The 48,394-nt window shown below is 67.7% G+C and carries 38 protein-coding genes and 2 pseudogenes (1 of these 40 only partly in view); 22 read left to right on the top strand and 18 right to left on the bottom strand.

From position 1 onward, the window contains the following. From EPN51_RS05625 to EPN51_RS05600, 6 genes are all read right to left on the bottom strand, one after another. A partial coding sequence (locus EPN51_RS05625; RefSeq protein WP_293038431.1) for an FAD-dependent oxidoreductase occupies window positions 1-156 on the bottom strand: 156 nt, incomplete at its 3' end. Between the two features lie 103 nt (window positions 157-259). After that, window positions 260-1,042: a hypothetical protein gene (locus EPN51_RS05620; protein ID WP_293038400.1), complete on the bottom strand. Its 783-nt coding sequence runs from the start codon at window positions 1,040-1,042 to the stop codon at window positions 260-262. A gap of 60 nt (window positions 1,043-1,102) precedes the next feature. After that, on the bottom strand, window positions 1,103-1,624 hold the full coding sequence (locus tag EPN51_RS05615; RefSeq protein ID WP_293038397.1) for a sigma factor-like helix-turn-helix DNA-binding protein: 522 nt from the start codon (window positions 1,622-1,624) through the stop codon (window positions 1,103-1,105). 79 nt (window positions 1,625-1,703) lie between these two features. Then, window positions 1,704-5,291, bottom strand: coding sequence for a lipid II flippase MurJ (locus tag EPN51_RS05610; protein WP_293038394.1), 3,588 nt, complete (start codon window positions 5,289-5,291; stop codon window positions 1,704-1,706). A 65-nt stretch (window positions 5,292-5,356) separates the two neighbouring features. Continuing rightward, entirely contained in the window at window positions 5,357-7,741 is a 2,385-nt protein-coding gene (locus EPN51_RS05605) for a hypothetical protein (protein ID WP_293038391.1), read from the bottom strand. Continuing rightward, on the bottom strand, window positions 7,738-8,472 hold the full coding sequence (locus EPN51_RS05600; RefSeq protein WP_293038388.1) for an NUDIX hydrolase: 735 nt from the start codon (window positions 8,470-8,472) through the stop codon (window positions 7,738-7,740). Before EPN51_RS05600 ends, EPN51_RS05605 begins: the two co-directional genes overlap by 4 nt. A gap of 200 nt (window positions 8,473-8,672) precedes the next feature. On the opposite strand from EPN51_RS05600, the gene EPN51_RS05595 reads away from it, so the two are divergent. The 12 genes and pseudogenes from EPN51_RS05595 to eccCa all read left to right on the top strand — a co-directional run bounded on the left by EPN51_RS05595 (window position 8,673) and on the right by eccCa (window position 25,259). After that, window positions 8,673-10,115 (top strand): CCA tRNA nucleotidyltransferase, encoded by a 1,443-nt coding sequence (locus tag EPN51_RS05595; RefSeq protein WP_293038385.1) that lies wholly within the window; start codon window positions 8,673-8,675, stop codon window positions 10,113-10,115. 24 nt (window positions 10,116-10,139) lie between these two features. Beyond that, window positions 10,140-10,649 (top strand): pullulanase, encoded by a 510-nt coding sequence (locus EPN51_RS05590; protein ID WP_293038382.1) that lies wholly within the window; start codon window positions 10,140-10,142, stop codon window positions 10,647-10,649. Between the two features lie 39 nt (window positions 10,650-10,688). After that, on the top strand, window positions 10,689-12,668 hold the full coding sequence (locus tag EPN51_RS05585) for an alpha/beta hydrolase (RefSeq protein WP_293038428.1): 1,980 nt from the start codon (window positions 10,689-10,691) through the stop codon (window positions 12,666-12,668). 141 nt (window positions 12,669-12,809) lie between these two features. Beyond that, window positions 12,810-13,139: a DUF2563 family protein gene (locus EPN51_RS05580; protein ID WP_293038379.1), complete on the top strand. Its 330-nt coding sequence runs from the start codon at window positions 12,810-12,812 to the stop codon at window positions 13,137-13,139. A gap of 246 nt (window positions 13,140-13,385) precedes the next feature. Continuing rightward, window positions 13,386-13,700, top strand: coding sequence for a hypothetical protein (locus tag EPN51_RS05575; protein ID WP_293038377.1), 315 nt, complete (start codon window positions 13,386-13,388; stop codon window positions 13,698-13,700). Between the two features lie 25 nt (window positions 13,701-13,725). Then, a pseudogene (locus EPN51_RS05570) lies at window positions 13,726-14,378 on the top strand (hypothetical protein). A 310-nt stretch (window positions 14,379-14,688) separates the two neighbouring features. Continuing rightward, on the top strand, window positions 14,689-15,246 hold the full coding sequence (locus EPN51_RS05565) for a hypothetical protein (RefSeq protein ID WP_293038371.1): 558 nt from the start codon (window positions 14,689-14,691) through the stop codon (window positions 15,244-15,246). 1,459 nt (window positions 15,247-16,705) lie between these two features. Continuing rightward, on the top strand, window positions 16,706-17,407 hold the full coding sequence (locus EPN51_RS28960) for a DUF5631 domain-containing protein (protein WP_366509389.1): 702 nt from the start codon (window positions 16,706-16,708) through the stop codon (window positions 17,405-17,407). A 128-nt stretch (window positions 17,408-17,535) separates the two neighbouring features. Beyond that, the gene (locus EPN51_RS05555) at window positions 17,536-18,444 is read left to right on the top strand and encodes a hypothetical protein (protein WP_293038366.1); all 909 of its coding nucleotides are present in this window, start codon (window positions 17,536-17,538) and stop codon (window positions 18,442-18,444) included. Window positions 18,445-18,717: 273 nt separating this feature from the next. Beyond that, window positions 18,718-19,554, top strand: coding sequence for a transglycosylase (locus EPN51_RS05550; RefSeq protein ID WP_293038425.1), 837 nt, complete (start codon window positions 18,718-18,720; stop codon window positions 19,552-19,554). Window positions 19,555-19,556: 2 nt separating this feature from the next. Further along, window positions 19,557-21,044, top strand: a complete 1,488-nt coding sequence (gene eccB / locus EPN51_RS05545; protein ID WP_293038363.1) for a type VII secretion protein EccB — start codon at window positions 19,557-19,559, stop codon at window positions 21,042-21,044. A gap of 3 nt (window positions 21,045-21,047) precedes the next feature. After that, window positions 21,048-25,259, top strand: a complete 4,212-nt coding sequence (gene eccCa / locus EPN51_RS05540; RefSeq protein ID WP_293038360.1) for a type VII secretion protein EccCa — start codon at window positions 21,048-21,050, stop codon at window positions 25,257-25,259. Here the strand turns inward: eccCa and EPN51_RS05535 are convergent. Further along, window positions 25,243-28,095, bottom strand: a complete 2,853-nt coding sequence (locus EPN51_RS05535; protein WP_293038358.1) for an RND family transporter — start codon at window positions 28,093-28,095, stop codon at window positions 25,243-25,245. The genes eccCa and EPN51_RS05535 overlap by 17 nt on opposite strands. Continuing rightward, window positions 28,088-28,468: a hypothetical protein gene (locus tag EPN51_RS05530; RefSeq protein WP_293038355.1), complete on the bottom strand. Its 381-nt coding sequence runs from the start codon at window positions 28,466-28,468 to the stop codon at window positions 28,088-28,090. Before EPN51_RS05530 ends, EPN51_RS05535 begins: the two co-directional genes overlap by 8 nt. A 133-nt stretch (window positions 28,469-28,601) precedes the next feature. On the opposite strand from EPN51_RS05530, the gene EPN51_RS05525 reads away from it, so the two are divergent. Then, the gene (locus tag EPN51_RS05525; protein ID WP_293038352.1) at window positions 28,602-29,819 is read left to right on the top strand and encodes a histidine kinase; all 1,218 of its coding nucleotides are present in this window, start codon (window positions 28,602-28,604) and stop codon (window positions 29,817-29,819) included. Continuing rightward, on the top strand, window positions 29,816-30,472 hold the full coding sequence (locus EPN51_RS05520) for a response regulator transcription factor (RefSeq protein ID WP_293038349.1): 657 nt from the start codon (window positions 29,816-29,818) through the stop codon (window positions 30,470-30,472). Before EPN51_RS05525 ends, EPN51_RS05520 begins: the two co-directional genes overlap by 4 nt. Before the next feature lie 4 nt (window positions 30,473-30,476). Here EPN51_RS05520 and EPN51_RS05515 read toward each other — a convergent pair whose 3' ends face one another. The 5 genes and pseudogenes from EPN51_RS05515 to EPN51_RS05495 all read right to left on the bottom strand — a co-directional run bounded on the left by EPN51_RS05515 (window position 30,477) and on the right by EPN51_RS05495 (window position 34,913). After that, the gene (locus EPN51_RS05515; protein WP_366509387.1) at window positions 30,477-30,737 is read right to left on the bottom strand and encodes a hypothetical protein; all 261 of its coding nucleotides are present in this window, start codon (window positions 30,735-30,737) and stop codon (window positions 30,477-30,479) included. A gap of 237 nt (window positions 30,738-30,974) precedes the next feature. Further along, window positions 30,975-31,151: pseudogene (locus EPN51_RS05510) on the bottom strand (SRPBCC family protein); the annotation flags it as partial. Window positions 31,152-31,165: 14 nt separating this feature from the next. Then, complete coding sequence (locus tag EPN51_RS05505) at window positions 31,166-32,926, bottom strand: amidohydrolase family protein (protein ID WP_293038343.1); 1,761 nt, start codon at window positions 32,924-32,926, stop codon at window positions 31,166-31,168. Window positions 32,927-33,053: 127 nt separating this feature from the next. Then, window positions 33,054-34,190: a phosphotransferase gene (locus tag EPN51_RS05500; RefSeq protein ID WP_293038340.1), complete on the bottom strand. Its 1,137-nt coding sequence runs from the start codon at window positions 34,188-34,190 to the stop codon at window positions 33,054-33,056. 102 nt (window positions 34,191-34,292) lie between these two features. Further along, the gene (locus EPN51_RS05495; protein WP_293038337.1) at window positions 34,293-34,913 is read right to left on the bottom strand and encodes a TetR/AcrR family transcriptional regulator; all 621 of its coding nucleotides are present in this window, start codon (window positions 34,911-34,913) and stop codon (window positions 34,293-34,295) included. Between the two features lie 121 nt (window positions 34,914-35,034). Between EPN51_RS05495 and EPN51_RS05490 the strand changes: the two genes are divergently transcribed. Next, a complete protein-coding gene (locus EPN51_RS05490; RefSeq protein WP_293038335.1) occupies window positions 35,035-36,171 on the top strand; it encodes a hypothetical protein in 1,137 nt (378 codons plus the stop codon). Continuing rightward, the gene (locus EPN51_RS05485) at window positions 36,168-37,247 is read left to right on the top strand and encodes a phosphotransferase family protein (RefSeq protein ID WP_293038332.1); all 1,080 of its coding nucleotides are present in this window, start codon (window positions 36,168-36,170) and stop codon (window positions 37,245-37,247) included. The genes EPN51_RS05490 and EPN51_RS05485 overlap by 4 nt, the downstream gene beginning before the upstream one ends. 26 nt (window positions 37,248-37,273) lie before the next feature. On the opposite strand, the gene EPN51_RS05480 is transcribed toward EPN51_RS05485, so the two are convergent. Continuing rightward, window positions 37,274-37,651: an STAS domain-containing protein gene (locus EPN51_RS05480; protein WP_293038330.1), complete on the bottom strand. Its 378-nt coding sequence runs from the start codon at window positions 37,649-37,651 to the stop codon at window positions 37,274-37,276. A gap of 366 nt (window positions 37,652-38,017) precedes the next feature. Here EPN51_RS05480 and EPN51_RS05475 point away from each other — a divergent pair, with 366 nt between their 5' ends. The 3 genes from EPN51_RS05475 to EPN51_RS05465 all read left to right on the top strand — a co-directional run bounded on the left by EPN51_RS05475 (window position 38,018) and on the right by EPN51_RS05465 (window position 40,748). After that, window positions 38,018-39,145 (top strand): catalase family peroxidase, encoded by a 1,128-nt coding sequence (locus EPN51_RS05475; protein ID WP_293038327.1) that lies wholly within the window; start codon window positions 38,018-38,020, stop codon window positions 39,143-39,145. Beyond that, window positions 39,142-39,732: a cytochrome b/b6 domain-containing protein gene (locus EPN51_RS05470; protein WP_293038324.1), complete on the top strand. Its 591-nt coding sequence runs from the start codon at window positions 39,142-39,144 to the stop codon at window positions 39,730-39,732. Before EPN51_RS05475 ends, EPN51_RS05470 begins: the two co-directional genes overlap by 4 nt. Before the next feature lie 122 nt (window positions 39,733-39,854). Further along, on the top strand, window positions 39,855-40,748 hold the full coding sequence (locus EPN51_RS05465) for a fructose bisphosphate aldolase (protein ID WP_293038321.1): 894 nt from the start codon (window positions 39,855-39,857) through the stop codon (window positions 40,746-40,748). 109 nt (window positions 40,749-40,857) lie between these two features. Here the strand turns inward: EPN51_RS05465 and EPN51_RS05460 are convergent, their stop codons facing one another. The 3 genes from EPN51_RS05460 to EPN51_RS05450 form a co-directional block, all read right to left on the bottom strand. Further along, window positions 40,858-41,937, bottom strand: a complete 1,080-nt coding sequence (locus tag EPN51_RS05460; RefSeq protein WP_293038318.1) for a DUF190 domain-containing protein — start codon at window positions 41,935-41,937, stop codon at window positions 40,858-40,860. An 80-nt stretch (window positions 41,938-42,017) separates the two neighbouring features. Further along, window positions 42,018-43,190: a sulfotransferase gene (locus tag EPN51_RS05455; protein ID WP_293038316.1), complete on the bottom strand. Its 1,173-nt coding sequence runs from the start codon at window positions 43,188-43,190 to the stop codon at window positions 42,018-42,020. After that, window positions 43,190-44,284: a DUF1214 domain-containing protein gene (locus EPN51_RS05450; RefSeq protein ID WP_293038314.1), complete on the bottom strand. Its 1,095-nt coding sequence runs from the start codon at window positions 44,282-44,284 to the stop codon at window positions 43,190-43,192. The genes EPN51_RS05455 and EPN51_RS05450 overlap by 1 nt, the downstream gene beginning before the upstream one ends. Window positions 44,285-44,345: 61 nt before the next feature. Here EPN51_RS05450 and EPN51_RS05445 point away from each other — a divergent pair, with 61 nt between their 5' ends. Then, entirely contained in the window at window positions 44,346-44,960 is a 615-nt protein-coding gene (locus tag EPN51_RS05445) for a TetR family transcriptional regulator (protein WP_293038311.1), read from the top strand. 10 nt (window positions 44,961-44,970) lie between these two features. Here the strand turns inward: EPN51_RS05445 and EPN51_RS05440 are convergent, their stop codons facing one another. Then, window positions 44,971-45,567 (bottom strand): TetR/AcrR family transcriptional regulator, encoded by a 597-nt coding sequence (locus EPN51_RS05440; protein WP_293038308.1) that lies wholly within the window; start codon window positions 45,565-45,567, stop codon window positions 44,971-44,973. 197 nt (window positions 45,568-45,764) lie between these two features. Between EPN51_RS05440 and EPN51_RS05435 the strand changes: the two genes are divergently transcribed. Beyond that, complete coding sequence (locus tag EPN51_RS05435; protein WP_293038305.1) at window positions 45,765-47,990, top strand: acyl-CoA dehydrogenase; 2,226 nt, start codon at window positions 45,765-45,767, stop codon at window positions 47,988-47,990. A gap of 8 nt (window positions 47,991-47,998) precedes the next feature. Beyond that, window positions 47,999-48,394, top strand: the beginning of a protein-coding gene (locus EPN51_RS05430) for a thiolase family protein (protein ID WP_293038302.1). Its footprint extends 813 nt past the window's final position; only the first 396 of its 1,209 coding nucleotides appear in the window; its start codon is at window positions 47,999-48,001; its stop codon lies beyond the right edge, outside the window.

Raw genomic sequence — 48,394 nt, 5'->3', positions numbered from 1 at the left:
ATTCTCCACCTCCGTCGTGGTCATCAACGCCCCACCAAACGAAGTCCCCTCAAACACCACCGGCGCCAACTGCGCCCGCGCCGCATACAACGCCGCGGTATACCCCGCAGGACCCGAACCAACAATGATCACGTCATGCACAGTGTCGACGGTCATGAAAACCTTTCGAGCGATCGTCTCTGGACCCGTATAAACGCCAGCGTAGGCACGGCTGTTCCCGGGTGATTGGGATAACACGGGCGGCGCCCATGGCACCACATTAGGGGCGGGGCACCTGGGTATTGGCCAACAGCCCGGTATCGGCGGCGCTGCAATGCGGCGAGACCGCGTAGACAGCCAGGACGTGCGGGGTGTCGCCGGGGATCACCAGAATGATGCCGGGGCGGGCGTTGATCTCGACCGGACGCGCGCCAAGTACCCGTGTGGCCGCCGGATAGCCGAGGCCGGTGAGGCAGGAGGCGCGCCGGGCCGGGTCGCTGAGCGAGCCTCCGGCAGAGCCGAAGTCGGGGGCGCGGTCGAGCAGGCCGAGGATGTCGTTTTGGGAGAGGGGGATCTCCATCGGGGGCGTCGACACCGTGATGTGCTCGATGTCGCCCGGGGTGCTCAGGGCGGGCTCGGGAGCGTTCAGCAGCGCGACCGTGCCGAAGCCGATCGCGGCCAGCGCCGCGCACAGACCGGCGACCGCCGCGATGGTGCGGGCCGGCCGGAGGTGGGGGCGTGCGGAGTGAACGGCCTGTCCGGCTGCGCTACCGGACGCCGGATCCGCGGACCGCAGCGCCGCGGCGATGCGGGCGGAAACGTGCGCGGGCGGGTCGGGCGCCGATATTGGATCGGCGCCGTCGGCGGCGACATCGCGACGGACCTGGTTCAAGGCGTCCAGCACGCCGGCGGCTTGGGGGTCGGCGCGGACTTGGCGGCGGACGCGGGCGGCGGCCTCGTCGTCGAGCACGCCGGCCTGCAGGTCGGCGAGGAGTTCGACCGTCAGCGGGGGTTCTGATTCCGCGTTGCGGTGATCCGCCCCGTCGTTCGCCGCCGCATCCATCGGACCCAGTGTCCGTCATGCACCGACGGATGGCCACGGATGCCCCCGCGTGGTGGCTGGTCAGGCCTGGCCGGCGGCGCCCTCCGGGGTGACGCGGGCCCCGGCGTTGAGGTAGCCGAGCAGCTCGGCGAGGCGGACCCGGGCGCGGGCACACCGGCTCTTGATCGTGCCTTCAGCGACGCCGAGCAGCCGCGCGGTGTCGGCCACCGAGTAGCCCTGCATATCGACGGCCACCACCGCCGCCCGCTGCTCGACGGGAAGCCGCATCAGGGCGCGCTGCACGGCCATCGTCGTCTCGACTTGGGCCGTGCGATCGGCAACCGGGTAGACGTCCTCCAGCGGGACCGTCGGGTGGGCCTTGGTGCGCCGCAGCCGGTCCAGGCAGGCGTTGACGACGATGCGGTGCAGCCAAAGCGCGTCTTCCGCGTCCTCGGGGGTGCGAGTGGTGAGCCGGGCAAGCCGGTGCAGGTGGCGCTGATGACGAAGAAAGAGCTCGCTGAAGGCGTAGCGGTCGCCCGCCACGTGGGCCGCCAGCAGCTCGGCGTCACTGCGGTCGCGCTTGACGTTTCCCCCGAAGCCCACGGCCGGACACTAACCAATCCGGTATCGGGCGGCACTTCACTCGGAAGCGCTGATGTGAGTTTGCGGAACGCCCCGCGGATCAGGACGCAGCCTGGACCGTGATCTCGAAAAAGCCGGCCTGGCTCTTACCGTTGGTGGTCCCCAGCGTGGAGATCCACACCAGCAGATTCGACGTCGGGGAACCGGCTCTGACCGGGATGACGTTGTGGCCGGGTTTGAGGGTGAAGCCCTGAGCCAGCACGGTGGTGTCGTTGAGGGAAGCCGGCGCCGACGAGGACGCCGCGCGGATCTCGACCTTGGTCCCGGTGCTGGGCGTGTCGATGGTGACCTGGCCGACGACGGTGGGGCTGGGCAGTTGCAGGATCAGGCCCTCGCCCTGTTTGAAGCTGGGGAAGGGGACGGCATCGGTGTAGACCTCGGTCGCCCAGGCGGTTGAGGGGTCGCCGTCGATCGCCTGTCCGGCTGTGCCCGGGTTGTCGGCTTCGCCGTCGGGGGAGTAGACGCTTGCCCTGGTGGGTTTGACGACGCTGCCGGCGGCGGCGGACGTGGTGGTCGTCGACGCCGACGCCGACGCGGACGACGAGGGGCCGTTCAGTCCGAGTTCGTCCTTGTTGAGGCCACCGCCGACGTTGCCGAAGATCTTGCTCACCACCGACGCCAGCACCAGCAGGGCCACCACGATGACGGCGAGGCCGGCGCCGGCGCCGATGAGCACGTTGCGCCGCCGGCGCGCGAAGGTCGCCTGCTCCTGACCGGGCGAGATGAGCGCCGTCGACGGCGAGGGCGAATCGTCGATCGGGCCGAGCACCTCGGTGCGGTCGGCGACGGCGGTCGCCTGCTGAAGCAGGTTCAAAAGCGTTGAGGCGCTGCGTATTCCGCCGTCCTCCTGGACTGCCCGGACGGCGACGGCGGAAATCTGGAACGGGATGTCGCGATCGACGGCCATGGGTTCGACGGGATTGCCCGCGGAGTCGCGTTCGGCCTGCGCGAGCCCGCTGCGCACCCCGCTCTCCAGCAAGGGCCAGCGGTTGACGAGTAGGGCATACAGCGCGGCCCCGATGCCACGGATGTCGTCTTGGGGGTTGGCGTCGGGCATGGTCGCCGGGTAGGCCAGCACGACATCGCCCTCAATGCTGACCCGCACCCGGCTGGGGTGGTCGATCGACAGGGCGACGCCGGCGCGGTGGGCCGCGTCGGCGGCGGCGGCCAGCGACTGCATGGCCCGCACGGTGCCCACCGGTGACGGTGCGGTGTCGGCCACCTCCTGCAGCGAACCTCCCCGAATCCACTCGGAGACCACCAGGCCGCCGGAGCCGGTGCGCACCACGTCGAGCACTCGCGCGATACCCGGTTTGTCGATGCGGCTGAGCCGCAGCGTGCGGGACAGAATCTCCTGCAGCACCTCGTCGGGCAGGGCGCCGTCCGGGTCGACGAAGGTCAGCGCGACCTGCCGGTCGAGCGCGGTGTCCAGCGCCTGCCAGAACTGCAACGGTGGCGCACCGCCGTGGAACACCAGCAGTCGATACCGGCCCCCGGCGATCCGGGCGCCGGGAACCAGGTGGACGTCGTCGGCCGACGAGTCCGCGGTGCGCTCGCGGGGTGCATCGAAGGGGGTTGGCCCGCGACGGGATTCGCTCGCGACGTCACCGTTGACCGGATCGGGGAGGCGTTGGTCAGGCGGGGGTGGCGCCGACCGTGGCGGCTCATCGGCGGGAATGTCGGGCTGAAAGTTGTCGGCGACCGGCCGCGGAGTCCCTGAGCCTGTGCCGGGCCCGGCACTGGCTGCGGGGCTCTCCATCGGGCGGTCGGTCACCTCCGGTCCTTTCGCTAGCCGGGCTCGGTTTGCCCGCTCCGGAGGCCTGCGCCGGATCGGCTCCTGGACCGCATTGACCCCAGGCGGGGACGAATTCCTCTGCTCAGGGTACGTGACGGGGCGCCGGTGAGACGATCGATCCGCTGCCTTCGGTCTGCGCGGCCGCGGCCCCCGGCCCGTGATGCGGAACCGCAGGGCGTCCAGCGCCGCCTGGGCGTCGGGAACCTGTGCGCGGAGCATGACCGCGGCCGTGATCGGCAGCATGATGAGCCCCAGCACGAACAGGCGAAGGAGGGAGCCGGCGCCGCCGTGCTCGGTGAGCTGGTCAAGTCCGAACAGCCGGTCGACGACGTGGGCGACCAATCCCGCCAGCATGGAAGCGGTGAGCGTCACCAGGATCGTTCGCACTTCACCCACGCCGATCAGGTGGCCGCCGGCGGGCAGCAGCGTGCGTCGCAGTAGCAGATAGCCGATGAGCGCCCCGGCGAGAAAGCCGACGCCGTTGGCCAACCCCAGGAAACCGGCCACCAGCTTGGGGTCGTCGGTGAGGTGGGGCGCCAGCACCGAGCCGAGGATTTTGACGGCCGTGATGACCAGGATGATCACGATCGGCGTCCACGGCTGTTCGCGCGCGTAGAACACCCGCAGCTGCAAGAGCACCAGGCCGTAGGGGATGAGCGTGAACGCCGAGAGGGCGATCGCGGCGCCGAGGTATCCGGCGTCGACGTTTCCGAAATGGCCGTAGGCGAACAGTGCGCTGCCCATCGCCGGGCCGCCGACGGTCATGAACACCGCGATCGGGATCAGCGTGATCAACGTCAGCCGGGTGGCCAGCGACAGGTCGGCGAGCACGGCCTTGGTGTCGTTGGCGGCCGCGTTGCGGCTCAGCCGCGGCATCACCACTGTCAGCACCGTCACCCCGATCATGCCGAACGGCAGCATGAGGACCATCCAGGTGTAGTTGTAGATCGCGGGGCCGGATGCCGCTGCGGTGCTGGCGATTTGGTTGCCGACCACGAGGCCGAGCTGGCTGATCAGGACGTAGAACACCATGGCGGCGGCCATGGTGCCGAAGCGTTTGAGGCGTTCGTCGATTCCCCACAGCGGGCGCAGGTCGACGCGTTGTCGTCGCAGGGCGACCAGCAGCACCCCGGTCTGTACGAAGACGCCCAGCGTGGTGCCGATGGCGAGCACCAGCAGCTTGGCGTTGCCCATCCGGACGGGATCGACCGACAGTTCACCGGGAACGGCCGCATAGATGGCCAGCGTGGCCAGCGCGACGATGTTGTTGGCGACCGGCGCCCACGCCGTGGGCCCAAACACGTTGCGGGTGTTCAGGATCGCCATGAACACCGAGGTGAGGCCGTAGGCGAGGACCTGGGGGAGTAGGAGGTAGGCGAAGGCGATGGTCAGCGGCTCGTTGACTTGCGGGGTGCGGCCCAGCATCAGCCGCACCAGCAACGGGGCGGCCAGCACCGAGGCGGCGGTGGCGAAGATCAGCAGCGCCGTCGTCAGCGTGACCAGGCGCCGCACGAACGCCGCACCGCCGTCGGGGTCGCCCTGCTCGGCCCGCGCCAGCACCGGCACGAAGATCGCGGTGAACGTCGCCTCCAGGACGAGGGCCGCCACCAGGTTGGGCAGCTGATTGGCCACCGAGAACGCGCTGGACAACGCGGCGCCCAGGATCGCGGCGAGCAGCACCACCCGGGCGAAGCCGGTGAGCCGGCTGATCAACGTCGCGAAGGCCATCGCCCACGACCGCGACACCAGCGCGGCGTCCGACAGCTCCGGGCGTCGACGATCGATTCCGGCGGGCACGGGCGGCAGCGGCCCGGTCGGCGGCGAGCCCTGCATCCCGGAACGCCGCGGCGGCTCTGGCAGGCGGTGGTGGCGCGACGGGGCCTGCCGGTAGGCGGGGTTCACACTCGGGGCTTCTGTTCGATCCGCTGGTCGCCGGGCTCGGCGGCGTGCGGGGCATCGGGTGGGTCGGGGCGGTCCAGGTCGGCGGGATCGGGCTGGCCGCGGAAACGGTGCCACAGCCGCCGCCCCGCCAACAGCACCAGCACCGCCGCGGCGGACAGCGTGATCGCGAACAGGACCTTGCCGTAGGCGTTGGAATGCACCGACAACCGCACCGGCTCGCCCAGCCGCAGACCGTCCGCGGTCCGCAACGTCACGTCGACGGCGACCCGTTGGGTGAAGTTCACTTCGATCGGAATCCGCAACGGAAGGTAACCGGGCGGCAGCTCGATCTGACCGACGTCGGTGACGTTCATCCCCGGCGGGGCGTCCACATGCACCCGCACCCGGATCGGAACTGCCAGGCCGTTGCGCAGCGCCAACGGTAGCGGGCTGTGCTCGGTGGCCAGTGTGTACGAGCCGCCCGGGTTGACGATCGTGACGGCGCCGAACAAATCGCTGATCGTCTTGCCGACCACCGCGAGGCGCTGCTGAGCCAACCCGTTGCGGGAATCGGGTGGTTCGGACTGGCTCAACGCGCGCAGCATGTCCTCACGCAGCGGCGCGGTGTACTGGACGCCGGTGAGCCCGGTGCGGTCGTCGGTCATCAGCGCGGACGTCAGACCCCACACTCGGGCGACCTGACCGGCGATCTCGGCGGTGACGTCGTCGCTGAACTGCCCGCGCGTGGAGGCAGAGGCGCCGACCTCCTCCGGTGGTTCGGTGCGGGACGACGCCTCGGCGACCACCGCCGGCAGTGGGCGCGGTACCGCCAGACCGGAGCGGATGGTGGTGCTCAGCGCGGTGAGCATCACCTGCGCGTCGTCGGCCTGCAGATTCCAGGTTGCCGGCGGGACCAGGATCTGTGTGCGCGGTGCGGTGTCGTGGCGGAGCGCGTGCCAGAAGATGGAGCCCAACGCGTCCTGGCGGCGTGCGGTCACCGAATCGTGCGCCAGCCGGACCGTCAGGGAGGGATCCAGGTAGGTGGGCGCCTCGGGGGTGTTTCCCGCCCCGGCGAGTGCGGCCCCGACGGCCGGATCGAACGGCGCGACCACGACTTTCGGCGACAACCGCCGGGGTGCGGTGTCGACGCTGGTCTCCGAGGAGCCCTGCGCGTCGGCGGCCGACAGGTCGGCGGCGGCGATCGCGACCGTGCCTTCGTTGGCGCCGAGCAGGTTGACCGCCCGGCCGGTCAACGCGGCGTCGGGCACCAGCGTCGCGCCGCGGGTGGAGGAGACGTCCAGGATCCTGTCCACGATGCTGTTGCCGCTGGTGGTGGCGGTGGTGCTGAGACCGGGATCGTTGACGCGCTGCAACGCATCCAGATCGGCTTGCGCGTAGGGCAGCGGCGCCACGCAGGTCCGGTGCGTGAGCGCGCGCAGGCGATTGAGCCATGCGGTCGCGGTGGCCTGTCCCGTGCCCGGGTGGGTCGGGGTCCCGGGAAGTTGAGCTGGACCGTCAGGGGAATTGGATACGACATAGCCGGCGGTCATCGCGTTGACGGTGACCAGCAGATCGGGGTCGATCGCCAGACACAGCGCGCGGCTGACGGCGCCGTCTGGGTCGACGTCGTGGCTGGTGGCAACCTCGGCCGCCGACAGCAGGATGTCGAGCCGGCCGCCGCCGGCCAACGAGGTGGCCAGGTCGTCGTCGACCAGGCGGACCGGGACGGTCCCCCCGGGCACGCCGGGGGCCAGCCGTGGTCGGTCGGCCAGCGGCCACAGCATGGTGATCCACACGGGTTTAGAGGTATCGGGCGCGACGGCGGAGCCCACGTCGTCGGCGCGGTCGGGCGGGACCCCTACCACGGGCAGCAGGAAGCGCGCGTTATCCAGACGGGCGGGGGCACCGTAGTCGGGCGTGCCGTTGACGTTGACCAGGACTGGGTAGATGCCGGGCTTTTCCACTCCCAGCGACTCTTTGGTCAACGTCCGCAGCGGGGCTGACAGGGTGAAGCCGACTTTCTGCCCGCGCTGCAGTTCGGGAGCCACTGTGAGGAAATCGGCAGCCGGCTCGTATTGGTCGGTGTCGCCGTCCAGGGAGGTGCGCAAGCCCGCCGATGCGGTGATGGCGCCGGCGTGCTCAAGACGGACCATGACGTCGCGGACCGGGCGGTCGCCGATGTTGATCACCATGCCGCTGACGGTCACGACGGGCGGACTGGTGGTGGTGACCACATCCGGGGTGACTTGATCGATGTGCACCCGGACGAACGGCGTCACCCCCGGCTCGCCTGCGGCCGCGGGCGGAACCACCGGCCCGGCGAGTACCGCGAGTCCGGCCACGATGCCGAGCACGGCGGTGAAACGCAACAAGCCGGCCCAACGGAAAAGCGGTACGGTCACGGCCCCGGTCCGTGGCCGTTCTTCCGGCCCCTGGCCGGTTTGTCCGAATGCCGAGTCCGCGAATGCGTCTGCGGGCGGCGCCGCGGGGAGCTGGGCGGCAGCGGAGGGAGCGCGGCCGGGCCGTCGCTTTGCAGCTTGTCGATCAGCTCGTCGGCCACGCGGGCCAGGCGGCGTTCGTCGGCGTAGGCCAGCCGGGATGGCAGTTCTTGCATGGGCACCCAGGCCACTTCGGCGACCTCGAGGTCCTCGTCGGACAGCTGTCCGCCGGAGAAACGCAATAGATAGTGGTGGACCGTTTTGTGCACGCGACGGCCGTCGGTGACGAACCAATAGTCGATGCGCCCGAGCGCGGCTAGCACGCTGCCCCGGATGCCGGTCTCTTCGGCTACTTCTCTAATAGCGGTCTGTTCGGCGGTCTCACCGAGTTCGATGTGGCCCTTGGGCAGCGACCACAGCATCCGTCCGCGCCGGTCGATGCGACCGATCAGGGCGGCGACCTGTGAGTCGCGGGGCCCGTCGAGGCCGTCGATGACCAGTCCGCCGGCCGACGTCTCGTGCACGGTGCGCAGCCGCTCCGGCCCGCGACGGGACGCGCGGGATCGGTGCGGTTTGGTGACGGTCGAATCGCTGGTTGTGTGACCGTTGATCTTCTTCTCGGGCGAAGCCGCAGCGCCACGGCCGCGGCGCCGCCCCCGGCGCCGACGCGGTTTGCCTTGTTCGCCGTCCGACACCCAAGCGATAGTAGCTGGCACGGCATGCTCTCCTGGACATACTCGCCGCTGGGTGAGTGCGCGAAGGTGCGATAGCTACGACGATTCTCGCGTCGGATCGGGCCTATTGCTCGGGCTACTGCCCACGCCGCACCGAAGATGAGTCGGGGCTGACCGGCCACCCCGGGTTTTTCGCTCCGGCCCGACTAGGCTGATCGAACGTGCCTGACGCCGCCCAGGATGCCGACCTGCTCACCGCCGCCGCGGTAGCCCTCAATCGGCATGCGCCCATGCTGGCCGAGTTGGGCTCCGCGTTCGACGCGGCGGGCCATGAGCTCTATCTCGTCGGAGGTTCGGTTCGGGATGCCTTGCTGGGCAGGTTGAGTCCCGACCTCGACTTCACCACCGATGCACGGCCCGAACAGGTGCAAGGCCTCCTGCGGCGTTGGGCTGACAACCTGTGGGAGACCGGTATCGAATTCGGCACGGTCGGTGTCGGCAAGAGCGGCCATCGCTTGGAGATCACCACGTTCCGTGCCGACACCTACGACCAGGTGTCGCGAAATCCCGAGGTGCGCTTCGGCGAGCGCCTCGAGGACGATCTGGTGCGCCGCGATTTCACGGCCAACGCGATGGCTGTGCGGATCACGCCGGAAGGGCCGGGCGAATTCCTCGATCCGCTAGGCGGTTTGGCGGCGCTGCGCGAGCGGATGCTGGACACCCCGGCCGCGCCGGAGGTGTCCTTCGGCGATGACCCGCTACGGATGCTGCGCGCGGCGCGGTTCGCCTCGCAGCTCGGCTTTACGATCGCCCCGCGGGTGCGCGAGGCGATCGAACAGATGTCGCCGCAATTGGCCCGGATCAGCGCCGAACGGGTGGGCGCCGAGCTGGACAAGCTGGTGCTCGGCGACGATCCGACGGCCGGCATCGATCTGCTGGTGCACACCGGGATGGGCGAGGTGGTGCTGCCCGAGGTCGGCGGCATGCAAATGGCCATCGACGAACACCACCAGCACAAGGACGTCTACCAGCACTCACTGACCGTGCTGCGCCAGGCGATCGCCCTCGAAGACGACGGGCCGGATTTGGTGCTGCGCTGGGCCGCGCTGCTCCATGACATCGGCAAGCCGGCCACCCGGCGCCACGAAGCCAACGGCGGGGTGAGCTTTCACCATCACGAGGTCGTCGGCGCCAAGATGGTCCGAAAGCGGTTGCGGGTGTTGAAGTATTCCAAGCAGATGGTCGACGACATCTCGCAACTGGTGTATCTGCATCTGCGATTCCACGGCTACGGCGACGGCAAGTGGACCGATTCCGCGGTGCGCCGCTACGTCACCGATGCCGGACCGCTGTTGCCGCGGCTGCACAAGCTGGTGCGGGCCGACTGCACCACCCGCAACAAGCGCCGGGCCGCCCGGCTACAGGCCAGCTATGACCGGCTTGAGACGCGGATCGCCGAGCTGGCCGCCCACGAGGATTTGGCGCGAGTGCGTCCGGACCTGGACGGCAACCAGATCATGGAGCTGCTCGGCATCCCGGCCGGCCCCCAAGTCGGCGAGGCCTGGCGGTTTCTGAAGGAGCTGCGCCTGGAGCGCGGCCCGTTGGACACCGACGAGGCGACCGCGGAGCTACTGGCGTGGTGGCAGTCACGGGGGAACGCCTAGCGGCGGTGTCGCGTCCGAGTACTCGTGGACTACTGCATCGCTGGCGACGATGGCGCGGCCGCCATTTGGCACGGCCAACCCGACCTCGACCTTGACGGCGACGGCCGCTTCGAATCGATCGGGCTCGATTTCGACCACGACGGGCTGCGCGACGACGCACTCGCCGATCTCGACGGCGATGGCCTCGTCGATCACGCCGTCCTCGACCTCGACAACGACGGCACCCCCGAGGCCTACTTCACCGACGACGGGTCCGGGACGTGGGCGGTGGCCATGGACCGCGGCGGCCAACTGCGCTGGTTCGGCCTTGACGGTGTCGAGCACACCGGCGGCCCGCTGGTCGACTTCGACGGCCACGGACGTCCCGATGACCGGCTCCTCGATACCGACGGGAACGGCCTGGCCGACCGGGTGCTGCGCGCTGACGACAACGGCGTGACCGGATACGTCGACACCGACGGCGACGGTAAATGGAACGTCCGGCTGACCGACAGCGACGGTGACGGTCTCGCCGACGGCGCGAGTTCGCTATGAGATTGCTAGCGTAGCGATTTGGTCTGGACCGCCGCTGCGATGGAACTCCGCTACATAAGCAGCCCGTTTCTCGTCGCTGAGGCCGGCGGTGATCCGTGGGTGATCGACGCCAGTGTGCAGGCGGGGTGCCCGGCGCGGATCTCGGCTTTAGCGCGGGCCTTCCGCGACGCCGGGGTGAGCACCATCGAGGCCGCCGCCGCCTTCGACGCGGCACGACGTCGGTTCGAGGCGTCATGGAATCACCGGAACGGCGAGCATCCGATCAACGCCTCCGACGAAGTGCAACGGGTGACACGGACGCTAGGTCTGCAATCCGCGCAATTACCCGCGATCGCAGCCGATTTGGAGAACATCGCCGCCGCGCTGGCCGAAACCCAACGGACCTCGACGCGCTACATCACGGCGTTGGAATGCGACCTCGAGAACATCGACGACGAAATCTGCGAGAGTCTCGCCGACGGTGACCCCTGCGCCGCCGACGGCCTGCGCGCGGATGCCGTCGTCGAGACGAGGGCAATCGTGTTCGTCCTCAGTGACATTCGCGGGCGGTATTCGATGGTTCTTCGAGCCGCGCTAGGTGCTTTGCAAACAGACGGGGCCGACCCGGCGGAGCTCAACGGCGTCGACCAACTGTTGATCCCGCCGGAGGGCAGCGGCCCCGAGCAAGTGAAGCGGTGGTGGGATTCGTTGAGCGCCACGCAAAAACGCCTGCTGATCGATCAACATCCGCGCGAGTTGGGCAACCTCAACGGCGTCCCGGCCCAAGTGCGTGACTCGGTGAACCAGGCGGCGATGAACGACGACCTGCGCAAAGTCGAAGGGGCCGCCCGGCAGCGCGGGTTGGATCCCGAGACGCTGCGTGATACTGCCCTCAACAACCGGGATGCCGATGTATTCACCGACCCCACAATGTACGGTTTGCGCGCCACCGACATCACCAGATACCAGAATGCGGTCAAGACCAACGACTTCCTCACGCGCGACAAGGGATCCGACCCCGATCACGTGATCCCGATCATGCTCTGGGCGTACGACCCGCTGGCGTTCAACGGCAAGGGCAGGGCGGCCATCGCGATCGGCAACCCGGACAAGGCCCGGAACACGGCCGTCATGGTTCCGGGGACCAACAGCAGCGTCAGGGGTGGTTGGATGTCCGATGGGCCCGACGACGCCATCAACCTCTACGAGCAGTCGTTGAAGGCCGATCCAAACCGCCCCACCGCGGTGCTGGCCTGGATGGGTTACGACGCACCCGAATTCGACCATCCGCATTGGGAGCAGGCACTCACAGACCCAGCCAAACTCGAAGAGGTCGGGACTCCCTGGCGGGCGCGGCAAGCGGGTGCGCTGCTGGCCGCCGACGTCAACGGGCTGGGCGCCACGCATGACGGTCTCACCCCAACGCATGTCACCGTCCTCGGGCATTCCTACGGGTCCACGACCGTGGCCGACGCGTTCGTCAACAGCGGCATGCGCGCCAACGATGCGGTATTAACCGGTTGTCCGGGGACAGATTTGGCGCACAGCGGCGCCGACTTTCGTCTCGACGGCGGCAGGTTGTATGTGGGCGCCACTTCGACCGATGCGATCAGCTGGATCGGAGAGTCGGGGAGCGGCCTTCCGAATGGGGTCAACGAAACCCTCGGCGGACCGCTGGGCCCGTGGGCCGGGCTGGGCACCGACCCGGCTCACGCCGGTTTCGGAGCGGTGCGCTTTCGCGCTGAAGTCGCGGGCTCGCACAGCCTCACACCGTGGTTCACCGACCACGCGCACTATTACGACGTGGGCAGCGAAGCGCTGCACAACATGACCGAAATCGTCACCGGGCACGGCGATCGTTTGGCAGCCGAAGGCATGTTGGCGCCCGACCGAGCCCCAGCGCGGATTGCGCTTCCTCGTCAGGTCCACACCCCCGTGGGAACGGTTTTGCTACCGCATGTCGAGATTCAGATGCCCATCGTCGTCGACCCGGAGTGGGATCGCCCCGCGCGCTCGGTCACCAACGGCCATGGTTTCTAGAGGCGACCGCTGGGTGCGGTGAGGTTTGATTCGCCGAGCGGATTGCGGGTGAATTGACCGCGAGCCATGTGGCTTTTAGCCTGGTCAAAAGGTTGTGACGCCACTACGGACCGTGTGAGTGGAAGTTTGGAAGGAGTGCCGATGTTCGTCGATACGGAGCTTTTGCACTCCGGAGGCAACCAGTCGCACCGTGCCGGCGGGCACGCCCAAGAAGGGGCCGACCACCTGGCGGCAGGAACCGTGGCGTCGGGGATGTTCGGGGACTTCGAAGCGGCCGACACCTTTCACAACGCCGTCACCGCCGCGCACGGGCAGCACGTGAAAAACTTGCAGGACCACAGTGAGACGCTGACCGGTGTCGGCACGAAGGCGCACCACGCGGCCAACGGGTTCACCAATATGGATCAGCACAACGCCGCCGAAATGCGGGCGCTGCGACCGAGTTCCGGGACATCGGCACTGAACGCCTGAGGAAAGCCCGTGGCGGAAGAGCGGCCTTCTAATCCAGGTGCGGGCTCGCTTTCCGGTTGGGCACCGAGTTATCCCGCTCCGCCAGCGCAACGCTCACGGATATGGCCGGCAATCGCCGTGGGCGCCGTCGCTCTGGCTTTGGTGGCGACGGTGATGGCAGTCGTCGCATTGGCTGTGGCTACGACACGATCGTCGAGTTCTGGTTCGGCGCCTACCGCCACGGCGCCCACCTACGGTGCTACGGAAGTGTCTTCGGCGCGCCAGAAGTTGTGTGATACCTACGCACTGGCCTCGCGTGCCGTAGCGGTTGATACGAATGGCAACGATCCCGCGCTGGCGCGTATCGCGCTCACCAACGCCGCCGCGATGCTCGACAGCACCGCCGCCGATCCGGCGGTCGCCAACAAGCATCGAGATGCGGCACGTGCACTTGCGACGGCCTATCGCACGCTTACCGTGAAGAGTAGTAGCGATGCCTTCGGGGAGCCCGAATACAGGGCAGCTCTGAATGATGTCGGTGTTGAGGATGCCGCGATGAAGAAGATATGCGGGGTTAGCTGACATACTTCCGGACGGGTCGAGGTGATTGATCGTTGGTCAGTTAGCTGTTCAACTATTGGAGCAAAGTCTTCGGGAGACGATCTCGGAGGGGCGTGCGGACTGTGAGGAGGACATATGACGGGGGACTTGCCTCCGGCTCCTGGAGAGAGACCGCCCACCGGCCCGCCTAGTTCTACACAATGGGCACCCGTATTTCCCAGTCAGCCACCGCCACGCCCACGGGCATGGTTCGCCACTGCGTTGGCAGCGGTCGCTGTTCTGTTAGCCGCCGCAGCCCTCGTTGTCGCCCTGACGCGATCTACGAGCAGTCAGTCAGCTGGCCCCCCAACCACTTCAGCGACACCTTCCTACACCGCGGAGCAAACTGCGGCGGCGCATCAGAAGTTGTGCGACGCTTACAAGCTCGCCGCGCGTGCAGTGCAAATAGAGACTAATGGCACCAATCAAGCGTTCGCAGGGATTGCGACAGTGAACGGAGCAGTGATGCTGGAAAACGCTGTGAACACCAGTCCGGGGCTCGCTCCGAGTGAACGCGCCGCGGCCCTTGCGTTGGCTGAGGCGTACAGCAACGTCGCCGCTACAGCTAGCTTGGCAGAGGGCCAAGATCCGGCTTGGCAAGCTGCGCTCAACGATGCCAATACCAAGGATGCTGCGATGAAGAAGGTGTGTGGGGGGTAGGTCCCCGCTTGGTGGACACTACCGCCGCGATCGCTCTTCTATCGGTCCGACGCCGGTAATGGGCGTGGAGGCCCAGAGACAGGCTATTCAGGGAGCGCCGGATGCGGCGGGAACGATGTGGGCAGTGTAGGTTGCGCCTGCCTTGTCTGCGCAATCGCCAATGACGTGTTAGCGAGTGGGCAAAAGAGGGCGAGCAGACCGCACAGCCCGGTGAATTGCTGCCACCCTTCGCGTGCCTCACTATTGACGCTGTAGGGCACGGGCATTCGGCAGATAATGCGGAATCGTATGGCGGCCAAAGGGAGGACACATGGTGGGAGACCCGCCTTCGGGCTTTAGCCAGGGGCCGGCCCCAGCCCCCCAGTCGCCCGCGGGGAACTGGCCACCACATTATGTCGAGCAGCCCGCGTCGCGCTCACGTCCATGGCTGGCGATTGCGGTAGCGGCGACAGCCGCTGTGGCTGTCACCGCACTGTTTGTCGCATCGACGCGGAAGACGGATTCGCATTCGTCAGTGACCACCACTACCGTGCCCACTCATACCCATGCGGAAACCGCGGCCGCACAACAACAGCTGTGCGACACATACAAACTGGCGGCCCGCGCCGTGCAGGTCGACACGAACGGAAGCGACAAGGCACTGGCTCGAACCGCCACTACCAACGCCGCCGTCATGCTTGAGAATGCATCCGCTGACCCGGCCCTCGACGCGCAACACCGCGATCCCGCACGCACCCTTGCTACCGCGTACCTCACAGCCACGGCGAAGGCCACCAATGGTGTTGCCGCCGACGCTGAGTGGCGGGCCGCACTTGACGACGTCATTGCAAAGGATGCCGCAATGAAACAGGTATGCGGTGGCGGTTGACCTTCCACCCGGCACCTGGACGGCTGCACTAATTGGACCGTGGTGGCCAGCGCCATCGACGGCCCTGCGAGCCGGTGCCCAACATTGGGGCGAAGCATGTGTGGAGCAGCAGCTCTATTCGCAGACGTTACGCAGCCAGTGGACATCATTCGCGGCGCACAATCAGGGTCACACGGCGGACGACCTTATAGACCGATTCCAACAGGGCGAGAAATTTCACTTGGATCTCGCTGAGAAGTACCAGGCAAAGGCGTCGGCCTTCAATTCGGCTGCTGACGCCACCGACTATCTACGAAGTCGATTGTCGGACATAGCGAATACGGGGAACAAAGAGATCAATGAAACCCTCGCTTCGAAGAAGCTTCCTCCGGAAAAGTTGGCCGAAATACAGGCGGTTCAAACGCGCTGTAATGCCGATGCTGCGAACGCTAGTCGAGACGCGGTCGACAAGATGATGGGGGCGACACAAAAGATCCTCAATGCTGAAGGTGTGGGCGGTGATGCTCGGGCCTGGGCGCGCGCAAACGGTTTCAACCTTGATGACGCTTCGGCACCGTCCCAGCTCACGGGCGTCGACTTGCATTCTCCGGGAGGTGCGTTGACGGGGTCGCCAGCTGTCGGTGGTGGCGGCGGCCATGGTGGCCAGGGGTCAGGCAGCAGTGGTCCGGCTGCACCACCGCCAGCGGTCAGCGGCCTGCAGGGACATGGCACACTACCGCCAGGCGGCGGTGGTGCGGCTGGGCCAGCACAAGGTGGCGGAGCGGTCAGTGGACTGCAGGGCCACGGTGCGCAGTTCCCAGGCGCATCACCAGCCGTGTCGCCTGCTGGCTCAGTCTCCCCCGGCGGCACCGGAACGGTATCGCCAGGAATGCCGGGCGTTCAGGGCGGCGGCATGCCTATATCGCCAGCCGGCCTAGGGCAGGGCCCCCAGCCCAACCTGGCCCAATCTTTCACATCCGGCCTCGCGACGGGCCAGGCGACCGGCCCTGGGGGGCAAGCGTTTTCGGCGGGGACATTAAATGCGCTCGATAGCGGGGCGCCTCAAACTCCCCAAGCGACGCCGGCAGTTACGCCGACCGTGCCCAGCGCCGGAGCATTCATCGCGGGAACACCTCCCGTGGACGCACCCCCGGCCACGGCATCCGCGCCGTCGACCACGGGCGGTGCCACTCCGGTAGCGCCGGCGGTGATGACCGGGGGTTCGTGGTCGTCGCCCGCAGCGACCGTCGGGGGCGGTCCGTCCGTTCCTTCGGGGTCGTTGCCCGCCTACGGTTCTGACCTGCGTCCACCCGTTGTGGCGTCCCCGTCGATGCCTTCCGTCCCGGCCGGTCCGGTCTCGGGCGCACCGGTAGCGCCTTCGTCGGCGTCGTCCCCGTCGGCGGGCGGACCGCTGGTTTCGCCAGTAGAGCGGAGCGCTTCAGCAGCTGCTGCGGGGCAAGCCGGCGCGGGTTCGTCGGCGATGGCCAGCGCATCGGCGGCGTCCGCGGCAACTGGCGCGACGGCGGGCGCGGCGTCCGCAAGGGCGGCCGAACAGCAGCGACTCCAGCGGCTCGTCGACGCGGTCGCTCGTCAGGAACCGCGGCTGTCGTGGGCGGCCGGGCTGCGCGACGACGGCACCACCACGCTGCTGGTCACCGATCTCGCCGGCGGGTGGATTCCGCCTCACGTCCGCTTACCCGCCCACGTAACGCTGCTCGAGCCGACGGCACGGCGCCATGACGCCAACGTCATAGACCTGCTCGGCGCCATCACGGTCGCGGCCGCTCACCACGCCAACACCTATGTCGCCGAACCGGGTTCCGATGCACCCGCGCTCAGCGGTGATCGACCGGCACGCTCGGCCGCGCCTCAAGTCGATGAGCTCGGGCCAACGCTGGTCGAAGCGGTGCGCCGCCGCGACGGGCTGCCGCGGATCGCGCAGGCTGTCGCGGCGCCCGCGGTGCGAAAGACCGGTGTTCTGGATAGCGAAAGCGAGCTGTTGCGCGAATGCGTCACCGAAATTCAGCACGAGGTGCTGGCGTCATATCCCAATCACGACCCGGCGTCTGTCGGGGATTGGATGCTTTTAGCGGCGATCGAGGCGTTGATCGACGGCCAGGAGTACCTCACGAATTACCACATGTCATGGTTTGACGCGATCAGCCACCGAGGCGGTTCGTAGCGGGTCCTCAATCGTCGGGTGAATACCGTTCGTGGCGCTTTGTGCCAAAATGACGGTACGAGTAATCGGCAGCGCCTGGATAAGCCTCGAACGTTTGCGGGCTTTCCGACTGGGGTGGAGGTGAGATTGTGGGTACTCCCGGCGGACCCATCCGATCAGATTTGCCAACTACATTTGGGCTAGTTGGCGGACCACCAGCCAATATCCCCAGGCCGGGTCCTACTGCGCCGGGCGACCCATCGCCCGTCGGCGGTATGCAAGGAGCAGTTGGAGCAGCCGGTAACGCTGGCGTTCCCCAAGACGCCGCGGACGCGGCAGCGGCGGACGCAGACCGCCGCGCGCATGCCGCCGATGCCGCGGCGAAATTCCCGGCCAATGAGGCAAATGGACAGCAAGAGATGCAGATGATCCAGCAGATGCTGTCCAGCGTGACGGGTGCCCTCGGTGGCGCGATGGGCGGCGTCATGGGCCCGATGACCCAGCTTCCACAGCAGGCGATGCAGGCGGGCCAGAGCGCCCTCCAGCCGCTGATGAGCGCGGTTCAGGGCGCCCACGGCGCCGCGAGCCTCGCCGACAATGCGCATCTGGTCGAGAGCGTCGGAGGTGGCTCCGGACTGGGCGGCGGTTCGGGTGGCGGTGGTGGCCTCGGCGGCGGTGGCACGGTGCCGGCCAGCTCCTTGGGCCCGCCGCCGGTGCCGGCATCATCGCCGCCGACCACGCCTGCCGGCGCCAAGGTCCCGATCATGCCGGCAACCGGCGGGATGCCCGCCATGCCCGGACAGACCGGAATGACCGGGATGCCGATGATGCCGCCGGGCGCGATGGGCGCCGGCGGCGAAGGCGGCAACAAGGACAAGCCGGTCGAGAAGCGCGTGACGGCCCCGGGTGTGCCCAACGGCCAGCCCGTCAAGGGCCGCCTGACAATCCCGCCGAGCGCTCCGGGCGCCAAACCCGGCGAGGCCAAGCCGACGGTGGTCACCAATAGACCCAACCGCCGGATCGTGATCATGCCGTCCGAGGACGAGCCGAAGGATTAGCCCCATCCCGCCGAAAGGTGAGTGGTCGCGTAGTTCGGCCGCCAGTAATGTCGCGGTGTAATCGCGGCCGGCCGACCCCACGTCATATTGGGTTGCCCGTTATTGACAGCAGAACTGTCGATACGTGCATGCTATTAGGTACGTCTGCAGCGACCGCGGAATCCGCGGCCAGGAGGGTGTGGGAGTACTAACTCGAGTGTCCGGCAAGGATGCGGCGCCGGGACGGCGCGCAGGTGGATTGGGGCGGGTAAGTCGATGACCGATCCCCTGAGAATGCAGGCGGTCGCGGCCTTGGCGCGTGGCCACAATCTGTTCGCGGGCACTCCGACAAGTCCGCGCGTCGGTGACGCGCCGGAGCGGACGGACGCGCTATCGCGCCACGCAGGTGCGCTGCCACGCGCGGCAGCGACCCGGTCGGGCGCCTCAATAAGGCGGCTAACTCACATGAGCCACACCGACCGAGCGCTCTTGGAGGTCATCGCGGCGGCGCGAGCCGATCACGCGCATGGCCGGGCGGCGACGCGGACCGTACTCGACGACGCCGAGGCAGACGCGATGCCGGCCGCCGATACGCCGATGGGCCGGCGTGAGGCCATGGCGCGCACGGCGACAAGGCTGCGGACCCAGCATCGGCACATCACCAAATCCCGACGGCGGGCAAGGTTGCTCGTGCGGCGACTGCGACGCCTGCACTACCCGCAAGGGCGGTCGATGCACAGAAACCAGACCAGCGGCCGTCCAGCGGTTTTGTCTGCCATCCGTAAAGCGCTGGATATCAAGGGTATTCACGACCCGGCGGCGCGTGCCCGCTGGGAACGCGGCATGGATCTGGTGGCCCGCCGCGAATCCGGCTACAACGCGAACGCGGTCAACAACTGGGATTCCAACGCGGCGCGGGGCACACCCAGCAAGGGCGCCTGGCAATTCATCGCGCCGACCTTCGCGGCCTATCACCAGCCGGGAACCTCGCGTGACATCCATAACCTCGTCGCACAGGCGTGCGCGTTCATCAACTATGCGATGGGCCGCTACCGCGTTGCCGCCGACGCGTCGAATCTCGCCGATCGGATTCAGCAGGCCGATCCCCACCGATCACCCAAGGGGTATTGAGCATGCCGCTGAGTTTGTCTAACCGCGACCAGAACTCCGGGCACCTGTTCTACAACCGGCGCTTGCGGGCGGCAACCACTCGCTTCTCGGTGCGCATGAAACACGATGACCGCAAGCAGACCGCCGCGCTGGTGTTATCGGTCCTCCTGGTGGCCATCGTCTCGGGCTGGATGCTACTGCTGAATGTGCTGAAACCGACTGGCATCGTAGGTGATTCGGCGATCATCGGCGACCGGGATTCCGGGGCGCTCTACGCCAAGATCGACGGCCGGCTGTACCCTGCGCTGAATTTGACATCCGCGCGACTGGCGACGGGGACGGCGAATCAGCCGACATGGGTGAAACCCGCTGAGATAGCGAAGTATCCGACCGGGCCGCTGGTCGGCATCCCGGGAGCGCCTGCGGCGATGCCGGTCCATCGGGGTGCGACCTCGGCCTGGGCGGTATGCGACACGGCGGGCCGCCCGCGCAGCCCGGAAAGGCCGCTGGTGACCTCGATCGCCGGCCAATTCGATGCCTTCGACCGCGCCACACCGCTGAGCGAAGATGCCGGCCTGCTGGTCACGTTCGAGGGCAACACTTATGTGATCTGGGGCGGCAAACGCTCCCAGATCGACCCGGTGAACCGAGCGGTCACCTTGAGTTTGGGGCTCGACCCGGGAGTGACGCTGCCGGTGGAGATTTCGCGGGCGCTGTACGACGCACTGCCTGCGACCGAACCGCTCGGCATCCCCCAGGTACCCCTGGCGGGCACCCCGTCGACGTGGGTCTCGGGCTCGCAGGTCGGCGCGGTGCTGCAGGCCCAAACCGCCAGCGGCGGCAAGCAGTTCTACGTCCTGTTGCCCGAGGGCGTGCAAAAAGTCACCAGCTTCGTCGCGGATCTGTTGCGCAGCGCCAACTCCTACGGGTCGACGGCGCCGCGCCTGGTGACGCCCGACGTGTTGGTCAACATCCCCGAGGTGACCTCGCTGGCCGTGGACTACTACCCGACCAAGCGCCTCAATTTCATTGACACCGCTGCCGATCCGACCACCTGCGTCGGCTGGGAGAAGGCGTCGACGGACCCACGGGCCCGCGTCGTGGTCTATAACGGGCGCGGGCTGCCGACGCCGTCCTACCTGGACAACCGGATCGTTCATTTGGTGCGTGACGACCGCGACCCGGCGTCGGTGGTCGCCAACCAGGTCCTGGTGTTGCCGGGTGCGGCGAACTTCGTGACGTCGACCAGTGGCGTGGTCACCTCGGATTCCCGGGAATCGTTGTTCTGGGTCTCCGACAACGGGGTTCGGTTCGGGATCGCCAACGACGAGACGACGCTGCGGGCGCTCGGGCTTGATCCGGGCTCGGCGGTGCAGGCGCCCTGGCCGCTGCTGCGGACTTTCGCTGCGGGGCCCGCGCTGTCAAGGGAGGCGGCGCTTTTGGCGCGCGACACCGTGCCGGCGCTGGGCAAGGTGGCTGTGGTGACGACGTCGGCGAAGCCGGGAGGCTAGAGAATGTCCAAGAAAGCGTTCCCCATCAACCGCGGCAAGATCGAGCCGCCGAAACCGGTTCGGGTAGCACCCAGCGCACCGATCGCGCTGCCGGAACGCGAGCCGCGCAACATCTGGGTGATGATCGGGGTGCCGGCGCTGATCGTCGCGCTCATCGGCACCATCGTCATGCTCTACGTCTCCGGTGTCCGCAGCCTGACCACGGGGTTCTTCCCGCTGATGGGCATCGGCGCGTTCAGCATGCTGGCGTTCTCCGGCCGCTTCGGCCGAGCCCGCAAGATCACCTGGGGCGAAATGGAAAAGGGCCGCCGCCGCTACCTGCGCGACCTCGACAGCAACCGCGACGAGATCCAGACTGCGGTGTGTGCGCAACGCGAATGGCAGAACTCCGTGCACTCCGACCCGCGCGGCCTGGGCGCCATCATCGGGGGCCCACGCATGTGGGAACGTGGCCGTTCCGACGCGGACTTCCTGGAGGCGCGGCTCGGCACCGGCGTGCAGCACGCACCGGACTCGGTGCTCTCGGTGACCTGGCCCGACATCGCGTCCGACGAGGAACTCGAACCTGTCACCGGGCAGGCCCTGCGCGATTTCATCTTGGAGCAGCGCAAGATTCGCGACATCGCCAAGGTGGTGAACCTTCGGTCGGCGCCCGGATTCAGCTTCGTCGGCGAGGACCTGGACCGCCTGCGGTCACTGATGCGCTCGGTGTTGTGCTCGCTGGCGGTGTTTCACAACCCGCGCGACGTCAAGCTGATGGTGGTGACGCGCAACCCCGAGGTGTGGTCGTGGATCGTGTGGCTGCCGCACAACCTGCACGACGAACTCTTCGACGCGTGCGGGTTTCGGCGCCTGGTCTTCGCCACACCGGAGGAACTCGAAGAGACCCTCGGCGCCGAGCTGCACATGAAAGGCAAGCGCGGCGCATGGACTCCGCCGGCCGCGGCCAGCCCCACCGCCATGGGTTCGACGCTGGAAACCGCCACGGCCGCGGTCGATTTGGGCCCTCATCTGGTGATCGTCGACGACAACACCGGCAGCCCGGATGCCTGGGAGAGCGTCGTCGGTCAGGTCGGCAAGGCGGGAATCACCCTGCTGCGCATCGCCTCACGGGTCGGTGCCGGTGTGGGCTTCGCCGCCGACCAGGTGTTCGAGCTCAGCGAGCGACACAGCCCACCCAGCGGCTCGGTCAACGGCGAAGTCGCCCTGCATCGGAACGGCTCGGACTCCGACGGGGAAGACGGCCGCCCGGCGCCGTTGCTGCGGGTGCGCAACAAATTTTTCGCCCACGCCGACCAGCTCTCCGTGCACCGCGCCTACCGGTACGCGCGGGCGATGGCCCGCTGGTCGCCGACCAGCCGCAGCGAGATCACCGATTCGGTCAGTGGCGCAACGGAATTGCTGCGGGCCCTGGGGATCAACGACCCGCGAGACCTGGACGTCGACCGGTTATGGGCCGAGCGGCGCGGCCGCGGCGACGAGCGCTGGTGCGAGGTCCCGGTCGGGGCCAAACCCAACGGCGAGCTGCAGAACGTCACCATCCGCGCCAAGGACTTCGGCGGCTTCGGGTTCCACTCCGTGGTCATCGGTACCAGCGGCTCGGGCAAGTCGGAGTTCTTCTTGTCGTTGGTTTACGGCATCGCGTTGACGCATTCGCCGGAGACGTTCAACGTCATCTTCGTCGACATGAAGTTCGAGTCGGCGGCCCAGGACATCCTGGGTATCCCGCACGTGGTGGCCGCGCTGTCGAACCTCGGCAAGGACGAGCGGCACCTGGCCGAGCGGATGCGCAGGGTCATCGACGGTGAGATCAAACAACGCTACGAGCTCTTCACCTCGGTGGGTGCGCGCGACGCCAACGACTACGAGGAGATCCGGCTCGCCGGACGCGACCTGCCGCCGGTGCCGGTCCTGCTCGTCATCGTCGACGAGTACCTGGAGCTGTTCGCCAACCACGAGAAATGGATCAACCTCATCATCCACATCGGTCAGGAAGGCCGCGGCGCCAACGTCTTCTTCATGTTGGGCGGCCAGCGCCTGGACCTATCCTCGCTGCAAAAGGTCAAGTCCAACATCGCCTTCCGGATCGCGCTGCGTGCCGAGTCCGGCGACGACAGCCGCGAGGTGATCGGCTCCGACGCCGCCTACCACCTACCGTCCAAGGAGAACGGTTTCGGCCTGCTGAAGGTGGGGCCGCGCGATCTGGACCCGTTCCGCTGCTTCTACCTCTCCGCCCCCTTCGTGGTGCCCAAGACCAAGGAAGTCGCCGCGACCGTCGACATGACCCTGACCAAACCCCGGCTATACAACTGGCAGTTCCAGCCGCTGGACGCCGCCGACGCCACGGCGTTGGAAGCAGCCGCCGCCGTCGACGCCGAGCCCGACGAATTCCTGTACTACGAAGACGGTTTCAAGCGGAAGAAGATCGTCGACGTCCTGCGGGAGTCGTTGCACAGCGTCCCGCACCGCTCCCCGCGCCGGCCCTGGCTGGAGCCACTGGAGGATCCGGAGTCCATCGACGTCCTGGTCGCGGGATACCGGGGCAAGCCGTGGCATGTCGACTACGGCCGCAACGCGGGCCTGATGTTCCCGGTGGGTGTCATGGACATTCCCGAGGAGTCCAAGCAGGTCGTGCACGCGGTCGACGCGCTGCGCAGCAACGTGATCCTGGTCGGCGCCAAGCAGCGCGGTAAGACGACCACATTGATGACGCTGATGTGTTCGGCGGCAACGATGTACAGCCCCGCGCGCGTCACGTTCTTTTGCATCGGTGGCGCGACTCTTGCCCAGGCCACCTCGCTACCGCACGTCACCGACATCGTGTCGCCGAAGGACGCCGAGGGCATCGAACGCATTTTGAGCAGCATGGACGCCTTGATCGATGCGCGCGAAGACTCGTTCCGGCGGCTCAAGATCGATCTCGACGGTTTCCGGGAGCGCCGGTTCGGGCCCGGCAGTGACGGGCTGGGGGGCACCGACCCCAATGACCCGTTCGGCGATGTCTTCGTGGTGGTGGACGACTACGACGACCTGTATTCGAAAGACACCATGCTCGGTGACCGCATCATCTCGTTGAGCAGCCGCGGTCCCGAATACGGGGTGCACGTGATGTGCAGTGCCGGCGGCTGGATTCACGGGCAACGGCAGAGCCTGTTGCAAAATGCCACGGCGCGAATCCAATTGCGGTTGGCCGATCCGAGCGAGAGCCAGATGGGGCACTCGTCGCTCGAGTCGCGGGACGCGGCACGACGGACGCTGAGCCGTCCGGGCTTCGGGTTGACGGACAGCTTGCACGAGCTACGCGTCGGCATGCCGGCCCTGACCGACCCGGCCACCGGCGCGATGGTCAGCATCGTCGACGTCGGCGGCCGCATCGCGGACGTCGCCGGTGTGACCAAGCACGCGACCCTGCAGCGGCTGCCGCAGCGGGTGGAACTCAAGGCGATCCTGGAGTACGAGGCCGCCCACCCGACCGGTGACGACCTGTCGATCTCGTTTGCCATCGGCGAACGCCACGAATTGGGACCGGTGCCCATCAAGCTGCGCGAAAGCCCGGGCTTGATGATCCTGGGTCGGCAAGGTTGTGGAAAAACCTTGTCGCTGGTGGCAATCGGCGAGGCGATCATGAACCGCTTCAGCCCCGAGGAAGCGCAGCTGACCCTGATCGACCCCAAGACCGCGCCGCACGGTCTGCGCGATCTGCACGGACCCGGTTACGTGCGCGCCTACGCCTACGACCAGGACGAGATCGACGAGGTGATCACCGCACTGGCCCAGCAGGTACTGCTGCCCCGACTGCCTCCCAAGGGCTTGAGCCAGGAGGAGCTGCGCGCGCTCAAGCCGTGGGAAGGCGCGCGGCACTTCGTGCTCATCGACGACGTCGGAGACCTGCGCCCCGATCAGAGTTACCCGCCCAAGCCGCCGGTTGGCGCCGCGTTGTGGAAGCTGATGGAACGTGCCCGCCAGATCGGCCTGCACGTCTTCACCACTCGTAACAGCGCGAACTGGGCGACGCTGCAAATGGATCCGTGGATCAGGTTCCAGAACTCGGCGAAAGTGGCCCAACTGTATATGGATAACGACCCGCAGAATCGGATCAACCGAAACGTTCGCGCGCAGGCACTGCCGCCGGGGCGTGGGCTGTTGGTGAGCGCGGACGGCGATGTCGAGGGCGTGCTGGTCGGGTTGCCATCGTCGGTCATATCCCCGCAGTAACCAGCTGCGGCTCAGGCGTTTTCACCGCCTCGGCCAGCGTGCGGCGGGGGAGTGGACTCGGCCACCAGAACCACCGGCCCAGCAGCGCCACGATGGACGGCACGACGAACGCCCGCACCACGAGGGTGTCCAGCAGCAGCCCGACCGCGATGGTCGTGCCGATCTGTGCGATGCTGAGCACGCTGCTACTCAGCAGCGCCAGCATGGTCAGCCCGAAGACGATGCCGGCGACGGTGACCACCCCGCCGGTGCCGCCGAAGGCGCGAATGATGCCGGTCTTGAGGCCCGCCGCCGCTTCCTGTCTGATCCGCAACGCCAGCAGCAGGTTGTAGTCGGCGCCGACGGCGATCAGCGCGATGAATGCGATCGGGGCCACGGCCCAGTGCAGATCCTGGTGAAGCAGGTGCTGCCAAATCAGCACGCTGGCACCGACGGCCGAGGCGTAGGACAAAACGACCGTGCCGACGACGACGAGCCCCGCGACCGGGCTGCGCAGCATCGTGGTGACGATCAAGAAGATGAGCACCAGCGCGGCACCCACCAGCAGCGTGGTGTCACTGGCGACGAAGCGCTGCAGATCGGCGGTCACCGGTCCGACGCCGGCGAGGTCGACCTCGACCGGCGTCAGGGTGCCCTCCTTGGTGCCCTCCTTGATGGCGGCGCGAACCTGGTCTGCCCGGTTGGCGCCATCGGCGCCCCACTCCGACCCGTCGCCGTAGACCAGCAGGTAAGCGGCACGGCCGTTCTCGGAAACCAGGTGGCCCAGCGCGGCGGTGTACCGAGGATCGGTCAGCGCCCGCTGTGGCATGTAGAAATCCGCCGCGGCGCTGCCCTGGAACTGCGTGGCGATCTCATTCAGGTAGTCGGTCAACTGACGCATCTGCGGTCCCAGCGTGTCGGTCAGACCCAGTAGGTCATGGGTAGCCGAACGTGCTTGTCCCAACGCGTCTTTCATCGCGATCACGCTTTGCGGCAGGCCGGCCATCGCGGTGGCGGCCGTGCTCGAGCCGCTGGTCAGTTTTGCCGCGCCCGCACCGAGGCGCGTCGAGGTCTGCACCAGGCTGTCGACGGGTTGCAGCACCCGGTCCACCGTCGAGCAGATCGGGTTGACGGCGCAGTCGGGGGTTCGCCCGACGAAGTCCCGCAACGGGTCGAGGTAGCCCGACACCGTCGTGACGTTGCGCTGCAATCCGTCCATACCGGCGCGCATGTCTTCGGCGGCACCGGACACGCCTGCCAAACCCGCGCTGCCGCCGCGTAACCCGTCGCCGAGGCCGTCCACCGCGCGCTGGGTCTGCGCCAACGCACCGTCCAGCTCGGAGACCCGCTTCAGACGCTGGGTCAGCGAGTCCATGGTGTCACCGAACTGGCGGCCGAGCACACCGGCCTGATAGCTCAGCGTCGCCTGGTCGGGCACCTTGCCGTCGGGCCGGCTGGCGGACTGCACCGCGCGCACACCCGGGACGGCCATGATGTGGCGGGTGATCCGCTCGATCGCGATCAGGCCGGCGGGGTTGCGCAGGTCGTGGTCGGCCTGGATCGCGATGACGTCGGGTAGCAGCGAGTTCGCGGCGAAATGCCGGGCGGCGCTGGCATAGCCGCGGTTGGAGTCGGTGGACGACGGGGTGGCGGCGGGCTCGTTGAAACCGATCCGCATGCCGGCCACCGGCAGCGCGATCAGCAGGGTCGACCCCAACGCGGCGGCCAGAATGGGCCCGGGCCAGCGTGCCACGGCTGTTCCGACGCGACGCCAGCGCCGCGCCGTTGTCGATGGCCGCGGTTCGAGGTATCCGCGTCGCACCGCGAGGCCCATCAGCGCGGGCGTCAGGGTCAGCGCGGCCACCATGGTCGCCAGAATGCCGATGGCGCAAGGCAATCCGGCGCTCCGGAACGAGCCCACGTGGGCGAACACCAGGCATGCCAGCGCCACCGACACGGTCAGTGCCGATCCGATCACGACCGGCGCGATGGAGCGGTAGGCCTGCGTCAACGCCCGCCCCGGTGCGACGCCCCGGCGACGGCCTTCGTGATAGCGGCCGACCAGGAAGATCGCGTAGTCCGTACCGGCGCCCAGCGTCATGGCCGCCATGAGCGCGACCGAGAACAGCGACACCTCAACCACATTGGCCTGGCCCAGCGCGGCGACGATGGCGCGAGCCAGGGCCAGGGCAAGCCCGACCGAGATCAGTGGAATCGCGGCGGCCACCGGCGAGCGGTACACCATCAGCAACAACAGCAGGATGAGACCGATGGTGGCGGCGGTGATTCCGAGCATCTGTCGATCGATCGCGGAGAATTCGTCGACGATCGTGGCGCCGGGGCCTGTGACATGGACGTCCAGGCCGGCCGGCGGTGAAAGCCTCTGGGCGGTGGCGCGCACGGCATTCACCGAATCGCGGGCCTGCGCGGTGCCGAGCATCCCGGCGAGCCGCACCATCACGCTGACGGCCTGGCCGTCCGGGCTCTGCGCGCCGGCGGCCGTCGCGGGCTGTGACCATAGGTCGGTCACCGCATAGACGTGACGCCGATCCGAACCCAGCGTCGTCGTCAACGCGTCATAGAACTGGCGGTCACGCGGTGTCAGCCGCTGATCTCGTTCCAGCACAACGTAAACGAAGTTGTTGCTGGGGGTCTGGTTGAACAGTTGCGCGGCCCGGGCGGCGGCCACCGCGCTGGGTGCGGTGGGAGGCATGAAGGATCGGGCATGGGAGTCGACGACTCGTTCCAGTTGGGGGACCGCCAGATTGGCTACCCCCGCCGCCAGGACCCACAGCCCGATGACCAGGATCGCGTACCGACCGGTCAGTCGCGCAAGCATCCCCGATCGGTCATGCAACGGTCTGCCGATCTCCGGCGGGCCCGCCGAAGAGGCTCACGGCCACATGTTCGCCGCGCGACAACGACCGCACCCGCACCGACCGGCGTGTCCCGATCTTCACCAGCGCGTGCAGGCCGGGCTCGGCGGCCTCGAGATCGGCCCGCACCTGTTCGGCCGACGCGCCCTCGTGCGCTGCCTGGTCCAGCTTGGCCACCAGCATGGTGATCCAGCGCTGGCCGAGCGAAAGCATCAGGCCTTCCTCGTCGCCGAACAGTTCGGGCACCTCGGATGAGTTGTCGATCAACGCGAGTGCCGCCTGCGGGTCCGTCTCGGCGGCCTCGATCACTTCGGCCATGAAGGCCATACGGTCGTGCAGCAGTGTCCATGTCATGACTCGACGTTAGGAAAACGGCCGCCTGCTCCGCGTCGTGCCAAAGTGCAGTCTTTGTCTCCTACCACGGGTGGAGACGGGTGCCGCCCGCAGGAGGATGTGGCGAGGCGCCGAGCTCTTCTAGGATTGGACGATGTTGCGCGCCGCAGCGGATCACCTGCGGGAACAGCTTCGCCGACGCAGCGAGCTGATTCCCGTCGGCATCACCTGGACGTCGTTGATCGCCGTGGACGCCACCGAACTGGTCGCCGGCGTGATCGCGATGCTGCAGCGACCGGCCTCCGACCTGCCCGTCGCACTGGCCGCGATCGCGGTATCCATCTCGCCGACGCTGTTGTTCTTCTTCTTCAACTTGAAGCTCAAGCCGCTGGTCATGTGGGCGACCTGGTCGGCGGCCACCGCCATGATGCTCTTCGCCACGTCGACGCCCGTGCACGCCGATTTCGCCCCCGCGTTCTTGGTGCTCATGGTGCTATCCGTCGCGACGTTGAGCTCCGTCGCGGGTGGCTTCCTGGCGACCGTGTGGGCGGCGGGGCTGCTGCTCGTCGCGTCCGCGCTGCACCGCCTCGACGCGGTGGCGCTGTACCTGGGGTTCATCGCGGCGGGTTGGCTGCTCGGCTACATCATGCGCACCCAACGGCTGCTGATGGCCGAACAAATTGAGGCGCAGAAGATGTTGGCCGAGCACGCCGCCGCCGACGAACGCCGGCGCATCGCGCGCGAAGTGCACGACGTCATCGCGCATTCGCTCAGCATCACCCTGTTGCACGTGACCGGCGCGCGCCGCGCGCTGCAGCAGGACCGCGACGTCGACGACGCGGTCGAGGCGCTGGAGCAGGCCGAGAAACTCGGCCGGCAGGCGATGGCCGACATCCGCCGTACCGTGGGGCTGCTCGACAATTGGCCGACCAAATCGGCGGCGACCGCTCCCGAACCCGGCATCGACGACGTCGCGGCGCTGGTCGAGGGCTTTCAGCAGGCCGGCCTGGCCGTCACCCTGTGCGTCGAAGGCCCCACCGATCACGTAACGGCCGCGGTCGGTCTCGCGCTCTACCGCATCACCCAGGAGTCGCTGGCCAACATCGCCAAGCATGCACCCGAATCGAGATCGAGTGTGGTGCTCGATATTTCACCGGCATCGGCTCGGCTCGCCGTCAACAATCTGCTCCCGGTCGCAGTCGTGGCCGCGCGATCGCCGGAGGGGCGCGGCTTGCGCGGCATGCGCCAGCGCGTCGACCTGCTTGGCGGTGCGCTTGACGTCGGCCCGACGCGGGACGGGTGGTCGGTGTGCGCCGAGATACCGGTGCAGGAAGGTGACACCGCCTGGCGCCCATGGTGGTGCAAGCAATGACCGACCCCGCCCCGGAAATCACCGTGCTGCTCGTCGACGACCAGGATCTGGTGCGTTCGGGCCTGCGCCGGATCCTGCGCCGCAAGGACGGTTTCGTCATCGTCGGGGAGTGTGCCGACGGTGACGAGGTGCCCGAGGCGGTGGCCGAGCACCGACCCGACGTCGTCGTGATGGATCTGCGGATGCGCCGCGTCGACGGCATCGAGGCGACCCGGCGGCTGGGCGGCCGGCCGCCGGTCCTTGCGCTGACCACCTTCAACGAGGACGAACTGTTGTCCGGGGCGCTGCGCGCCGGCGCGGCCGGCTTCGTGCTCAAAGATTCTTCGGCCGAGGAGCTGATCCGCGCGGTGCGCGCGGTCGCCAGGGGAGACAGCTACCTGGATCCCGCGGTGACCTCCCGCGTGCTCACCACGTACCGCAAGGCGGCCCCCGGCCCGCGCGGCACCGCGATCGCCGAGCTGACCACCCGTGAGCTCGACGTCCTGACCTTGATCGGCCAGGGCCTGTCCAACACCGAGATCGCCGGCGAACTCTGCATCTCCGGTGTCACCGTCAAAAGCCACATCGGGCGGATCTTCGGCAAGCTCGACCTGCGCGACCGCGCCGCGGCGATCGTCTACGCGTACGACAACGGCGTCGTCGCCCCGCGCTGATGAGCTAAAGCGTCGCCGATTGCTCCGTCAGGTTCAGCAGGACGTAGGCCACGCACATGAGGAAGTTCAGCACCACCATGATCAGGCCCGCGAGCATCAGTGAACGGGTTCCGCGTTGCTTGAGCCGCTTGTATTTCGCGACGCGCGCTTCGCGGTTCAACTGGATCGCGATCAACGCGAAATTCACATTGAACACTTCTTGAGCGGCCAGCGGCGCGCCCGCCAGCATTTCCCGCAGCCGCTCCGGTGCCGTTCGAACACCCACCCGTTCGAAACGGTGGCACAGCCGCCGCGCCCGCCTTTGGCGGAGCGTGTGACATCGCAGCCGTAGCTGCCGCGAAAGTTGCCCTCGATCGTCCCCCCAGGGGTAAGACGGGGTCATCACAAGCCGGATTCTAAATCGCCGGGGGCCGTTTTCGCCGCGTGTACACGAATTATGTTGAGACAGCTTGAGTCCTCGGGAAGCCGGTTATTTGCTGTGCGGGTCGATTCCACGCCACGGTCACTCGTCGGCGGGCAGGTCGAGGTAGCGCTCCAGGTTGCGGTGCATGTTGATCACGCGGCGCTCCTCGCTGGACAGAACCAGATGCGTGAAGCCGGGCTGGTGCATGCCGCGCTGCAGCCCGGGGAGCACCGCGATGTCTTGGGTGAGCACGATCCCTGGCTCGGCTGCCTCGGCCATCGAGCGAGTTCTCAGCGCGCTCCGCGGACCAGCCGCCCGGGGCGGGCCCCGGTGTCGACGTCTTTGCGGCGGGTGACGGTTCCGCTGACGATGGTCGCCGCATAACCGCTCGCGCCCTGCAGGATGCGGTTTCCGCCGGCCGGCAGGTCGAACGCCATCGCCGCCGGGTGCAGGGTCAGCGCGTCGATGTCGATGACGTTGATGTCGGCCTTCTTGCCCGGTTCGATGGTGCCGCGGTCGGTGAGGCCGAACAGGTGGGCGGTGTCGCGGGACTGCTTGCGAATCACATATTCCAGCGACAGCTTGTCGCCGCGGTGCCGGTCCCGGGCCCAGTGCGTGAGCAGAAAGGTCGGATAGGAGGCGTCACAGATCATCCCGCAGTGGGCGCCGCCGTCGGACAGGCCGAGCACCCCGGCGGGATGGAGCATCATCTCGCGGATCGCATCGTGGTTGCCGTCGGCGTAGTTGAACAGCGGCAGCATCAGCATGGAGGTCGCGTTGGACTCGAGCATGAGGTCATACAGCGTCGACAGTGGGTCCTCGCCGCGGGCCTCGGCGATCGCGGCGACGGTGCGCTCCGGTGTCGGCTCGTAGTCGGGCGGGTTGCCCAGCGCGTACAGGCGCCGCAGCGAGTGCTGCACCAAAGCGAACATCCCGTCGAACAACAGGGTCGGGTCCACGGGCAGGTCGTCCTCGGACAGGATCGCCGCCTTCACCGCGGGGTCGGTCAGCCGCTGGGCGAGCTCCTCGCGGCTGCTCTCGGCCTTCAGCCGGCGGTAGGTGGGCCGATGGCTGAAACCGTGATGGCCCTGGAAACCGATCATCATGCCGAACGGACGCGCCGCGATCTGCGGGTACAGCCGGGCGCCCGCCGCGTGCGCATCCGCGGACAGGTCCAGCATCTCGCGCCACAGCTTCGGGTCGGCGTCCACCTGGATGAGGGCGAACGACACCGGGCGGTCGATCTCGCGGCTCAGCCGCCGCATCCAGTCCAGTTCTTTCCTGGGGCCGATGATGTCTTCGCCGGCGGCGCCCTGCGGGGCCAGCTCGAACACCGCCTGACCGCCGGCCGCCATGGCGCGGCCCAGACCGAACAGTTCTTCCTCGGCGGCGAACGTGCCGGGAACCGGTTCGCCGTCCATCGCGCGGTGCCCCATCGTGCGCGACGTCGAGAAACCGAGCGCGCCGGCTTCGATCGCCTCGCGAACCAGGCGGCCCATCGCCTCGATGTCGTCGGCGGTGGCCGGCTCGTTGCGGGCACCCCGGTCGCCCATCGCGTAGGCGCGGATGGCGCCGTGCGCGACCTGGCTGCCCACGTCGACGGCGAACTTGTGCTTGTCGATCGCGTCGAGGTACTCGGGGTAGGTTTCCCAGCCCCAGGTGATGCCCTCGGTCAGCGCGGTGCCGGGGATGTCCTCGACACCCTCCATCAGCTCGATCAGCCACTGCTCGGTGCCGGGCCGCACGGGCGCGAAGCCGACGCCGCAGTTGCCGGTCACGATCGTCGTGACGCCATGGCCGCTGGACGGTTCCAGCAAGCTGTCCCACGTGACCTGGCCGTCGTAGTGGGTGTGGATGTCGACGAAGCCGGGGGCCACCACATGACCTGTGGCATCGATGGTTTCGGCAGCCTCCCCGCTCATGGCGGGGTCGTCGGCGAAGCGGCGGACGACGTCGACGATCTTGCCGTCCTTGATGCCGACGTCGGCGCGGTAGCGCTGCGCGCCCGTGCCGTCGACGACGGTTCCGCCGGTGATCTTCAAGTCGAACATGAAAACTCCTCTTCGCGGCCGCGGGCCGCCTTGGAGGGTTGTGTGGAAATTACGCAGCATTTCGCTACGGTAAGTAGCGTAACTCGTGGCGCGGCGAAGGCAATAGCTTCAGCGGAATTCGCAAGCCCTACAGGGAACTCTTCAGGGCGGCGACGGTTTCCAGATCGTCGAGCGCGGCGACGCCACGCCGCACGCCCTCCATGGCGATGTCTTCGACCTGCATTCCGCCCATTCCGGCGGTGATCAGCGGTGCGACATAGGCGTACAGCGCGCTCTGGCGGAACCGCAGCCACAGGTCGTCGGGGTCCAACTCGGGGCCGCCGGCCGCCGCCAGCGCCCGCCGGTAGTCGTCGAGGAGGTCGCGTTGGCTGGCCTGCCGGTCCTCCGGGGTCAGGCTGGTGATCAGGGTGTAGGCGAGCTCGCGGGTGGGATGACCCCGCCGCACCGCCTGCCAGTCCAGCAGGCCGGCCTTGCCGCCGTGGAAGTACATGTTGCCCGGATGGGCGTCGCCGTGCATGACGGTGTGGGGGGGAGTGTCGATGAGCGCGGCGACGGCGCGGTAGTTGTCGGCGATGAACGCGCCGTTCTCCACGGGAATCGTGGTGCGTTCGGCGAGGCGCTTGATCGAGGTGTGCATCAGGGAACCGGTCAACAAGGACGTCACGTCGCCCGACGGTGTGTACAGCCAGCCCAACGGTCCGCGTCCGTCGCGCGGCAGCCGGCCCCAGAACGTGGCGTGCAGGTCGGCCAGCAGTTCGATGACGAGGCTGGCCTGATCGGTCGACAGCGGGTGCAAGGTGTCGGGGAACTCGCACGACTCGGCCGGGAGATCCTCCAGAACCAGCAGGTACCGGCCCGTCCACGCGTCGAACGCCGCGCCGTGGCAGTAGGGCGCACCGACGACCTGCGGCGCGAGCTGGCGGTAGAAGCGCACCTCGGTGTGGCCGAGCCGGCCGAGCTCACCCATCAGGCGGGTCGCGGCGGTCTCCGCCGCGGCCTTGACGAACACCGACTCCGGGACGTCTTTGCCGGTCAGCACCAGCCGGGCCCGCGACGACGTGCCCGCGTCCCTGCTCAGCACGCGGACCGACCGGACGGTGGTTCCCATGACGCGGGACAGGACCGCGGGATCGATGCTTTCGATCGTCCGCGGCAGGCCGAACCGGCCGCCCACGACCGCGTCGGTGGCCACCCGGCCCGCGCCGCGGCCCAGGTGAGCGGCCAGACCGAGGAAGGAGAAAGCGTGTTCCACGGGAGTTTTCATGCCCATCCATCCCGGCTTCCAGGCCGACCGCGGTGCCGCGTTCTCCACACCAACGCCGTCGGAGAAAACCAATTGAACGTCTGGACATCAGACAATATACGATTATTGTCTGATCTGTGGCACCAAGGCCCTCACCACGAGTTGTTCGACGAATTCTCGTTTGTCGGCGGCGGGGCGGTATCGCCACGAGGGCGCCAGCAGAAACAGGGTCGCGCTGTGCAACCACTGGACGATCGACCGGAAATCGACGTCGGGGTACAGCAATCCCGCCGCTTTCCAGCGCTCCAATAACGGCCCGTAATGGCGCAGCAGCAGCTCGACGATCGGTTCGGAACCCTTCTCGAGCGCCGAGGCCACCGCGGTGCTCTCGGCCGCGAACAGCGCTTCGTTCAGCAAGTTGCCGTCCACCGATTCCACCCGCGCCAGCACCATCTCGGGCACCGATCGAACGGGGTCGTCGGGGGTGGGCAGCGAGCGCACCAGCTCGCCGAGCGCGGTGTCCACACGCGTCAGCATCAGACCCAGCAGGACATCGTCACGGCCGGGAAAGTAGCGGTACACCGTCGAGCGTGACACTCCGGCCTCGTCGGCGACCTCTCCCATGCGGAATTGGGTGTTACCGCGCCGGACTATGCAGCGGCCGGCCGCATCCAGGATCCGTCCACGGGCCTCCTCGTCATCGAGGATCGCGCGGTCGTCGCCCCACCGCCGGCTCGGTTCCATGCCGGGGATGTTACGGGATGTGTTGTGCTGCTTCGGTATCGGATGCCATTGGGGACCGATCGGGGTTCGGTGACGAAACATCTTGCAGCGCAGGGACGAACCCAGCCAGAAAGGCCGATTGATGGCGTACTCCGCCGCGGACGAATCGTTCACCCACCAGCTTCCGACCACCTTCGATCAGGTGCACGATCCCGATCCGACGTGGTCGGATCGGTGCTACTTCTTCGCCGCAGCACCGGACGGCACCATCCTGCTGGCCAGCGGCTACGGCAACAACCCGAACACCGGCAGCGGACTGGGCTACGTCAAGGTCAGCATGGCCGACGGCCGGCACTGGGACCTCCTGTCCGGGCGGCCCGTCACCGGTGCCGACCGCGGCGACCTGAGCGCCGGGCCGATGCGCTGGACCTGCATCGAGCCGCTGAAGAAGTGGCGATTGGACGTCGAGCCCAACAACTCGGGAATCGAGTGGGAGCTCTACTACGAACCCACCGCGCCGATGTGGGAGCTGTTGCCCATGAAGGTGCGCGGGAAGGACGGCCAGCTGGTGGCCGACATGTATCACATGAAGGAGCCGGGGCGATGGAGCGGCTGGGTGACGATCGACGGCGAACGCGTCAGCGTCGACGGCTTTCACGGCGGCCGTGACCGCACCTTCGGCATGCGGGTCTCGGACAAGATCGACTTCTGGTTGTGGCTCGATGCCGGGTTCGGCGACCATGCCATCGAAGCGTGGATCATCGAATCCTCGGACGGCACAGTCAATTACGTCGACGGCGGTATCACTTACGCCGATGGGACGCTATCGAAGCGGTTCGTCAAGATCGAGCACCAGGTCGAATTCGACGGCGCCCGCAAGCGGCCCACCCGCGCGGTGCTGGTGTTCACCGACGAGGACGGCGACGCCCATCGCGTGGTCGCCGAGTCGGCCCACCTGGGGGTCAACGCCTACTACGGGCTGCCGATGGCGCACTGCCAATACGAAGACCTGGGCGGCGGCGCTTACTTCATCTATTTCGCTTGGGACAGCGGCGATCCCGACCAATTGTCCGAAACCGAGGGCAAATCGATGGCGCTCGACCAGTTGATGCGGTTCGAGTGCGACGGCGACACCGGTTGGGGCATCTTCGAATTGCTGCTCGGCGGGCAGCGCTACCCCCGCTACCCCAACTGGACGGCGATGGATATGTCCGCCTTCACCCAGGACAAAACCCCGGTCGATCGCCTGCCGGCGGACAGCCAAGGGATTCAGCAGTGACGCTGGGCGCCGATCTGGAACGTCGGCTGAGCGCCTGGGTGCGCACCCAGGCGCCCGATGCCGACGACGTCCGTCTCGAGGGCATCGATCGGGTGAGCTTCGGGCACTCGGCCGAGATGATGACGTGCAGCGTCGTGTGCCGCCGCGCCGGCCGGGACGACCGGCAGGACGTGGTGTTGCGGCTGCGCCCCAAACCGCCCGCGCTGCTGGAGCCCTACGACCTCGCACGCCAGTTCGCCACCCTGCGCGCATTGGCGGACACCCCGGTCCGGACGCCGCGGGCGCTGTGGCTCGAGCCGACCGGCGAGGTCCTCGGTCGGCCGTTCTTCGTGATGGAACGGGTCGCCGGCGAGGTGTACGAAATGGAGGCGCCGGCCGGTGCCGCCGATGACACGGTGGTCCGCATGTGCCGGAGCCTGGTCGAACAGCTGGCCGCCATCCATGGCGTCGACCTCACCCGCACTGGACTGGACGTCCTCGACGAGGGCGCCAACCACCTGGACCGCGAACTGGGTCACTGGGCGGCGGAGATGAACCGGGTCAAGCGCGACCGCCTGCCCGCCCTGGAGCGCCTGCATCGCGCTCTGCTCGCCGGTAAGCCCGAGCCATGCCCGAGGATCACGCTGGTGCACGGCGATGCCAAACCGGGCAACTTCGCGTTCACCGCCGGCGAGGTCAGCGCGGTCTTCGATTGGGAGATGACGACCGTCGGCGACCCGCTCACCGACATCGGCTGGCTCGAGATGCTGTGGATGCAACCGGTCGGGATCAACAGCCACCCTGCGGCGCTGTCCATCGATGCCCTGCTGGCGCACTACGAATCGACCAGCGGAATCCAAATCGCGAACCGGTCCTGGTACCGGGCCTTCAACGCCTACAAGATGGCCGTCATCTGCCTCATCGGTGCGATGCTCGTCGAGGACGGGCACAGCGACGATCAAAAACTGGTGCTCGCCGCCTACGGAACCTCGCTGCTGACCAAAGCCGGGCTCACCGACCTCGGCATCGACGAACCCCTCGACGACGGCCCGGTGCTGCCGCGCGAAGAACGCATCGCGCAGGTGCTGGCCGGATAGGCGGGGCGGCCCAGCGTTATCGACGCTTATTCGCCAGCGATACCGCTGAGCGCGCCGTCAAGGCTGTTGTAAAGCGCAAGCACGCTGTCAATTCCCATCAGTTTGATCGGCCTGCTCGTGGCCGAGCCGTTGGCGACCACCGCGAACTGCGTCGGTGGTTCGACATCAGCCTGCGCGGTCACCAGCACGGTCATCCCGGCCGAGGCCAAGAAACCGACCTTCGACAGATCGACGATCAGCGCCGCGGGCTTGGTGGCCAGCGCGGTCTGGATGGCGTCGGCCAGCTGCGGCGCGGTGAGCATGTCCACCTCACCCGAGACGGTGAGCACGACCGCCTGATCTACCTGATGTTTGCCCACTTCGAAAGAGGTCGGATCGGCGACATCGCCGGATTGTTCGCCCATGGTCTATCACTCACATTCGGTCCCATGCGGGACACCGCTAGCTCTCGTAGAGCCACTGCCATATCCGGGGGCTGCTGATTCAACCCCGCGGGAACACGCTTGCCTACGGAGGAGATGCACCCCGTCGATCTGCGTTGCCAAGTGCAGATGCCGCTACAAGTGTTTGGTCAATGGTAGGACACGCGGCAATCCGGGCCCAAAATACTGAACGATTTTCGGGGTCGCGACGTAGTCGCAATGTGCGCCGTAATCGAGTACGCGACCGCATCGGTTGCACCGGGCGTCGACCCATGCGTGAATTGCTTCCACCGGTTTCGTTCTCAGCCCGCGGAGTGTGGCCTGCACAAACGGGAAGGGCGGTGGGCCGTGGAGCCCGGTGATCGCGGCGGCGAGCATTCCGACCACCCCGGGGAGGCCGAGCCCATCGGGTCGCTCTTCGGCACGCTGAGTCGGCGGCGCGCGCTGCTCGGCATGGGGGCGGTGGCCGGTGTCGCCGCGGTCGACGTGGGTGGCTTCGCTTACGCCGGCGGCTGGCTGCGGCCCGGCGCGTTGACCCCGCCGCAATTCGCGGATCGCTTCGAGCGTGTGTACGGCCGTCATGGCGGTTTCCGGCGAAACCACGCCAAAGGCCTGAGTGCCACCGGAATGTTTGTGAGCACGGGGGCGGCCACGGCGATCTGCCGCGCCGCCGTCTTTCGGCGGGGGAGCGTGCCCCTGATCGGCCGGTTTTCCCTGTCCGGTGGATTGCCGGACCAGGCCGACAAGTTCGACGCCGTCCGGGGGCTGGGCCTGCTGTTCGACGGGCACGACGGCCAGCAGTGGCGCACCGCGATGATCAACATCCCGGTCTTTCCGGACAGCACGCCCCAGGGTTTTTACGACAGGTTGCTCGCATCGAAGCCCGTACCGGGCACCGGCAAGCCCGACCCGCAGCGGATGGCCGCGTTCCTCGAAAACCATCCCGAGACCGCCGCCGCCATGCGGATCATCAAACAGACACCGCCGAGCGCGGGCTTCGCCGACAGCGTGTTTCACGGGCTGAACGCCTTCCGCTTCACCGACGCCGCCGGTGCCACCGTGCCGGTGCGCTGGACCGCGGTTCCCCAGCAGGGCGTCGATGTCACGGCGTCGCCACCGGCCAAGGACTATCTCTTCGACGCTCTCATCCGCACGTTGGCGCACCAATCACTGAGCTGGCGGTTGGTGCTCACCATCGGGGAGTCGGGCGATCCGACCAACGACGCCACCAAACCCTGGCCCGCCGCGCGGCGCACCATCGACGCCGGAACGATCACCATCTCCGAGGTCCAGACGGAGGACGCCGGCAACGCGCGCGACATCAATTTCGACCCGATGGTGCTGCCGGACGGTGTCGCCGCTTCGGATGATCCCTTGCTCACCGCGCGATCGGCCGTGTATGCCCGATCGTTCACTCGTCGCGCCGAGGAGCCCAAAACCGCTAGCACGGTCGATGTCGCGGCGGTCCTGCAATGACTGCCGGCGCCGCCGCGACGCGGTTCACGCTGCCGTCGCGTGTTCTGCACTGGCTGATGGCGCCGATGGTCATCGGGCAGTTGCTCATCGGCGTGACCATGATCGCCGCCCTGAGCTACTACCCGCTACTGCTGGCCATCCATCGGCCCCTGGGGCTGTTGATCCTGCTCTTCGCCCTGCTCCGGCTGGCGAATCGGCTCACTCACCGGCCGCCACCGTTCTCGGCGACCATGGGCAAAACCGAACGCCGGATCGCGACGTGGTCGGAATACCTGCTTTACGCCTTGCTGCTGGTGCAACCCCTGACCGGGTGGGCCATGCTGTCGGCGGCGCGGTTCCCGATCACGCTGCTGGGACCTCTTGCGCTCCCTGGAATCGCGCCGCGCAACATCGACGTCTTCGCGGTGCTCCGCGAGTGCCACGGCGTCTTCGCGTTCCTGCTTTTCCTGGCGTTTACCGCGCACATGACGGCGGTACTCTTCCACACGCTCGTCCTGCGTGACCGGCTCCTCGACCGCATGGCGCTGTGGCGCGCACAGCCCGCCTCCCCGCAGCCGGACCGAGCCCGAGATCAGGCCTTGGACTAACGGGCTGCCTGCCCGGGCTCAAAGCGGCCGAATATGATCGGCACGATTCACGCTTGAGCGCGCGCGGTCACCGGCCGGGCGCGCTGTGCCCGTTAGGGCCATGAGGAACCGGGAGAAGTTCAATGTCGAACCAGCAGCAAGCGGACCGGATGACGTCGGGCAAGGGGTTCATCGCGGCGCTCGACCAGAGCGGCGGCTCGACGCCGAAGGCGCTGCGCCTGTACGGCATCGAGGACAGCGCGTATTCCTCCGACAAGGAGATGTTCGACCTCATCCACGAGATGCGTTCGCGGATCATCACCGCCCCGTCGTTCACCGGTGACCGGGTGCTGGCGGCGATCCTGTTCGAACAGACCATGGACCGTGAGATCGAGGGCAAGCCGACGACCACCTTCCTCTGGGAGACCAAGGGTGTGGTGCCGATCCTCAAGATCGACAAGGGCCTGGCGGACGCGTCCGACGACGTCCAGCTGATGAAGCCGATGCCGGGGCTCGACGACCTGCTGGAGCGGGCCGTGGGCAAGGGCGTGTTCGGCACCAAGGAACGGTCGGTGATCGGCGGCGCCAACGCCGACGGCATCGCCGCCGTGGTCGCCCAGCAATTCGAGGTCGCCCGTCAGGTGCTCTCGCACGGGCTGGTGCCCATCATCGAGCCCGAGGTCACCATTTCGATCGCGGACAAGGCCCAGGCCGAGGCCATCCTGCGCGACGAGATCACCAGGCAACTCGACACGGTGCCCGACGGGCAGCGCGTGATGCTCAAGCTGAGCCTGCCCACCGAGGCCAACTACTACCGTCCGCTGATCGACCACCCGAAGGTGATGCGGGTGGTCGCGCTCTCGGGTGGCTACTCCCGCGCGGAGGCCAACGAGCTGCTGGCCAAGAACACCGGCTTGATCGCCAGCTTCAGCCGCGCGCTCACCGAGGGGCTCTCGGTTGACCAGTCCGACGAGCAATTCAACGCCACGCTGGACAAGGCGATCCAGTCGATCTACGACGCCTCGGTCGCCGGCTGATCTATCCCGATGGCGGCGACCCGCGTTCGCCCGGCTCGGACTATGCGGCGACCCGCTGCGCCCGGCTTCGCCGCGCTTGCGATCGCCGCGGCCGCGCTCGCGATCGCCGCTAGTAGCGGTGCTGGGCCATGCGCGGCGGCCCCTGCCCGCCGTCGCCGTCGTCCGACACCAACGCGGGCACCATTTCACTGGTCACCAGGCCCTCGCTGCCGGTCAATTCGTCGATGACATCGAAGGATTCGGCGATATTGGCAGGGGTGTCGATCACCACGGTGACGACGGGTACCCGCCGGCTCAGCGAGAACAATCCGTCGCCGTGGGGCGGGTGATCGCCGTGAAAGCCCCAGACGCCGCGCAGCACGGTGGCGCCGTCCGCCGTCTTGGCCTGACGCAGCCGCTGGACGATCGCGCGGTGAATCGGCACGCCGCCGTGGTGCGCCGACTCCGAGGTGTAGATCGTCAGCTGCTGAAACAGGGGCAGGCCGCGTTCGTCAACCCCGGGCAGGGCGTGCGGCCGCTCGAGCAGTTCGCCGTCGCGCTTGCACACGCGGACCCGTTCGAGGGTGAACAGGGGTTTGCGCAGTAGCGCGGCGATTTCCGGCAACGCCTGACCGATTCGCTCGCCGGAACCGACAACCACGATCATCATGGGCACGTCGGCGTTGCGGCCAAAGAAGTTGGCGCGCTGGCGTTCTCCGTGCGCGACACCGTCCACACCCAGCAGCACCGTGGCGCCGGCGAGGCCGCGCCGGTGCATCAAATCGCAGAGCGCGACGTAGGCCGGCGCCCCGTTGACGCGTTGCTTACGGCCGACGTAAATCGTCAGTTTGACGGCGTCGCGCAGATCCTCGGGCAGCTCCGGCGACCCGATGTCCTCGTGTAGCAGCCGCGCACGCTCCAAGGTGACCAGGCCGCGCTGTTTGATGGTCAGCACCGGGTCGAGCAACGCCTCGATCTTCGTTCTGGTGTCGACCGCGATGATCGCGACGGGTGGGTCCTCGGACAAGGTCAAGGACTCATCGGTGCGCAGGTAGTGCCCGGTGCCGAACCCGCCGATACCCCGCAACAGCACGCCACAGGCAACACGGTGCTGGGCGTACAGGCCGAGCAGCACATCGGAGACAAAGCTGTCCCCGGTCCGCCTCCGCTCGGCCAGATAGGTGGTGAGCTTCAGGCAATCGTCGTCCACGGCCGCTCCCGTCGCCTTGCGGCGAGCCTACCGCTTCCAGACATCAAGCGTCGCAGGGGTGTTCGAAGCCGGCGGGTATTTCAACGCAGCGGTTCGGTCGGGACCCCGTAGCGGTCCTGATAGGTGCTCACCCGCTCGCGGACCTCGCCGGGGTCCAGCCCGGTGTCCGACCAGGTGTAACGGCTGCGTCCGCCGTCAGAGGGATGGGAAGCGAGGAACTCACGCATCTTCTGCTCGGCGTCGGGCCGCAGCTCACGGTCCAGCCGCTGGTAGATGTCCTTGATCGTGGTCCACGGATCGGTCATGAAGTCGGCGTACCGCACGTCGATCACGCGGCCCGCGGGCACGGCGCCGCTGTCGCGCAACGCCATCTCGCGGTCCAGGCCGACGCCGATCTCCTCGTAGGACTGGGCCGCACACTCGGCGATGCTGGATTCGTCGCTGCACATCCGGCGCAGGTGATGGGTGAGCGCGGCGATCGACGAGATGACGTTGACCGGATCGCGGTGCGTCTGCACGATCAGCGCGTCCGGATATTCGGCCAGCAGCGCATCCAGCTGCCACAGGTGCGCGGGAGACTTCAGTAACCACTGGCCGGGCACACCGGACTGTAAGTGTTGCAAGAAGATTCGGTGAAAGCGATACGCGCCCGCGTGGTCCGCCTCATACAACAGCCAGCGGTAGTAGCCCGGCAGCCGATACTGCACCGAAAAGATCATGCTGACGAACTCGGCCGCGGTGATGCGCACGCACTCCTGCCCGACCAGGGCACCCATCGGATGAAAAGCCAAGAAGCCCGGCATGATTTGTTCGGACATGTCGATGCTGGCCTGTATCAAGGCGATGCGCGGATCGTCGTGGTACGTGTCGGGCCGCGGGACCGGACAGGGCTCGTCGACCTCCCAGGTGAGCGGGGCGCGTAGCTCAGGATCCTGGGCGAGCAAGTCGTAGAGGATCGTGGTCCCGGTGCGCGGCTGACCGACGATGAAGATCGGCGCCGTGATCGCCTGGTCGGTGACCCCGGGATATTGCTTGCGCCAAGCGATTACGCCGAGCCGGTTCTTCAGGGCACGCATGATGCCGAGGTAAGCGATCTCGACGCCGATGTCGGATAGCCGCGCATCGTTGATCAGCCCGTCGGTCAGACGGTGCAGGCCGGGACGCCAGCCCTCGGCGCCGAAGTCGTCGCTGCCGACTTCCTCGCAGGCGGCCGCTATCAGTCGTTCCGGGGCGAACCGGTCCCGCAGTGGCATTACCGCTCCTGTCCTTGGCGCACCGATACCGTGACTTCGGGCGGGCTCGGGTTGTCCAGCCAGCGCAGGACGATGAAGCCGCGATGCCGGCCACCGGTGTCGAGCCAGTGGCCAAACCCGAAGTCTTGCGCGGAGATCGCGATCCGCACCCGGCCGTCGGCGCCGGGCCGCACACCGCGATTCGTCACCGAGCTGTGCCGGCGGCGCGGCTCCAGGCATTCATGCCAGATGCTTTCCAGCGTGACGTTCCAGTACCGCGTGTCGGGCGGCGTGATGTCGAGAACGAGGGCCTGCCCGGGCTCGAGCCGAAAGGTCCCCATCATGTAGAGGTTGTCGGGCGTGGTGTCGGCCGCGCCCAGATCGGCGGCCTGGGCTGTCAACAAGGTGTTCGGGGTTTCCAGGAGTTCCGGCTTGATGGTGCGGTGCAGGGTCGTGAGTTTCATGAGCGACCACGCCATCGCGGTGAACTGATCGGCGAGGTCGTCGTCGGTCGGCGTCGTCAGCGGGCCCGGGTCCAACGCCTCGATGTGCGGCGCGGCCAATTCCTCTCGCGCCCGGTCACCGATGTACTCCCGAACGACCACCGACGACGCGTCGGCTGGGATCTTCACCCACTGCGCGCCGGCCGGGTCGGGCGGTTCGTCGGCCGAGAGAACCAGCGAGAATTCGCCCGCCTTGAGCTCGAGGTCGACGTCGCTGACGTAGCCCGCCATCCGGCGCGGGGTCAGTCCGGTGCCGGCGAGGATCTGAAAGCCGAGGTAGGCGCTGGTGCCGCGGGAACCGGTGATCCGGTAGCGGCGGTCGCCGCGGATCATCGCCAGGTAGTAGTTGCCGTCGGGATTGGGACCGCCGACCATCCGGTTGTCCGAACACATGTCGAAAAACGACGGCCGTTCGGGGTCGGCCTCGACCGACATCTGCGCACACAGTGAGGACACCCGGGCCACCATCCGCAACCCTTCGGCCAGTTCCCGCTCGGACTCGGCGTCCTCGGTCACGATCCTGGTGACATCGGTGAGCATCTGCTGGAAGAACGACAGCGCGGCGCGCGCCTTCGGGGCGGTCTGATCGGACGGATCACCAGTCTGAGACATCGTCTCATGCTAAGACTATGTCTTAGGGCGTTGGTGTCGATTCGCGAGAACAGGGTGGGGCATGTCTGGTGCGTCTGCTTCGGTGCCTGCTTTGGTGCCTGCGACGTCGCTGGCCGAGCGGAAGCGAGCGGCGATGCGTCAGCGCATTGCCACCGCCGCCGCCCAGCTGGTCGCCGGCCGGGGTCTGGCGGGGGCAACCGTGGACCGCATCGCCGACGCCGCCGATATCGGTCGGGCGACGTTCTTCCGCTACTTCAATTCCAAGGAAGACGCCGTGGCCGAGGGCATGAACGCCCACTGGCTGAACCGCATCACCGCGGCCCTCGCGGCGCAACCGCCGGAGCTGAGCGCGATCGAGGCGGTCGCCGGCGCTTTCGGCGAACTCGCGCGTGGCTTCGCGGAGATCGAAGACCAGATCCGCGAGTTGGCCACGCTGACAAGGTCGTCCGAGACGCTGGATGCGTGGACACTGCACATTTATGTGCGCTATGAGTTGGCGATCGCCGAGTTCGTCGCGCCGCGGCTGCCGCGGCTGACCGCGCAGGACCCGCGGCCGCGCCTGATCGGTGCGTTGGCGATGGCGGCCGTGCGCATCGCGCTCGACGATTGGCTGAGCGACGGTGGGTCGTTGCCCGAACGAATCAGCCAGGGCCTGGCCGCGATTGCGGTCCGGTGACCGACGGTGGTCAGCTTCCGGTGAGGGCATCCACGATGAGGCGGGTGGTCCGTTCGGCCCGCCGTCGGGAGTAGGGCTGCGCGCCGGACAGGATCGGATAGACCACGCCGCCGACGATCGCATCCGCGGCCGACTCGGCGGTGGCCGCATCGATCCCGTCGGCGAGCAGCCGGGCCCGGACGCGGTCGTGCAGCGGCGCACTGAATCCGGCGCGCAGCTTGACGGCGGTGTCCTCGTGTTCCATGCAGGCTACGGTCAGCGTTCGCAGCATGGCCGAGCCTCGCGGTGTGGTCAGGCTGGTGAACAGCTTGCCCACCCAGCCCACCAGGTCGCCGGCGAGGCTGCCGCTGTGGTCGACCGACGAGAGAAGCTTGTCGGCGTCTTCGAGCATGACGTCGGCGACCAGCGCGGGACGGGTGGGCCACCAGCGGTAGATGGTTTGCTTGCCCACACCGGCGCGCGCGGCGACCGCCTCGATGGTCAGGCCGTCGAACCCGCGCTCGAGCAGCAGTTCACGGGTGGCGGTGACGATGGCCGTGCGGGACTTCTCGCTGCGACGCCGGGGGGAGTTCGCCGGCGCGCTCACCGCGGTGAGATCGCTTGGCATCTGATGGTCCTCACTGCTGCGCTGGCCCGCTTTACATAACCTGACTACCCCCGGTAGTCTGCCACACGGCGAGACGGTCCGTCTCGCCGACGCGGTGATCGCAAGCGCGGCGAAGCCGGGCGCAGCGGGTCGGCGCCATAGGAGTCGAGAGGGTATCAGTCCGTGCGGCCAACGTCTGTCACATCGCGGCCGCCCACATGAGCCTGGGACTGAGCCCGGAGCAACAGGAGCTCAGCGACGCCGTCGGGCAGTTCGCCGCCCGGAACGCTCCGATCGCGACCACGCGCGACGGCTTCGACGAGCTCGCGGCGGGCCACCTTCCCGGATGGTGGAATGCGCTGGTCGCCAATGGGTTTCATGCCGTGCATCTGCCGGAGGACCTCGGCGGCCAGGGCGGACGTCTGATCGACGCCGCATGCGTGCTGGAGTCGGCGGGCAAGTCGTTGTTGCCGGGTCCGCTGCTGTCGACGGTCGCCGCGGGCGCGGTCGCATTACTCGCCGAACCGACACCGGGGGCGCAATCACTGGTGCGCGATCTCGCGGCCGGTGTGACCGCCGCGGTCGTGCTTCCGGGCGACGGTGACCTGCGCGCGCGGGCCGGGAACGGGCGATGGCTGATCAGCGGTGCGTCGGACGTCACCCCGGGCGTGTGCGCGGCACGGATCATCCTGGTGGGCGCGCAGACCCAGGACGGCGACGTCGTCTGGGCTCCGGTCGACACCCAAAAGTCCACGGTGACGGTCGAATCCGTCTCCGGGACCGACCTCGTCGCCGATGCCGGGATCCTGCACCTCGACGACTACACCGCAACGGACTCCGAAGTGCTCACCGGGATCGACCCCGAGCGGGCACGCTGTGTGCTGTTGGGACTCGTCGCCAGCACGATGGCCGGCATCGTCCAGTGGTGCCTGCAGGCCGTCACCGCCCACCTGCGCAGCCGCGAACAATTCGGCAAGGTGATCGGCACGTTCCAGGCGTTGCAACACAGTGCGGCAATGCTGTTGGTCAACAGCGAGTTGGCCACCGCGGCGGCCTGGGACGCGGTGCGCGCCGTCGACGAATCACTCGATCAGCACCGGATGGCCGCCGCCGGAGCGGCCGTGAACGCAATCTCACCCGCCCCGGATCTGGTGCTCGACGCGTTGACGATGCTCGGTGCCATCGGCTTCACCTGGGAACACGACGTGCACCTGTACTGGCGGCGCGCCATCAGTCTGGCGGGGTCGATCGGTCCGGCGAACCGCTGGGCGCGACGGCTGGGGGAGCTCACGTGCACCCAGACGCGCGACATGTCGGTGAATCTCGGCGACGCGGAATCCGAATTCCGTTCCTGGGTGGCCGAGACGCTCGATGCGGCCCTGCAGTTGCGCAACGACAAACCCGCACCGCACGGCGATTATGAGCACCTCGCCACCGGGCCGCAACGCACGTTGATCGCCGACGCCGGTCTCATGGCGCCGCACTGGCCGGCGCCGTGGGGCGTCGATGCGGATCCGTTGAAACAGCTCATCATCGACGAGGAGTTCGCCAAGCGACCCGCTCTGGTTCGGCCCTCGCTGAGCATCGCCGAATGGATCCTGCCCTCGGTGTTGGCCGCCGCACCAAAAGACTTGCAGGAAAGGCTGATCCCGGCGACGCAACGCGGCGACATCCTGTGGTGTCAGTTGTTCAGTGAGCCGGGAGCCGGCTCCGACCTCGCGTCGCTGGCCACCCGCGCGACCAAGGTCGATGGTGGCTGGCGGATCAACGGCCACAAGATCTGGACGTCGCTGGCCCAATACGCCGACCTGGGTGCGCTACTCGCGCGCACCGACCCCGAAGCTGGCAAGCACCGCGGTATCGGCTATTTCATCCTCGATATGCGTTCCCCCGGGGTGGAGATCCAGCCGATCAAGACGGCGACCGGCCAGGCACACTTCAACGAGGTATTCCTCAACGACGTCTTCGTTCCCGACGAGATGCTGCTGGGCGGCCCGACCGACGGTTGGAGCCTCGCGATCGCCACGATGGCCGAAGAGCGTTCGGCCATCAGCGGATACGTGAAGTTCGACCGGGCCGTCGCACTGCGCCGGCTCGCCGCTCAACCCGGACCCGACCGCGACGACGCGTTGCGTGAGCTCGGCGAACTCGACGCCTACACCAACGCGATCAGGGCACTCGGGGTGCGGGAAACCATTCGGCTGCTCGACGGCCAGGCGTCCGGGCCGGCGTCCAGCATCGCCAAGGTCGCGATGAATGTGTTGCTGCGGCGCACCTTCCAGGCCACACTGCAGCTAACCGGGAAGATCGCCATGGTCGACGACCCCGACACCGCGGTCGTGGAGCCCTATCTACATCTGCCGGCCGAGCTGATCGGCGGGGGAACCAGGGAGATTCAGCTCAACATCATCGCGCAGATGATCCTCGGATTACCCCGAAAGTAGGACAGCTCATGGGATTACGTGGCCAAGCCGCGATCGTCGGGTACGTCGAACTTGCGCCCGAACGCATGACCAAGGCGGCACCCGCACCGTTCGCCATCGAACAATGGGCGGAACTCGGCGCCGCCGCACTCGCCGACGCGGGACTGCCCTTCGAGCTTGTCGACGGCATTGTGGCGTCACATCTGGCCGAGTCGGAGATCTTCGTCCCCTCCACCATCGCCGAATACCTCGGAGTGGGAGCGAGGTTCGCCGAACACGTGGACCTGGGCGGAGCCAGCGCCGCGGCCATGGTGTGGCGGGCCGCCGCCGCCGTCGAACTCGGCATCTGCGACGCAGTGTTGTGCGCGCTGCCCGCCCGATACATCACCCCGATGTCGCCGAAAAAGCCCAGATCGCTGGGCGAC

It is taken from the genome of Mycobacterium sp. (genome assembly GCF_004298145.1).
Classification (GTDB): Bacteria; Actinomycetota; Actinomycetes; order Mycobacteriales; family Mycobacteriaceae; genus Mycobacterium.
The sequence above is the reverse complement of the archived record's forward strand: the minus strand, read 5'-3'. Positions and strand labels throughout refer to the sequence as shown.

Coding starts and splice junctions, on each gene's coding strand:
- EPN51_RS05620 (WP_293038400.1), bottom strand. CDS start 1,042: ATGGATGCGGCGGCGAACGACGGGGCGGATCACCGCAACGCGGAATCA.
- EPN51_RS05610 (WP_293038394.1), bottom strand. CDS start 5,291: ATGCAGGGCTCGCCGCCGACCGGGCCGCTGCCGCCCGTGCCCGCCGGA.
- EPN51_RS05585 (WP_293038428.1), top strand. CDS start 10,689: ATGGAACTCCGCTACATAAGCAGCCCGTTTCTCGTCGCTGAGGCCGGC.
- EPN51_RS05580 (WP_293038379.1), top strand. CDS start 12,810: ATGTTCGTCGATACGGAGCTTTTGCACTCCGGAGGCAACCAGTCGCAC.
- EPN51_RS05565 (WP_293038371.1), top strand. CDS start 14,689: ATGGTGGGAGACCCGCCTTCGGGCTTTAGCCAGGGGCCGGCCCCAGCC.
- EPN51_RS28960 (WP_366509389.1), top strand. CDS start 16,706: ATGGCCAGCGCATCGGCGGCGTCCGCGGCAACTGGCGCGACGGCGGGC.
- EPN51_RS05550 (WP_293038425.1), top strand. CDS start 18,718: ATGCAGGCGGTCGCGGCCTTGGCGCGTGGCCACAATCTGTTCGCGGGC.
- eccB (WP_293038363.1), top strand. CDS start 19,557: ATGCCGCTGAGTTTGTCTAACCGCGACCAGAACTCCGGGCACCTGTTC.
- eccCa (WP_293038360.1), top strand. CDS start 21,048: ATGTCCAAGAAAGCGTTCCCCATCAACCGCGGCAAGATCGAGCCGCCG.
- EPN51_RS05530 (WP_293038355.1), bottom strand. CDS start 28,468: ATGACATGGACACTGCTGCACGACCGTATGGCCTTCATGGCCGAAGTG.
- EPN51_RS05525 (WP_293038352.1), top strand. CDS start 28,602: ATGTTGCGCGCCGCAGCGGATCACCTGCGGGAACAGCTTCGCCGACGC.
- EPN51_RS05520 (WP_293038349.1), top strand. CDS start 29,816: ATGACCGACCCCGCCCCGGAAATCACCGTGCTGCTCGTCGACGACCAG.
- EPN51_RS05505 (WP_293038343.1), bottom strand. CDS start 32,926: ATGTTCGACTTGAAGATCACCGGCGGAACCGTCGTCGACGGCACGGGC.
- EPN51_RS05500 (WP_293038340.1), bottom strand. CDS start 34,190: ATGAAAACTCCCGTGGAACACGCTTTCTCCTTCCTCGGTCTGGCCGCT.
- EPN51_RS05495 (WP_293038337.1), bottom strand. CDS start 34,913: ATGGAACCGAGCCGGCGGTGGGGCGACGACCGCGCGATCCTCGATGAC.
- EPN51_RS05490 (WP_293038335.1), top strand. CDS start 35,035: ATGGCGTACTCCGCCGCGGACGAATCGTTCACCCACCAGCTTCCGACC.
- EPN51_RS05480 (WP_293038330.1), bottom strand. CDS start 37,651: ATGGGCGAACAATCCGGCGATGTCGCCGATCCGACCTCTTTCGAAGTG.
- EPN51_RS05470 (WP_293038324.1), top strand. CDS start 39,142: ATGACTGCCGGCGCCGCCGCGACGCGGTTCACGCTGCCGTCGCGTGTT.
- EPN51_RS05465 (WP_293038321.1), top strand. CDS start 39,855: ATGTCGAACCAGCAGCAAGCGGACCGGATGACGTCGGGCAAGGGGTTC.
- EPN51_RS05455 (WP_293038316.1), bottom strand. CDS start 43,190: ATGCCACTGCGGGACCGGTTCGCCCCGGAACGACTGATAGCGGCCGCC.
- EPN51_RS05450 (WP_293038314.1), bottom strand. CDS start 44,284: ATGTCTCAGACTGGTGATCCGTCCGATCAGACCGCCCCGAAGGCGCGC.
- EPN51_RS05445 (WP_293038311.1), top strand. CDS start 44,346: ATGTCTGGTGCGTCTGCTTCGGTGCCTGCTTTGGTGCCTGCGACGTCG.
- EPN51_RS05440 (WP_293038308.1), bottom strand. CDS start 45,567: ATGCCAAGCGATCTCACCGCGGTGAGCGCGCCGGCGAACTCCCCCCGG.
- EPN51_RS05435 (WP_293038305.1), top strand. CDS start 45,765: ATGAGCCTGGGACTGAGCCCGGAGCAACAGGAGCTCAGCGACGCCGTC.